This window comes from Spongiibacter pelagi (assembly GCF_014705705.1).
Lineage (GTDB): Bacteria > Pseudomonadota > Gammaproteobacteria > Pseudomonadales > Spongiibacteraceae > Spongiibacter > Spongiibacter pelagi.
In genome coordinates this window covers 346,030-403,700 of record NZ_JACXLD010000003.1, presented here as the reverse complement: position 1 = coordinate 403,700, position 57,671 = coordinate 346,030, and the positions used below count along the sequence as shown (strand labels likewise).

General features: G+C 51.5%; 44 protein-coding genes (2 of these 44 only partly in view). 18 read left to right on the top strand and 26 right to left on the bottom strand.

The genetic code is table 11. From position 1 onward, the window contains the following. The 3 genes from msrP to ilvY all read right to left on the bottom strand — a co-directional run. A protein-coding gene (msrP, locus tag IB286_RS07995; protein WP_190764276.1) for a protein-methionine-sulfoxide reductase catalytic subunit MsrP crosses the window boundary here: on the bottom strand, nt 1-32 show its 5' end (the start). The gene continues 940 nt to the left of window position 1, outside the view; the window shows 32 of its 972 coding nt (coding positions 1-32); the start codon lies at nt 30-32; its stop codon lies beyond the left edge, outside the window. Nucleotides 33-107: 75 nt separating this feature from the next. Next, a complete protein-coding gene (pssA, locus tag IB286_RS07990; RefSeq protein WP_190764274.1) occupies nt 108-941 on the bottom strand; it encodes a CDP-diacylglycerol--serine O-phosphatidyltransferase in 834 nt (277 codons plus the stop codon). Between the two features lie 77 nt (nt 942-1,018). After that, nucleotides 1,019-1,930, bottom strand: coding sequence for an HTH-type transcriptional activator IlvY (ilvY, locus tag IB286_RS07985; RefSeq protein WP_190764272.1), 912 nt, complete (start codon nt 1,928-1,930; stop codon nt 1,019-1,021). Nucleotides 1,931-2,064: 134 nt separating this feature from the next. Between ilvY and ilvC the strand changes: the two genes are divergently transcribed. Together ilvC and IB286_RS07975 are read left to right on the top strand one after the other, a co-directional pair. After that, complete coding sequence (ilvC, locus tag IB286_RS07980) at nt 2,065-3,540, top strand: ketol-acid reductoisomerase (RefSeq protein ID WP_190764270.1); 1,476 nt, start codon at nt 2,065-2,067, stop codon at nt 3,538-3,540. Nucleotides 3,541-3,693: 153 nt separating this feature from the next. Beyond that, the gene (locus IB286_RS07975) at nt 3,694-5,748 is read left to right on the top strand and encodes a TonB-dependent receptor (RefSeq protein ID WP_190764268.1); all 2,055 of its coding nucleotides are present in this window, start codon (nt 3,694-3,696) and stop codon (nt 5,746-5,748) included. A gap of 79 nt (nt 5,749-5,827) precedes the next feature. Here IB286_RS07975 and IB286_RS07970 read toward each other — a convergent pair whose 3' ends face one another. After that, entirely contained in the window at nt 5,828-7,660 is a 1,833-nt protein-coding gene (locus IB286_RS07970) for a methyl-accepting chemotaxis protein (protein ID WP_190764266.1), read from the bottom strand. Between the two features lie 214 nt (nt 7,661-7,874). On the opposite strand from IB286_RS07970, the gene IB286_RS07965 reads away from it, so the two are divergent. Together IB286_RS07965 and IB286_RS07960 are read left to right on the top strand one after the other, a co-directional pair. Beyond that, entirely contained in the window at nt 7,875-9,041 is a 1,167-nt protein-coding gene (locus tag IB286_RS07965) for an NAD(P)/FAD-dependent oxidoreductase (protein ID WP_398284851.1), read from the top strand. A gap of 87 nt (nt 9,042-9,128) precedes the next feature. Beyond that, nucleotides 9,129-10,067 carry an acyltransferase family protein gene (locus IB286_RS07960; RefSeq protein WP_190764262.1) on the top strand — a complete coding sequence of 313 codons (939 nt, stop codon included), beginning with the start codon at nt 9,129-9,131 and terminating at the stop codon, nt 10,065-10,067. Between the two features lie 2 nt (nt 10,068-10,069). Here the strand turns inward: IB286_RS07960 and IB286_RS07955 are convergent, their stop codons facing one another. After that, entirely contained in the window at nt 10,070-11,002 is a 933-nt protein-coding gene (locus IB286_RS07955) for a PaaI family thioesterase (protein ID WP_190764260.1), read from the bottom strand. 159 nt (nt 11,003-11,161) lie between these two features. Here IB286_RS07955 and vapB point away from each other — a divergent pair, with 159 nt between their 5' ends. Together vapB and IB286_RS07945 are read left to right on the top strand one after the other, a co-directional pair. Next, nucleotides 11,162-11,392: a type II toxin-antitoxin system VapB family antitoxin gene (gene vapB, locus IB286_RS07950; protein WP_190764258.1), complete on the top strand. Its 231-nt coding sequence runs from the start codon at nt 11,162-11,164 to the stop codon at nt 11,390-11,392. Further along, nucleotides 11,389-11,808: a type II toxin-antitoxin system VapC family toxin gene (locus IB286_RS07945; protein ID WP_317889727.1), complete on the top strand. Its 420-nt coding sequence runs from the start codon at nt 11,389-11,391 to the stop codon at nt 11,806-11,808. Before vapB ends, IB286_RS07945 begins: the two co-directional genes overlap by 4 nt. A 9-nt stretch (nt 11,809-11,817) precedes the next feature. Here IB286_RS07945 and IB286_RS07940 read toward each other — a convergent pair whose 3' ends face one another. The 7 genes from IB286_RS07940 to galE all read right to left on the bottom strand — a co-directional run bounded on the left by IB286_RS07940 (nt 11,818) and on the right by galE (nt 19,505). Then, on the bottom strand, nt 11,818-12,438 hold the full coding sequence (locus IB286_RS07940; protein WP_317889726.1) for a 3'-5' exonuclease: 621 nt from the start codon (nt 12,436-12,438) through the stop codon (nt 11,818-11,820). 1 nt (nt 12,439) lies between these two features. After that, nucleotides 12,440-14,275: a DUF294 nucleotidyltransferase-like domain-containing protein gene (locus tag IB286_RS07935; RefSeq protein ID WP_190764256.1), complete on the bottom strand. Its 1,836-nt coding sequence runs from the start codon at nt 14,273-14,275 to the stop codon at nt 12,440-12,442. Nucleotides 14,276-14,295: 20 nt separating this feature from the next. Further along, nucleotides 14,296-14,796: a hypothetical protein gene (locus IB286_RS07930; protein WP_190764254.1), complete on the bottom strand. Its 501-nt coding sequence runs from the start codon at nt 14,794-14,796 to the stop codon at nt 14,296-14,298. Nucleotides 14,797-14,926: 130 nt separating this feature from the next. Next, nucleotides 14,927-16,660 carry a sodium:solute symporter family protein gene (locus IB286_RS07925; RefSeq protein ID WP_190764252.1) on the bottom strand — a complete coding sequence of 578 codons (1,734 nt, stop codon included), beginning with the start codon at nt 16,658-16,660 and terminating at the stop codon, nt 14,927-14,929. 10 nt (nt 16,661-16,670) lie between these two features. Beyond that, nucleotides 16,671-16,937, bottom strand: coding sequence for a DUF4212 domain-containing protein (locus IB286_RS07920; RefSeq protein WP_190764250.1), 267 nt, complete (start codon nt 16,935-16,937; stop codon nt 16,671-16,673). A gap of 80 nt (nt 16,938-17,017) precedes the next feature. Further along, the gene (locus IB286_RS07915; RefSeq protein ID WP_223826198.1) at nt 17,018-18,292 is read right to left on the bottom strand and encodes a DcaP family trimeric outer membrane transporter; all 1,275 of its coding nucleotides are present in this window, start codon (nt 18,290-18,292) and stop codon (nt 17,018-17,020) included. Nucleotides 18,293-18,479: 187 nt separating this feature from the next. Further along, nucleotides 18,480-19,505: a UDP-glucose 4-epimerase GalE gene (gene galE / locus IB286_RS07910; RefSeq protein ID WP_223826197.1), complete on the bottom strand. Its 1,026-nt coding sequence runs from the start codon at nt 19,503-19,505 to the stop codon at nt 18,480-18,482. 196 nt (nt 19,506-19,701) lie between these two features. On the opposite strand from galE, the gene acs reads away from it, so the two are divergent. Beyond that, complete coding sequence (acs, locus tag IB286_RS07905) at nt 19,702-21,666, top strand: acetate--CoA ligase (RefSeq protein ID WP_190764248.1); 1,965 nt, start codon at nt 19,702-19,704, stop codon at nt 21,664-21,666. A 176-nt stretch (nt 21,667-21,842) separates the two neighbouring features. Beyond that, nucleotides 21,843-22,493 carry a response regulator gene (locus IB286_RS07900; protein WP_190764246.1) on the top strand — a complete coding sequence of 217 codons (651 nt, stop codon included), beginning with the start codon at nt 21,843-21,845 and terminating at the stop codon, nt 22,491-22,493. 15 nt (nt 22,494-22,508) lie between these two features. Here IB286_RS07900 and IB286_RS07895 read toward each other — a convergent pair whose 3' ends face one another. After that, on the bottom strand, nt 22,509-22,898 hold the full coding sequence (locus IB286_RS07895; protein WP_190764245.1) for a response regulator: 390 nt from the start codon (nt 22,896-22,898) through the stop codon (nt 22,509-22,511). Then, nucleotides 22,870-24,669 carry a sensor histidine kinase gene (locus IB286_RS07890; RefSeq protein ID WP_190764244.1) on the bottom strand — a complete coding sequence of 600 codons (1,800 nt, stop codon included), beginning with the start codon at nt 24,667-24,669 and terminating at the stop codon, nt 22,870-22,872. Before IB286_RS07890 ends, IB286_RS07895 begins: the two co-directional genes overlap by 29 nt. 181 nt (nt 24,670-24,850) lie before the next feature. Between IB286_RS07890 and IB286_RS07885 the strand changes: the two genes are divergently transcribed. The 5 genes from IB286_RS07885 to IB286_RS07865 all read left to right on the top strand — a co-directional run bounded on the left by IB286_RS07885 (nt 24,851) and on the right by IB286_RS07865 (nt 28,430). Next, nucleotides 24,851-25,090: a FeoA family protein gene (locus tag IB286_RS07885; RefSeq protein WP_190764243.1), complete on the top strand. Its 240-nt coding sequence runs from the start codon at nt 24,851-24,853 to the stop codon at nt 25,088-25,090. 2 nt (nt 25,091-25,092) lie between these two features. After that, entirely contained in the window at nt 25,093-26,949 is a 1,857-nt protein-coding gene (feoB, locus tag IB286_RS07880) for a ferrous iron transporter B (protein ID WP_190764242.1), read from the top strand. Nucleotides 26,950-26,966: 17 nt separating this feature from the next. Further along, nucleotides 26,967-27,278, top strand: a complete 312-nt coding sequence (locus tag IB286_RS07875; protein ID WP_190764241.1) for a DUF6587 family protein — start codon at nt 26,967-26,969, stop codon at nt 27,276-27,278. 246 nt (nt 27,279-27,524) lie between these two features. Further along, on the top strand, nt 27,525-28,151 hold the full coding sequence (locus tag IB286_RS07870) for a peroxiredoxin (protein ID WP_190764240.1): 627 nt from the start codon (nt 27,525-27,527) through the stop codon (nt 28,149-28,151). A gap of 69 nt (nt 28,152-28,220) precedes the next feature. Further along, nucleotides 28,221-28,430 carry a DUF2970 domain-containing protein gene (locus IB286_RS07865; protein WP_190764238.1) on the top strand — a complete coding sequence of 70 codons (210 nt, stop codon included), beginning with the start codon at nt 28,221-28,223 and terminating at the stop codon, nt 28,428-28,430. Here the strand turns inward: IB286_RS07865 and IB286_RS07860 are convergent. Next, on the bottom strand, nt 28,390-31,914 hold the full coding sequence (locus IB286_RS07860; protein ID WP_190764236.1) for a PAS-domain containing protein: 3,525 nt from the start codon (nt 31,912-31,914) through the stop codon (nt 28,390-28,392). The two genes, IB286_RS07865 and IB286_RS07860, sit on opposite strands and share 41 nt — an antisense overlap. 187 nt (nt 31,915-32,101) lie before the next feature. Between IB286_RS07860 and rapA the strand changes: the two genes are divergently transcribed. From rapA to IB286_RS07840, 4 genes are all read left to right on the top strand, one after another. Then, nucleotides 32,102-34,981 (top strand): RNA polymerase-associated protein RapA, encoded by a 2,880-nt coding sequence (rapA, locus tag IB286_RS07855; RefSeq protein ID WP_190764233.1) that lies wholly within the window; start codon nt 32,102-32,104, stop codon nt 34,979-34,981. 30 nt (nt 34,982-35,011) lie between these two features. Further along, on the top strand, nt 35,012-35,281 hold the full coding sequence (locus IB286_RS07850; RefSeq protein ID WP_190764232.1) for a hypothetical protein: 270 nt from the start codon (nt 35,012-35,014) through the stop codon (nt 35,279-35,281). Nucleotides 35,282-35,357: 76 nt separating this feature from the next. Further along, on the top strand, nt 35,358-35,963 hold the full coding sequence (locus tag IB286_RS07845; protein WP_190764230.1) for a glutathione peroxidase: 606 nt from the start codon (nt 35,358-35,360) through the stop codon (nt 35,961-35,963). 114 nt (nt 35,964-36,077) lie between these two features. After that, entirely contained in the window at nt 36,078-37,466 is a 1,389-nt protein-coding gene (locus IB286_RS07840) for an alkaline phosphatase (protein WP_190764228.1), read from the top strand. A gap of 122 nt (nt 37,467-37,588) precedes the next feature. On the opposite strand, the gene IB286_RS07835 is transcribed toward IB286_RS07840, so the two are convergent. The 4 genes from IB286_RS07835 to IB286_RS07820 form a co-directional block, all read right to left on the bottom strand. Continuing rightward, nucleotides 37,589-38,371 (bottom strand): enoyl-CoA hydratase/isomerase family protein, encoded by a 783-nt coding sequence (locus IB286_RS07835; protein ID WP_190764226.1) that lies wholly within the window; start codon nt 38,369-38,371, stop codon nt 37,589-37,591. A gap of 64 nt (nt 38,372-38,435) precedes the next feature. Then, nucleotides 38,436-39,608: an acyl-CoA dehydrogenase family protein gene (locus tag IB286_RS07830; RefSeq protein ID WP_190764224.1), complete on the bottom strand. Its 1,173-nt coding sequence runs from the start codon at nt 39,606-39,608 to the stop codon at nt 38,436-38,438. A gap of 184 nt (nt 39,609-39,792) precedes the next feature. Continuing rightward, the gene (locus tag IB286_RS07825) at nt 39,793-41,937 is read right to left on the bottom strand and encodes a 3-hydroxyacyl-CoA dehydrogenase NAD-binding domain-containing protein (RefSeq protein ID WP_190764222.1); all 2,145 of its coding nucleotides are present in this window, start codon (nt 41,935-41,937) and stop codon (nt 39,793-39,795) included. A 54-nt stretch (nt 41,938-41,991) separates the two neighbouring features. Continuing rightward, the gene (locus tag IB286_RS07820; protein WP_190764220.1) at nt 41,992-43,203 is read right to left on the bottom strand and encodes an acetyl-CoA C-acetyltransferase; all 1,212 of its coding nucleotides are present in this window, start codon (nt 43,201-43,203) and stop codon (nt 41,992-41,994) included. A 186-nt stretch (nt 43,204-43,389) separates the two neighbouring features. On the opposite strand from IB286_RS07820, the gene IB286_RS07815 reads away from it, so the two are divergent. Beyond that, nucleotides 43,390-44,403 (top strand): AraC family transcriptional regulator, encoded by a 1,014-nt coding sequence (locus IB286_RS07815; protein ID WP_190764218.1) that lies wholly within the window; start codon nt 43,390-43,392, stop codon nt 44,401-44,403. Nucleotides 44,404-44,456: 53 nt separating this feature from the next. On the opposite strand, the gene roxB (IB286_RS07810) is transcribed toward IB286_RS07815, so the two are convergent. From roxB (IB286_RS07810) to roxC, 7 genes are all read right to left on the bottom strand, one after another. Beyond that, nucleotides 44,457-46,487, bottom strand: a complete 2,031-nt coding sequence (roxB, locus tag IB286_RS07810; protein WP_190764217.1) for a rubber dioxygenase RoxB — start codon at nt 46,485-46,487, stop codon at nt 44,457-44,459. 221 nt (nt 46,488-46,708) lie between these two features. Beyond that, entirely contained in the window at nt 46,709-49,135 is a 2,427-nt protein-coding gene (locus tag IB286_RS07805) for a TonB-dependent receptor (protein WP_190764216.1), read from the bottom strand. Nucleotides 49,136-49,330: 195 nt separating this feature from the next. Then, on the bottom strand, nt 49,331-50,425 hold the full coding sequence (locus IB286_RS07800) for an NAD(P)-dependent alcohol dehydrogenase (protein ID WP_190764215.1): 1,095 nt from the start codon (nt 50,423-50,425) through the stop codon (nt 49,331-49,333). Next, nucleotides 50,425-51,666: a cytochrome P450 gene (locus tag IB286_RS07795; protein ID WP_190764214.1), complete on the bottom strand. Its 1,242-nt coding sequence runs from the start codon at nt 51,664-51,666 to the stop codon at nt 50,425-50,427. The genes IB286_RS07800 and IB286_RS07795 overlap by 1 nt, the downstream gene beginning before the upstream one ends. A gap of 55 nt (nt 51,667-51,721) precedes the next feature. Beyond that, complete coding sequence (locus IB286_RS07790; RefSeq protein ID WP_190764213.1) at nt 51,722-54,148, bottom strand: TonB-dependent receptor; 2,427 nt, start codon at nt 54,146-54,148, stop codon at nt 51,722-51,724. Between the two features lie 118 nt (nt 54,149-54,266). Beyond that, entirely contained in the window at nt 54,267-56,357 is a 2,091-nt protein-coding gene (gene roxB, locus IB286_RS07785) for a rubber dioxygenase RoxB (protein ID WP_190764212.1), read from the bottom strand. 191 nt (nt 56,358-56,548) lie between these two features. Then, a protein-coding gene (roxC, locus tag IB286_RS07780; RefSeq protein WP_190764210.1) for a putative rubber dioxygenase RoxC crosses the window boundary here: on the bottom strand, nt 56,549-57,671 show its final stretch. 1,340 nt of this gene lie beyond the right edge of the window; only the last 1,123 of its 2,463 coding nucleotides appear in the window; its start codon lies beyond the right edge, outside the window — the gene reads right to left on this strand; its stop codon occupies nt 56,549-56,551.

Below are 57,671 nucleotides of genomic sequence, written 5' to 3'. Positions count from 1 at the left end.
GAGGGAATATCTGGCTTTTGGCGAATTAGCATGGGAGCGTCCAGTTAAGTAAGTTATTAAACACATACGTAAGACGCCCCGCTTGCCGATTTGTTACAACACCCGCATTAAAACCGCTTATACATGGCCAAAGCGGGGCCAGACAGAGAGTAGATCAAGGCTGCCGCGAGCAGCACACGAGCCGGATCGAGAGACACCAAGGCAAACACAAGTACAATAGCAATCATCACCACAAAGGGGACACGACCACGAAAATCGACGCCCTTAAAGCTGCTGTAGGGTACGTTTACAATCATTAGGAAACCGATAATCGCCATCAGCACACCGGCAACCACAGAGAGCTCGAAGGGCAGCTCTGCACCGATCAAGCCCTCTTCCGAGCAAACCCAAACCAAGCCAGCCATAACCGCCGCCGCTGACGGACTGGCCAGACCGGTAAAGTAATTTTTGTCTGCGGTATCAATTTGGGTATTAAAGCGCGCCAACCTCAGCGCCGCGCAAGCAACATAAAGAAAGGCAACCATCCAGCCAAACTTGCCCAGTACTGACAAGCCCCACGAGAACACCACCAGCGCCGGCGCCACACCAAAGGACACCATATCGGAAAGGCTGTCGTATTCTGCGCCGAATTTACTTTGCGCATTCATCAAACGCGCAACGCGGCCATCCAGACCATCGAAAATCATCGCCGCAAAAATTGCCATCGCCGCATTTTCATACTGGCCGTTCATTGCCGAAATAATGGCAAAAAAGCCCGCGAATAAGGCCGAAGTGGTAAATAGATTCGGCAATAGAAAAATACCCCGCCGACGCACGGTCTTACCGTTCTCGGAAATTTCTTCTTCGTGATCATCAATCAGCAGCAGGGCTTCATCGAGGGTCACCCGGTTTTTCGCCGAGTTATCTTCGTTTTCCGCATCTACGTTTGGTTTATCACTCATTTATTAAAGGCCATGTCGATGAAAATGGGGTGACCATCATAATAGATGCCCCGGCTATTGTCGCGCCCACGGCGCAATTAAGGCTGCTCGCGGTAGGTGGATTCAGCACAATCCCAAAACGCCTTAACTTGGGGATTACTCATACGCTGCTGCAAGGCCACCAAGCCAATCTCCATGGCTGGCAGGGCCGGCTCAACGGGCACCACTCTTACTCGCTCACGCAAAAACGAGGTCGCCAACACCAACTCCGGCACGATGCCTATACCCAAGCCCAAACCGACGGTGCTAACAATCGCTTCATGACCGGAAACCTGCGCATAAACCCGCGGCTTAAGCTGTTGCTGCTTAAACCACGACTCAACATAACTACGCGCCACCCCACGTTCAGGGAGAATAAAAGGCAAGTCCGCCAACACATCGCGCGTAAGGCTGCCGCCCACCGCCGCAATTTGCTCGCTCACTACACAGGGAATATTGGGCACTAACAAACGCAAGGGAGAACGTGTTAAATCCAAATATTGAAGGCGATTGGAAAGCTGCTTAGGCATGGCAGTAACCGCCACATCTTCACTACCCTCAGCGACCCGCTCTACCGCATCGGCCTGATCCCCGGTATGCAGCTTCAACTCAATGCCCGGATAGCGCTGACGAAAGACTTCCAATATACGATTCAGCACACTATAAGAAGCGGTGACCGAGCAGAATACACTCAACTCGCCCTGTAGAGCTTCGCCCTCACTGTGCAAACGTTGTTGCACCAACTGCCAGTTCAACAGCGCCTGCTCAGCATAGGCCAAAAACTCCTGTCCCGCCGGGGTTAACATCACCCTTCGGTTATCCCGTTCAAACAGTACCGCGCCCAGCTGCTCTTCCAAACGAAGCACGGCTCGACTTACCGCCGAGGCACTGAGATGCACCACCTCACCGGTTTTGCCAAAATGCAGGGTGTTCGCCAAGCTGATAAATATTTCTAAGTCTTTGGTATTCATACGCAGAATTATTGCACTTAACGCAACACAGCGTAACTCATATATCACTTTCCGCAATAACGCAGTCCTGTTAAAGTGCGCGCCATTGTGGGAAAAGCTCCCGCCCGACAAACCCAAATCAATAGGAGTCCGCCATGGGCCAGAACTACTTCAACACCTTGCCACTGCGCCTGCAGTTGGAAGAATTGGCAAAATGCCGCTTTATGGATCGCAGCGAATTCGCTGATGGTTGCGACTACCTGAAAGGCAAGAAAATCGTCATCGTTGGCTGTGGCGCCCAAGGTCTGAACCAAGGTTTGAACCTGCGTGACTCTGGCCTGGACGTTTCCTACGCACTGCGCGCTAGCGCCATTGAAGAGAAACGCCAAAGCTGGAAAAACGCCAGCGAAAACGGCTTCACCGTTGGCACTTACGAAGAACTGATTCCAACCGCCGACGTAGTCATGAACCTGACTCCAGACAAGCAGCACACTCCTGTTGTAACTGCGGTTATGCCACTGATGAAAGAAGGCGCCTGCCTTGATTACGCACACGGCTTCAACCTGGTTGAAGAAGGTATGCAAATCCGTAAAGACATCACTGTAGTGATGATGTGTCCAAAATGCCCCGGCACCGAAGTACGCGAAGAATACAAGCGCGGCTTTGGTGTGCCCACACTGATCGCCGTTCACCGTGAGAACGACCCCAAAGGCGAAGGCATGGCTATTGCCAAGGCACTGGCTTCTGGTACTGGCGGCGACCGCGCCGGCGTTCTGGAATCATCGCCAATTGCCGAAGTTAAATCTGACCTAATGGGCGAGCAGACCATTCTGTGTGGCATGCTGCAAACTGGCGCCATTCTGTGCTTCGACAAAATGGTTGCGGAAGGCATTGAAGCCGGCTACGCCTCTAAGCTGATCCAGTACGGCTGGGAAACAGTAACAGAAGGTCTGAAATACGGCGGCATCACCAATATGATGGATCGCCTGAGCAACCCTGCGAAAATCCGCGCCTTCGATCTGGCGGAAGAGCTGAAAGACATCATGCGTCCACTGTACGAAAAGCATCAGGACGACATCATCAGCGGTCACTTCTCCACCACCATGATGGAAGACTGGGCGAACGACGACAAAAACCTGCTGGGCTGGCGCGCCGCCACCGCGGAAACCGCGTTCGAGAAAACCCCATCTACCGACGCACCCATTGCAGAGCAAGAGTACTATGATCACGGCATCCTGCTGGTTGCCATGGTTAAAGCCGGGGTTGAGCTGGCGTTTGAGTGCATGGTTGCGGCCGGCATGAAACCAGAATCAGCCTACTACGAATCTCTGCACGAAACGCCGCTGATCGCTAACACCATTGCGCGCCGTAAACTGTACGAAATGAACGTAGTTATTTCTGACACCGCTGAATACGGTTGCTACCTGTTCGATCACGCTTGTCGTCCACTGCTGAAAGACTTCATGGCGAAAATGTCGACCGACGTTATCGGCAAAGGTATCAACGTGAAAGACAACGGCGTAGACAATGCTGAGCTGATTGCTGTGAACGCCGCAATCCGCAACCACCCCGTTGAAGTTATTGGCCGCCAACTGCGCAGCTACATGACTGAAATGAAGAAAATCGTTTAAGCCAAAACAACAGGCTTGAATATCAAAGGGCGCTTCGGCGCCCTTTTTTGTGCCCGCGCACGCCCACTGCGACAATATGTCACATCTCATTCTCCGCTCATCCCGCTAAAATTCCCGCCGCACAAATTGCTGAACAGATAATGAGATAACGCCATGAATCGCAACACCCGGCTTATACCCGCCCTCCTGCTTATTTCCACCCCCGCTTTTGCCGACCATGTTGAAGAAGTGACTGTGCAGGGCAGTCGAGAAAAAGTCGTGCTGGATCGCAGCAATCTCACTGTTGCCATGCCCGACACCGCCGAACTGATGCGTCGCATTCCCGGCGGCGGCGTCAACAAAAATGGTGCATTAACCGGCATTCCCCAATATCGCGGCATGTACGGCGGCCGCGTGCACGTCAATGTAGATGGTCTTGCAATCAGCCCCGGCGGCCCAAATTGGATGGACCCACCACTGCATTACGCGCCCACGGCACTACTGGAAAACTTTGTTGTTTTTCGCGGCATCGCACCGGTGTCAGCCGGTCAGGAAACCATTGGCGGCGCAATAGAAGCAGAAACGTGGCACGGCAGCTTTACGGAAAATAGTGATTGGGAAAACCACGGACGCCTCTATACCGGCGCACAAAGTAATGGCAAAGGCTGGGTAAGCGCCATCACCACCGCCGTGGCAAACAATCAGCACAAACTGCATATTGCCGCACTTACCGAATCTGGCGACGACCAAAAATCCGCCGACGCCACCATCACCCCCACCGAGTATCAGCGCCAACGCTACGATTTAGGGTATAGCCTTCAACTTGGCAATCATGTCATCAGCCTGGACGCCACTCGCAACGAAACCAATGACAGCGGCACCCCCGCCCTGCCTATGGACATTCTCTATGTCGATGGCGAAAAACAAAAACTGGCGTGGAGCTATCTAGGCTCGCATTGGCAAATGCAGGCGCAGCTTGCCAACAGTAATATCGAACACGGCATGACCAATTATCATCTGCGCAGTGCCCCTGCCGACATGAGCAGATGGCGCCGCAATGAAACCAGCTCAGACACCCAAAGCGGCAAATTTTCACTAGGCCAAAATCTGGCGGGATTAAGCTGGAAAGCCGGACTGGATGTTCACAACAGCATCCATAATTCCGACATCAGCAACCCCAATAACGCGATGTTTTACTCGGTTAATTTCAATGACATTTCGCGTGATTTAATGGGCGTGTTTGCAGAAACCCAATTCACTCTGCAGGAAGGCATCGAACTTGAACTCGGCCTGCGCGCCACCCAAGTGGAAACCAATGCGGATACCGTAAACACCAGCATGGCGATGATGAATCCGATGGTAGCCACGCTGCGCGACAACTTTAACAATGCCAACCGTAAACAGCGCGACGACCTGTTTGATGCCGTGGCAAAAATCTATACCGCCATCAGCAACGAACTGACCTTTTATACTGGCATTGCCAGAAAAAGCCGCGCACCGGCCTATCAAGAACGCTACTTGTGGATGCCAATGCAATCCACCGCCGGACTGGCCGATGGTAATAACCACGTTGGCACCATCGATCTTCAGCCTGAAGTTTCCCACGAACTGGAAATCGGCTTTGACCTTAACCGCTCCAAGCTGATGATTTCTCCACGCCTGTATTGGAAAAATATCGACAACTACATTCAGGGCGTACCCGAAACCAACCCCGCCATTGTTATGGTCAGCACCAATATGGGCGGCGACCCAACACCGCTGCGCTTTGCCAATACCAGCGCAAAAATCTACGGTGCGGATATGGAAGCCAGCTGGCAATTTCTGCCGCAGTGGACACTGGGCTCCGTTGTCACCATTACCCGTGGTGAGCGTCGCGATATTGACGACAACCTCTACCGCATCACCCCGGACAACCTCACCCTGTCGCTTAAATATCAAGCAGACACTTGGTCGGTCTCACTGATCAATGCCCTGTATCGCAAACAAAACAAAGTGTCAGTTACCAATGAAGAGCAAACCACTGCGGGTTACGGCACCCTCAGCCTGCACAGCAGCTTTACTCTCGCCAAAGACCTCACGCTGGCGGTTGGCGTGAACAACCTGCTCGACAAATCTTATGCCGATCACTTGGCCGGCTATAACCGTGCCGCCAATCCCGATATTGCTATTGGCGAAAGATTGCCCGGCATGGGACGCGATGCCTTTGTTCGCCTGAAATGGGATTGGTAAAAACTATTTTGTAAAAACACTCGTCCAGCAGTACAAAAAAAGGCGCCGATTGGCGCCTTTCTATTAATGAAATTCGAGATCAAGCATAACGCCGCTGAGAAAAATGCGCCGGCGCATATTGCTCCTCTGGCTCCAACTCAAACTGTGCTACCAGATCATTCAGCTCTCGCGCTTGACCGGCCAGCTCTTCCGCCGCACTTGAAGACTCTTCCGAATCGGCGGCTGAACGCTGTACCACCTTATCCATCAACGCCATCGCCTTATTGATTTCATCAATGCCCTTGGCTTGCACTTCGCTGGCGTGATAAATCTCGCCTACCAAGCCATTCACCATTGACGATGAATCAATAATCTCGGCAAAGCGGCTGTTTACCTGACCAGACAATTTGCCACCTACCTCAGCGGATTCTGCACTCTGCGCAATCAATCCCTGAGTTTTATCCGCTGCCGCCTTCGCGCGCAGAGCAAGGTTTCTCACCTCTTCTGCGACCACCGCAAAACTGCGACCCGCCTCCCCCGCTCTCGCCGCTTCAACCGCCGCATTCAACGCCAGCAAATTGGTCTGGAAGGCAATTTCGTTAATATCAGAAATAATATCCTGAGTGTCTTTAGCCGCAGACTTAATCCGCGCCATCGCCTCAAGCATTTGGCTCATGGTCTCGCTGCCGCGTTTAGCCAGATCCTGAGTTTCGCCCGCACGCTCTTTTGCTAAGCGCGTGCTATCCACATTGCGGCGGGTTTCTTCAGAAAGACTTTCCAAGGATCGACCGGTTTCTTCCAAAGACGCCGCCTGATCCGCCGCGCCCATCGCCACCGAATGACTGGTCGAAGCAATCTGACCCGAGGCCAAAGAAACACGGCTAGACGCATCCGCCACCTGACACAGCGAATCGCCCAATTGCTTCACCGCAGAATTCACAAAAGACTGCAACTCCGCAAATTGCCCCTGAAAATCGCCTTCAACACGTTGAGTAAGAATATTGTTCGACATGGCTCGCATCACATTAGACACCGCATTAATCGGCACGGTAACGGCATCTAACATGGCATTGATATTTTCCAGCAAGGCGAGATTATCGCCGCTAAATCCAGTCGTTTTAGCGCGCTCGGCCAATTCACCGCACTGGGCTGACGCAATCAAACGCCCAACTTCCTCAACCGCTTTTTTCTGCTCGGTAATATCGCTGGCGTATTTCACCACCTTCACCACCTTGCCGCTCAGATCGCGAATCGGGGTGTAAGAGGCTTGAATCCAAATTTCGCTGCCGTCTTTGGCAAAGCGCTTAAACTCACCCACACTGGCCTTACCTTCTGAAAGGTTGCGCCAAAAATCTTGATAATCGGCTGACTCGGAATACGCACGGTCGACAAAAATACGGTGATGCTTTCCTACAATCTCCTTTAACTCATAGCCCATCGCCGCAAGGAAATTGGGATTAGCGGTAATAATCTTGCCCGTTACTTCAAATTGAATCACCGCCTGCGAGGCATTAATGCCCTCAATCTGGCCCTGATAATCCATATTGGTTTTTTTCTGGGCGGTAATATCCGAGGCCACTTTGATAATTCGAATAACCTCGCCCGCGTCATTAAAAACCGGGCTATAAGCCGCCTGAATCCAGAACGGTTCACCGCTGGCGGAATAGCGACAAAACTCGCCAGTCTGCGCCTCGCCCGCTCGTAGGGAAGCCCAAAATTGCTGGTATTCACGAGACTTCGCGTACTCTGCATCGACAAACAAACGGTGATGCTGACCAATCAGTTTTGCGGCTGGGTAGCCCGTCACCGAGGCAAAATTATCGTTTACATTGATAATGGTGCCGTCAGTATCAAACTCGATCATCGCCTGAGATTGACTGATAGCGTCAAGCGTCTGTTGAAGCTGTTCAAGGCTCACAGAAGAAGTGCTCATATTTTTTGCCCACTGATTTTTTTGGCTATTGAATGAGCAGATTGCCCAGAGTGAGAAGCGTTTCCAATACGTATTGTCCGAGTGAAGCCCTAGGGTAATACCCTCAGAAGATGCGATAATTGTCGTTTCGAAATCCAAGCAGCTATTTCCTGTGAACCCAAACCTTTACGATGTCATTATTCTTGGCGCTGGCGCCTCCGGCTTGTTTTGCGCCATGACCGCCGCCCAGCGTGGGCAACGCGTATTGGTTTTGGAAAAAGCGAACAAGGTCGGCAAGAAAATTCTGATGTCTGGCGGCGGCCGCTGCAATTTCACCAATCATTTTGTCAGCGCCGAAAACTACATCTCCGACAACCGCCATTTTTGCAAAGCCGCCCTCAAACGCTATAGCCAGTGGGATTTCATCGGCATGGTCGAGCGCTACGCCATCCCTTACGAAGAGCGTAAGCACAGCCAATTGTTTTGCCTCAACTCCGCCAAAGATATTCTCGAAATGTTGCTCAATGAGTGTGAGCAAGCCGGTGTTGAAATTCGCTGCAAAGCTGAAGCCAAACAAGTGCAGGCGATTGACCAACACTCCGCTCGCTACCAGATAAAACTGGTCGATGAAAATGGGGCCGCCACACTGACTTGTCGTTCGCTGGTTGTCGCCACCGGCGGACTTTCCATCCCCACCCTTGGCGGCAGCGATCTCGGCTACCAAATTGCCCGTCAATTTGGCCTTGAAGTCACCCCGCTGCAGGCAGGTTTAGTACCTTTTATGTTTAGCGACAGCGATAAAAAACTGTCGATGAAATCTCTCTGCGAAACCCTTTCCGGTTTGGCGCTCGAAGTTGAAATGCACTGCAACAACACCTATTTCCGGGAAAACCTGCTCTTTACCCATCGCGGCATGAGCGGCCCCGTGGTGCTGCAAATTTCAAATTACTGGCATCCCGGCGATACCGTCTCGATCAATTTACTGCCCGATACCAATGCCGAACAATTGCTACTCACCGCGAAACAACAACAAGGAAAATCACTGTTGCGCACCGTGTTAAGTCAGCACCTTTCTAAAGGCTTGGTAGGCGAACTGCAACAACGCTGGTGGCCGGAGCAAGCGGATACCGCACTCGCGGAATTTAGCGACAAAGCCCTGATCAATATCGCCCAACAATTAAATGACTGGCAAATTAAGCCCTCCAGCACCGAAGGTTATCGCACCGCCGAAGTCACTTTAGGCGGTGTACACACCAAGGCATTAAGCTCAAAAACACTGGAAGTGACCAGCCAACCGGGCCTGTTTTTTATTGGCGAAGTGGTAGACGTTACCGGCTGGCTGGGCGGCTTTAATTTTCAGTGGGCGTGGTCTTCTGGCTACAGCGCTGGGCTAGCGGTTTAAGCAACAATAATTAAAGCCCAATAACAGTTTCTCAAAGCTGTAACACCCCGCGCTTAAACTAGCGATTTTGTCGACCCAACTGACCCCATGAATCGCTCATACTTACTAGATCTTCTTCGCGTCTTCGCCATCGGCCTGGTTTTTGTGGCCCATATTGGCCAATACCTTGGCAGCGATATCGGCGGTTTTTTCGGCATCAAAAATTTTTACTTTGTCAGTCTTGGCGGCGTGGGCGTTACCCTATTCTTAATCCTTTCTGGTTTATTAGCTGGCCTAACAGAGGCCAATCGTAAAACCGCCTACAGCAGCTACTTACTGAAAAAAGTGCTGCGTATTTATCCGCTTTATTGGCTGTCGGTGATTAGCAGCTTTATTTTTTTCATCACCATAAACTCATCGGGAAAATGGTTTCCCTCTGGATTTTCCACCGACCTATTCGGCAGTCTGACCGGTTTTTATTCTTGGCTGGGAATGTGGGGGGGCCCCTACAATCCACCGAGCTGGTTTATCGCACTCATCATGGCGCTGTACGGCCTATTCCCATTAATGGCTTGGGCAATGAAAAAGCAGCCCCACCTCAGCCTGCTAATCCTATTTTTTATTAGTATCGGCAGCCGCTTGTACGTGGGGGAAAATGGCCTAGCCTTTGGCGAAGGTCATTTTTGGGACGGCGTAGTGGAATACGGCTACCGGCAATTTGGTTTTATGCCGGGCCGCCCAACAGATTGGTTTCCGCTGTGTCGCGTATTTGAATTTGGTTTGGGGATTTATCTCGCACTCACCCTGAACAAGAAGGTTTGGTTCGTGCTGCAGCTACCCGGTAAAAAAACTGTCGCCTGGCTCAGCGACTTATCCTTCCCGCTATTCTTAGTGCACTACCCCATGCTATTTTTACTGGAGTGGTTTGAAGGCCTCGGCACCCCGCTGGCGATTTCCGCCTACCTAATCGCCGTAACGGGGCTGGCTTACCCGCTTAGCAAACTAGATGAAAAATTTCCGCGAAAGAAATTATTAGCGAAAAGCTAATTTTATTCCGATTCCTTCACAAGAAACTGCACCCGCGATGTCGCGATGGGCTTGCTCTCATCATCTTGCCAAGCCACAACTGACACATTGATCATGCGGCGTCCCAGATAATTAATGGTGCAGCGCGAGAAGGTTTCTTGGAATCGGCCGGCGCGCAAATAATCCACGCTGATATCAATCACCTTGGGAATACTTTCCATTCCCGTTTTTTGCAACACGGCAACCAATGCCGACAATTCCATAAAACCAGAAATCGCGCCGCCATGCAGCGATGGCAGGGTGAAGTTACCAATATTCGTGCGCTTGGGCGGCAATACAAAACAGCCCTCTTCTGGCAGTGCGCGTATGCCCAAAGTACGCGCATAAGGTACGCGGTTAATCTGTGCATCTATTTCAGAATCACCCAACTCGGCGGGCGCTTCTGGCTGGGTTTGAACCGAATCGCGCAATGACGACAACACACCAGAGTCGAAGGCCTGACGTAAATCTTCAAAGGTTTCAGGAGGCAAATTAAAAAAGGTTCCCGTCGCAAACGCGACCGGCCGCTCCCTATCGCCCTGATGAGCAATGGCCCGAGTAAAAATCACATGCTCGGTATTGCGATACACCTCGGCCTCGGCAATCACATCAATACCGGGCTTGGCAGAGGTCATATAATCAATGCGTAAATCAATGGTCGGCGTCATCGCCAAATGGGTCTGCGCAGAAGCAGCAGAGAAGCCACAACAAGTGTCTAACAAAGCGGTAATCGGCCCACCGTGAATCACCCCGGTTTCAGGATCACCCACAATAATGTCGCTATACGGCATTTTCATACTGGCTTTGCAGCGATCGACATCAATCACTTTTAAGCCAAGCAAAGAGAAGTGAAATTCGGTGTCTTCATCCACCATACACCGAGAAAATTTACTGACTTCGTCTAATTCGACCGACACACCAATATCCTTACTAAAATCAGGCGCTAGTGTACTCGCTCAAAACGGCTAGCGACAATAATGCCTGTAATGCCAAAGAAAAGCCTTATTGACACATAGGTCGGGCATGCTAGCATAGATACATATGCCAAGCATATGCAAACTGAGAGGCAACATGTTATGAGAACGGTATCCATCTTCAAAAACGGCAATAACCGCGCCGTTCGCTTACCCAAAGACATGGATTTTCCAGGCGTGAACGAGCTAGAAATTGTTCAAGAGGGCAACAGTATTATATTGCGCCCAGTACGGCCCGATTGGTCATCATTTGCTGAATGCGACAAAGCGGATTCAGGATTTCTGGAAGAGCGAGAAAACGTAGTCAGTGATGAAGGGCGGTTTAGCCTGTGAGCAAGGCAACCTACATGCTGGACACCTGTATTTGCAGCTTTATTATGCGCGAACATCCTGAGGAGGTATTAAGACGAATGCAGACTCTGGTAGAGAGTCAGCACCGTCTGGTGATTTCTGCGATCACCTATGCTGAAATGAAGTATGGCAGTATCGGCAAAAAAGCCTCACCCAAGCACGCAACATTGGTTGAAGAGTTTGTTAAACGGCTTGATGCGATTCTGGCTTGGGACCGAGACGCGGTCGATGCCGCTACCGAAATTAAGCGCCAACTATCAGAATCTGGAACACCAATCGGCGCGAATGATACAGCTATCGCCGGCCATGCAATTGCAACAAGCTGCATATTGGTTACCAACAATACCCGTGAATTCAGCAGAGTACCCGGCCTTAACTATGAAGATTGGGTGCATTAACAATAAAACTTAAGCAAGCACCTGCTTTTGCGCCAATAACAACTCCGCCGTCGCCAGAGCATCATTAAACGCATTATGAGCAGGATATTCCGGCAAACCATAGCGCTTGCGGCAAGCGCCCAAACGTAAATCCCCCTTCACAATGGGCTGATCTCGACGCTGCATTTTCTGTTTTTCAATTTCCAGCGTATCTATAAACGGTAACAATAACGGCGCGGCATAAAGCTTACGTGAGAGTGTATTCAAAAAGGCCATATCGAGGCCCGCATAATGAAACACCAAGGTGCGCCCAGCTGCCGCCGCCAAAAACAGCGCCATAACGTCTTTTACCGGCAAACCCTGCGACCGTTCACAATCTCGCAGCAAATGAAAACCGGCACTTTCTGAAACGCTTTGATTGCCCAGCACCAGCAAATGCTCGCTGTTTTTCAAAACAATCCGATTTGCATTCACGGCAACCCAGGCCAAACTCACCACTTCGCCCTGCTTGGCATCGAGCGAGTTTGTTTCTATATCCACCACCAGAAATTTATCGAGCTGCGGAGGGCGTTGCCAACAAGCATGTAATTCCGGGCTAACCGCATTGCGATAACGCCAGCGCTGCCAAGCCAGCTTCCACGCCTGCAGCACTCTAAATACCCGAGCGGTAATTTAGGCGCACACTATCTTGCGCTTGGCGGACAATGCCAAAAGCCTGTTTTAAATGTTGCCGCTGCAAGCGACTGAGCGATTCCGGTTTCAGAAAATGATTCGGCGTTTCACCGTCGGCCAATTGCCGAGCCTGCTGCTTTAGGCGAATACTATTTATGAGCGTGTAGGCATCTTCCATATTGCGGCTGTCTGCCAAACTGATCACCCCCATTTTTGCCAAGGCGTGAAGGCGCGCATAGGTGTTCACTTCTGCCAGCCCATTGGCCAAAGCATGTAGGCGCGTCATTTCTACAATCGGCAAAATACCGCGCTTTTTCAAATCGAGCTCGCGACTGTGTTCACCGCCCCGCTCTACCAGTAAGCGGCCAAACAAACCCAGTGGCGGCGTAGAAGACAACACATTCTCAGCCAAAGACGCCAAGAAAATACTGTTCTTTTGGGTTTGACTTAGCATATAGATTTGCAGGTTTTCGCACAGCGAAACCTCACCATAAATAGACCGCAGATCGAAAAAAATACTTACCCGCATTACCGCCGCAGAGCTAGGACTGCGCAGCCACGCATCCACGGTTTTACGCCACTCGCCCAACTCCTTGCGCCACTCAGGTGTACTCGCCATCACCCCACCGGGACAATAAACATAACCGCAGGCATTCAAGCCATCGCAAACCCGCTTCCCAAGTTGCTCAAACCAATGTTTTTGCGACTCATTAAGACCATCTTCAATCAGCAAACCATTATCCTGATCACCACCCAGCAACTGTTCACCACGGGCCTGAGAACCAAAACCCAACCAGCAAAATTTTGCCGGTGCAGGCCCTAATTCCAGTTGTGCCAACTCAATTAATCGCCGCGTTACGGCATCGCTAATCGTGGTAGTGAGCCGCGCAATTTGATGACTTTGCGTATCCGCCGCCACCCATTGCCGAAACATTTCCGGCAGGCGCTGCATCATAGTGGCTAATTGCTCTTCCGAATTGGCGCGCCCTATTCGCTGCACAAAAAACAGGGGATCATCTTCACGCGCCAGCTGAATATCAGAGGTCGTTACCATGCCGCAGGCGCGCCCTTGCTCATCCACCACCGGCAAGTGATGTACGCGTTTGTCCGCCATTATTAAAACGGCATCAAACAAATTCGCTTGCAGAGCAACCGTGCGCGGCTGCTGGGTCATAACCGAAATAATCGTCACTTCCCCATTACGCCCCGCCGCCAAAACCCGAGAGCGCAAATCGCGGTCAGTCACAATTCCCAATAACTGCCCGTCACGCTCAACCAACACACTGGACACGCGTTTTGCGGTCATCAATTCAGCAGTTTCAAAAATCGAGGTTTCAGGCGTAACGGTGAGTGGCGGCGAACTCATAACATCGGCAACCGCTCGGCTGTAATAATCCGCCTGTACTCGATAGCGCGCCGCCCTACGCAATCGCCGTTCCCGGCGGCTGCGAAAATAACGGTCAACATGACGAAAGCGAGCACACAAAGCCGCAAACGCATCTTCAGGTAAGTGATAAATCAGAGAGTCTTCAAAGGCGGTAAAACGAACACCTTGGGTTTCTGGCGGTAGAATAAAGGACTCTCCAGACTCCAAACGCTGGCTAATGCCCTCTTCGCCAAATTGGTCTACCGCGCCGCTGCGTAGAAGAAGTAAACCCTCGCCATCGGCAACCGAAAAACGGTGGCCATGACGGTAATACGCAATTTCAAATTGTTCGGCCAGCTCAAGTAGAGTGACACTATCGAGGCTATCAAAAGGCAGACAGTTGGCGAGAAAATCGCTAATCAGGGCAAGCTCAGGATGGTTTGCTTCCACCTAGTTCTCCCTCGAAATCATTATTTCCGAAAGTCTTCATGGTAGCTGGTTTCATAATCGCGAAACGCCAGCCCAGTCTCTCCAAAATAGCGGCTACCTTCCGCTTCTACAACTAAACGCAATAAAGGATTTTCAGACTCTGGCAACGTGGTGGTAATCACCCAGCTCTGCGCATCGCCTTCTACCTGTTCCATTTCTAGGGGCGGATAATTCGCCTCGGCATTTGGCACCAACGCCAAACTGACTTTAGTAACCGGAAATGCCGACTGCAAATGCAGCCGCAATAAATTTGCTGCTTCAAACTCAGGGGTAATCGTCACATTGAAATTGCCATTTTTCATTGTGCAGCGGCCGCTGCTATAACGGCAATTTGATGCAGCTACTAGCGGATAATCTTGCCCAGCCACGGCCTGTTGGGGCGGTTCAGTTACCGCACGATCCACAGCAAAATAGGCGATCACCGCAAGGATCGGCGCCACAATTAGCGCAATAACAAAATGTTTATTGGTTAGAAAGCTCATACAACTCACAACCTTACTTTTTTATTTTCTTATTACTATCAATTAGCGTCACGAACGAAGTTAGCTTGGCAACCAACGGAACCCATTTTTCAGTACCGCTGGATGCCAAGATAACGAGTGTAGTAGCTAATTAGTGGTCCTGCGCTTCAGCAACACCTGTAGGAACCCGAATATGCTCCACCAGCTCCTTCACATGATCCGGAGTAGCTTTAGTCACCGAAGATACCGCAAAGGCAACCGCAAAGTTCACTACCGCACCCACTGCGCCAAAGGCATTAGGCTCAATCCCTAAGAACCAGTTAGGCTTCATATCGCCGAGGAACGCAGTGCTGGCCACAAACATAATGCCCATATGCTGGAACACATACAGCAGTGTTACCGCAATACCTGCCACCATACCGGCAATCGCGCCTTCTTTATTAATGCGGGTGCTGAAGATACCCATCATCAAGGCGGGGAAGATTGAAGAAGCCGCCAAACCAAAGGCCAGTGCTACTGTTCCCGCCGCAAAATCGGGAGGGTTAAAGCCAAGATACCCCGCCAGCGCAATGGCACCTGCCATTGAAATCCGGCTTGCTCTCAACTCCGCCTTCTCAGAAATATCCGGCATGATCACCCCTTTCAACAGGTCGTGGGAGATCGAAGACGAAATCGCCAACAATAGCCCCGCCGCTGTAGAAAGTGCCGCCGCCAAACCACCGGCTGCTACCAGTGCAATAACCCAGTTAGGCAGCTTGGCAATCTCAGGGTTAGCCAGCACCATAATGTCGCGGTCGATCTTAACCATTTCATTGGTTGCTGCATCAGCGGTGTACTGAATCATGCCGTCGCCGTTTTTGTCTTCAAACTCCAGCAGGCCAGTATTTTCCCAGTTTTTAAACCACTGCGGACGCTCTTCATACACCAAGTTTTGCTCTGCATTTGGCGGAGAAATGGTGTTGTGAATATTCAAACGCGCCATTGCCGCAACCGCAGGAGCCGTGGTGTAAAGAATCGCAATAAACACCAGCGCCCAACCGGCAGAAGTCCGCGCATCTTTTACCTTGGGTACAGTAAAGAAACGGATAATGACGTGGGGCAGACCCGCAGTACCAATCATCAGCGAGAGTGTGTACACAAACATATTCAAGGTACTGCCGCGAACATTATTGGTGTAATCACTAAAGCCCAGCTCGGTAATAACCTGGTCAAGACGGTCGAGCAGGAATACATCGGTGCCGCTAATAGTTGCGCCTAATCCCAATTGTGGAATTGGCATACCGGTTAGATGCAGCGAGATAAAAATAGCCGGCACGGTATACGCCAGAATCAGCACACAGTATTGCGCGATCTGGGTATAGGTAATGCCCTTCATGCCGCCGACAACGGCGTAAACAAAAACAATCGCCATACCCACCAGCAGGCCAACTTCATAGCTCACTTGCAGGAAACGCGAGAAGGCAACGCCAACCCCTTTCATTTGCCCGATAACATAGGTTACCGAAATAATGATCAAACACACGACCGCGACAATCCGCGCAGTGCGAGAGTAGAAACGATCACCAATAAACTCGGGCACGGTGAACTTGCCGTACTTACGCAAATAAGGCGCAAGGAACATAGCAAGCAGTACAAAGCCACCAGTCCAGCCCATTAGGAACACCGAGCCGCCGTAACCCATATAGGCGATCAAACCCGCCATAGAGATAAACGAGGCCGCACTCATCCAGTCCGCTGCCGTTGCCATACCATTAGCAACAGGGTGAACACCGCCACCAGCTACGTAGAAATCTTTTGTTGAACCGGCGCGACTCCAAATGGCAATACCGATATACACGGCGAAGGTAAACCCCACCACCAAGTACGTTAAAGTTTGTAGATCCATGGCTCTTACCTCACTCGTCATCTACGCCGTATTTACGATCTAGGTCGCCCATTTTTTTCGCATAAACAAAAATGAGAACCACGAAAACGTAAATAGAACCTTGCTGTGCAAACCAGAAACCCAGCTTGTAACCACCAATGCGAATGGTGTTGAGCGCGTCGACAAACAACACACCGCAACCATACGACACCACAAACCAGATCACCGACAGCACAACCATCAGCCTGAGGTTTTCACGCCAGTAAGAATCGGCGTGTTCCTTACTTTGAAATGCCATTGTTATTCTCCTAATTTTACAGTGAGGCAGGATCAGCATGCGCTTAATCCCACCCGACAGCTATTGGACTTTAGTCTTCCTCAAAAATCGTATTTGACACTGAATTGAACGCGATCCATATCACCGCTGTCCTCACCATTCGCACCCTGGCCCTCAATGGTTTTTTCCGCGAAAATATATTCCGCACCCAAGGTCAGCTTAGCCGTTGGTGAATACAGCAGGTTGGTATGAATACTGTTGTAAGACTCAGGGGTAGAACCGCCCTGAACACTTTGTGGGTTATCGGCACTGGTGGCGGAATACACAAAGCTGCTGCGCAGTTTGTCTGACCAGAAGTGACGATAGGCAATGAAACCACCCACGGCATCAATCAACTCAATGTCGCCATTGGCCTCAATCACACCATCGCGATAGGTTTGCAAACCCATATAACGCCCCAAGGTGCCGGCGTTTAACTGGAACTTGATGTCGTCTTTACCCAACATCCACTTACCAGAGAAACTCACCCCGTAAGCCATGGTACTGTCATCGCCAGTAAACGTGGTACTCGCTTCTTTATAAGCAATCTCACGGCCAACTGCCGCCACGCTATAGGCAAGATCACCGGCTTTACCATCATAACGCAGCACCACATCCGGCATCGAATTATTATCATAAGCACTGCCGCCTACAGCAGCACCGCCACTTAATAAACCTGAAGAAGGGTTTTCCAAGGCAAACATCACTGCGCCATTGCCCACGCCCTGAGTCCAGCGAATCTGTGCTTGGCGCTCAAAAATAGTGCCCACCGGGCCAACAAAATCCAATGTTTCTGGCAGGCTGGCTACATTGAAAAAGGTCGTCCAAGATTGGCCGGCCAACAAAGAACTGTTTTTATCGTATTGCCACTTCACAAACGCATGACGAACACGGGAAACCGACGAATTACTAATACGCTCATCGCCAATCTGGTTTACCCCAAAATCCATTTCAATATGGGAAGAAATCTCACCGGCGTCAGTCTGAGTTTTGGTTTTAAACCAAAGTCGGGAATGCTTGGCTTGCATATCCAAATGGGTATCGCCAGAGCTACCGCCCACAGGAATGGTAGAAGCCACTAAAAAGTCATCGCCAACCGTAGCCGTAGCGCGCTCACCACTGCTGTATGAACTGTAAATCGCATCCAGCTTGATATAGCCGCCAAAGCTATATTCAGTGCTGCTTTTGCTCGCCTCTTTCTCAGCCAGTTGCGCCTCTAAACGCGCCACCCGCTCTTCCAAAGACTCAGCCTGCGCCACCGTCGGCAAGGCAGCGGCTACCGCCAACGGCAGCAATGCATATCGGAATCCCTTTAGCGTTATGTTTTTATTCGCCATGATGAAAACTCCCCGTTATGGTTATTTCAGATTTAGGAGTTTTAGTTATAGGCGCTTAAATGGAGGGGAGACATTAGCCTTTGGTCTAGGAGTAGACTAAGGTCTTAATGCTTGTCGCGTTCGCTGATTTTTTTAAATTTGAGCGATCAGAAGCAATAAAGAAAACGTTACATCACCAATTGTAGCTTTAATAGCCTTGTGGATTTTGCGATTGCCAACGCCAGGTATCGGCCATCATTTCGGTAACCGATCGCGTGGCTTCCCAGCCCAGTTTATTTTTGGCTTTGTCGGCATTAGCCCAAAACTCGGGCAAATCCCCTTCCCTTCTGCCCACAATTTCATAGGCTACTTTTTTATCTGTGGCCTGCTCAAAAGCAGACACCATTTCCAGCACGGAGAGTGGATTACCGGTGCCGAGATTGATCGCATCAAAGCCTTTTTCAATATGATTTAGGGCTGCCAAATGTCCTTCTGCCAGATCCATCACGTGGAGGTAGTCACGACGACAGGTGCCATCTAGGGTTGCGTAATCGCCCCCGAAGATTGAAAGTTTTTCACGGCGACCAATGGCCACTTGGGAAATATAAGGCATGAGGTTATTGGGAATTCCGCTGGGGTCTTCTCCGATATCACCACTTGGGTGGGCACCTACAGGATTAAAGTAGCGCAGCGCACAGATCGACCATTCTGGGTCGCTTTCTGCTAGGTCTTGCAGAATGGTTTCGACCATTGCCTTGGAGGTGCCGTAGGGGTTGGTGGTGCAACCTTGACCATATTCTTCTAAATACGGCACTGGCGCTTCTTCGCCGTAGATAGTAGCGGAGGAGCTAAATACGAATTTTTTAACTTGGTGTTTGCCCATGCACGCCAGTAATTTGAGCGTGCCCGCTACATTGTTTTCGTAATATTCGAGGGGCTTTTGTTTGCTCTCGCCCACCGCCTTCAAGCCGGCAAAGTGGATAACACTTTCAATATCAAATTGCTGGAAAACGCTTTCCAAATCTTCTGTACTGGTAACGTCGCCTTGTACAAAGGCTGCTGATTTACCGGTAATTTTTGCAACCCGAGCGAGGGATTCTGAGGAGCTGTTGGCAAGATTATCTAAAACAACAACGTCAATGCCTTTTTCCAACAACACCAGCACGCAATGCGAGCCAATGTAGCCCGCTCCGCCTGTTACCAATACCGCCACAATACCCCTCGCTAAATCCATTTTTGGCAAAGCGATAGTATGGCGTAATTAGTCTGAATTTTTTACTGGAATCTACAGGAAATAACTTAAGCGGGACATTGCGGTGCCAAAAATCGACATTTTTTTGGCGCTTTGGCTATACCAAGGTCTAATGGCCAATTTTTGCCCAATAAACGACACTGAATAAAAATAGAAAACACCAAGAGAGGGAATCACCATGGCGCAGAATGTGTACCAGGTAAAAGACAATATCGCTGCTGAAGCTCACATCAAACCCGCTGATTACTCAGCGATGTATCAGGAGTCGGTTAATAACCCCGACGCCTTTTGGAGCAAGATGGCAGAACGCATTGATTGGGTGAAAAAGCCCAGCCAAATTAGTGACTGCAATTTCAGCAAAGACAATCTCAAGATCAGCTGGTATGCCGATGGCGAGTTAAATGCCAGTGTGAACTGTTTGGATCGCCACTTGGAAAGTCAGGGCGATCAAACGGCGTTGCTTTGGGAACCCGATGCGGAAAATGGCGAAGGCCGCCGCTACACGTATCGCCAACTTCATGCTCAAGTTTGTAAGTTAGCCAATGGCCTGAAAGAGCTTGGGGTTAAGAAAGGCGATGTAGTTACCCTTTATATGCCCATGGTGCCTGAAGCGACGATTACCATGCTGGCCTGTGCCCGTATTGGTGCGATTCACTCCGTGGTGTTTGCCGGCTTCTCTCCTGAAGCATTGGCGGGCCGCATTGAAGATGGCCAATCCCGTATCGTAGTTACCGCCGATGAAGGTTATCGCGGTGGTAAAACCGTCGCGCTGAAAGCCAATGTTGATGAAGCCATTCAGCACTGCCACACCCAGAATGTCGATTCTGTTTTGGTATTGCGTCATACCGGCGCAGAAGTAACGTGGCGCAGCAACCGCGATGTGGATTACGCGAGTTTGGTTGAGAAGCAGTCCAGCGATTGCGCGCCGGAAGTGATGAACGCTGAAGATCCTCTATTCATCCTTTATACCTCTGGCTCCACTGGCAAACCCAAAGGCGTGGTGCATACCACCGGCGGTTATTTGGTGTATACCTCGCTGTGTCATCATACTGTTTTCGATTACAAACCCGGTGAAACTTACTGGTGTATGGCGGATATCGGTTGGATTACCGGCCACAGTTTTGCGGTTTACGGCCCGCTGGCCAATGGCGCGACCTGTGTGATGTATGAAGGTATTCCTAACTATCCCGATTGTGGTCGCCTCGGCCGTATTATCGACAAATATCAGATCAATATTCTGTATACCGCGCCAACCGTTATCCGCTCGTTGATGGCAAAGACCGAGGAAGCGACGTCAACCAGCAGCCGCAGTTCATTGCGCCTGCTCGGCACCGCCGGCGAGCCAATCAACCCAGAAGCGTGGAATTGGTTTTACGACATTTACGGAGAAGGTCGCTGCCCGATTATGGATACTTGGTGGCAAACCGAAACCGGCGGCATGATGCTCACCCCGATGCCCGGTGTAACACCATTGAAGCCCGGCTCGGCCACTCAGCCTTTCTTTGGTATTCAGCCTGCGCTGGTAAGTAATGAGGGTCAGGAGCTGAGCGGCGCAACTGATGGCAATTTGGTTATTAAAGCGAGTTGGCCAGCTCAGATGCGCACCATTCACGGCGACCATCAGCGTTTTATCGACACCTATTTCTCCACCTTTGAAGGTTGCTATTTCAGCAGCGATGGCGCTCGTCGCGATGAAGACGGCGACTACTGGATTACCGGCCGCGTAGATGACGTACTGAATGTGTCTGGCCACCGCATGGGTACCGCCGAGCTGGAAAGCGCGCTGGTTGCACACCCGCTGGTGGCCGAAGCGGCCGTGGTTGGCTTCCCTCACGAGATTAAAGGCGAAGGTATTTATATTTATGTGAGCCTGATTCAAGGACATGAAGGCACCGACACCCTGCATATGGAGCTTCGCAATTGGCTGCGCAAAGAAATTGGCCCAATTGCCTCGCCCGATGTGATTCAGTGGACCGAAGACCTGCCCAAAACCCGGTCCGGCAAAATCATGCGTCGGATTCTGCGTAAAATCGCGGCCAATGATTACGACAATCTTGGTGATATTTCGACCTTGGCCGACCCCAGCGTGGTGGCGCGCTTGATTGAAACTCACCGCCAGTTGGTGGCTTCTAACGTAGCGTAATTAGCTACGTTGCCCCTGCTCTCTCCTGGGCCCTAGGCAGCACACCCCTCGATTCCTATGGGCTTATTGCCCCGCGTATTGCGCGGGGCTTTTTTTTAACCTGACTTAATACTCGCGCTTGAATTCAGTAAACTGTCTGCGGAATATACAAGATAAAAATAACGGAAGGCTAAACGGTGACAAGCACTCGTTTTATTATCGCTGACGACCACCCCCTATTTCGCTCCGCTCTTCGCGGCGCACTGAGTCAGGCATTTCCCCAAGCGGAAATTCAGGAGGTCGGCGATGTTCAAAATCTGTTTGAATGTATTGAGCAACAGGCCGATATCGATCTGTTACTGCTCGATTTACATATGCCGGGCGCTCAGGGCTTTAGCGCACTGATCCACCTGCAATCACAGCATCCGGAAATTCCGGTGATGGTGGTGTCTGCCTCGGAAACACCCGAGGTGATGTGCCGGGCGATTGACTACGGCGCCAGCGGATTTTTGCCAAAAAGCAGTTCGCCCGAGCAAATTGAGCAGGCCATTCAACAGGTTCTTAAGGGCGAACGCTGGCTTCCGGAAAATGTGCCCTATCGGCCAGCAAAACAAGAACAGGAAAAAGATATTGCCGCCGTGGTTGCCAGCCTGACGCCGCAACAATTTCGGGTAGCGAGTTATTTGATTCAGGGCTTGCTGAATAAGCAAATTGCTTGGGAATTGAGTGTGACCGAGGCGACCATTAAGGCGCATATCACCGAAATTTTTCGCAAGTTGGGGGTGCATTCCCGCACGCAGGCGGTGCTGTTATTAAGTCAGTTGGACGTCACGCCACCCACGCCTTAAATAAAAAAGCCGCCTTTAGGCCAGTAGATAAGATTCCACTTGTTTTACAGATTGCTCGTCTAGCGGTTTGATTATCAAACCGCTCACAAGTGGATTGGCTTGCGCCCGCTCATGATCCTCGGGATTCAGGGAGGTCGTTAGAATCACGATCTTCGCTTGGTCTTTGCACAGCTCGGTAGACGCCGCCACCGCATCCAAAAACTCCCAGCCATTGAGCAAAGGCATATTGATATCGAGCAGGATAAGGTCTGGGCAGCTTGTGTGCTGAGACAGGTAATCTATGGCTTCTTTGCCATCGTAGACTTCTTGGATATTCAAATTGAGGTTGAGCGACTCCAATACCATGCGATGCAGGAAACACGTCGCCAGATCATCTTCAATCATCAAAATCGTTTTGCTGCTCATCTCGCAAATCCGTCAATGTAAAAATGAAACAGGAGCCACCCTGCTCATTTGAGTCTATCCAAATTTGCCCACTGTGCAACTCAACAATTTTCTTTACTTGCGCCAAGCCAATGCCCGTGCCCGGATATTTTTCCCGGGAGTGCAAACGCTTAAAGACGCCGAATACTTTTTCCCGGCAATCCTCGGGAATACCAATACCGTTATCGCATACTGAAAATTTGTAGTGCCCGTCTTTTGTTTCCGATGTGATGTCAATTTTCGGGCTGACGTCCGGATCGGTAAACTTAATCGCATTGGAAATTAAATTCTGAAACATCAGACGTAGATCTTTCTCGACACCCCAAAGCGTAGGCAACTCACCAACCGTGAGCGTGACGTGGCGACGCGTAAAAGTATCTGCCATGTCTTGCTGAACCGCGCGAAGACTGTCGTTGAGATCAATTAGCTCGATATTTTTCTTGTGCCCAATGCGACCGTAATCGAGCAGGCCTTTCACCTGTGACTGCATACGAACGCTGGACTGATCCACAAAGTCCATCATCTGCCGACCTTTGGCATCAAGCTGTTCGCCATATTCCCGCTTCAAAATAACGATAAAACTGCGAATGGTCTGCAACGGTTCTTGCAAGTCGTGAGAGGTAATATAGGTGAATTGCTCCAGCTCACGGTTTTTCGACTCAAGCTGGTTTACGGCTTTTTCAAGATCTTCGCTGCGCCGTATATAGGAGCGCGCCATGCGTTTGCCAAAGGAAACACTGTTCTTATTCGCCCGACTCATCACCAAGAAAATGGTCAGCAGCAAAATATCAATGACAATACCACCGACCAAAATCAGCTCGGGTTGATTATTACTGGTGGCATTGTAAAACGCCGGCGTAGACTGGATTTCAATGGTCCACAAGCGGCCATAAATCCACTTTTCGTAGGTATTGGAAAAGATTTTCGCATCGGCTGAACGCGGGTGTTGTCGCACTTCATCGTAGAGCACTTCAGCGCCATCTTTTAGGCGGATTTCAACTTGCCTACGCGCTTTTTCCAGCGTGCCCTGCATCAATTTATCTACCACAAAGGGCGCGTAAACCAAGCCTCTGAAGTGGCCGTCTTCAGGATCATAAAAAGGCACATAGAATAAAAAGCCGGGCATGTTCTCGGCATCTTGAACCAGTACGATTGGCCCAGTAATTTGCGCCTGACGAGAATCCCGTGCTTTTATCGCCGCTTCCAAGCGGTTTTTTTCGTAAGCGACATCCAAACCCACCGCCGCCGCATTATCCCCCACCGGAATGATATAGCTGATGGGCAGTAGTAAATCATGGGCGTGCTGGTGATGAATCCCGTAGTCCGGCCGGCTTTGGCGTTGCCAATCGAGATATGCCGCCAGCTTTTCTCTCTGTACGGCATGGATCACACCAATACCATTAATGCCCTTATATTTTTCTTCCAGATTGAGCGCCTCGGCAAAGGCCTGCCACTCCGGGAAGTCAATATCGCCACCATTGGCGCGAATCAATGCAGCGCCAGACCACAAGGCGTCTTCATACTTTTGCAAACGCTCAACGATCAAATCCACAACATGGTCGCTTTCGCGGCTGAAGCGAATTTCAGTTTTTTCAGATAATTGATTTTTGGAGTACTGCCAGATGCCAACCGTGAGAAACAGCGAAAGAACCAGCACCAGCCAGTGAACAAAATGCATTCTGCCCGCGCGCTCTAGTTTTTCCTGGCTGCTAAGCAAATCCTGCGTGCTGTATGTCGAGGGCGAGTTTTTCATGAGAAACCGGCGCTGTGATTGGCGGGCCTGCGCGAGTGAATTTCTTAGCTGAATTTCTTAGCCAAAGTTTAGCGGTATTTATAGCACAGGAAACTAAAGCAATGATTTAGGTAGTTACCGTAGAGATCACTCTGCAAATTTTATACAATGAGAACCATTTTTATTTGTAGATGCAATTTCAATGACATTAGCAGATCTCCAGAAAGGCCAGTGGACCCAAGTTTTGAACGTAACCGACGCCTACGAGCAAGACCCCATTGCTCACCGCTTACGTGAACTGGGCTTTGTTGCCGGAGAGTCTGTTTCGGTGATCGCCAAAGGTATTCTTGGCGGCAATCCACTGGTAGTGAAGATTGGCGATACCCGTTTTGCACTGCGTAAAAAAGAAGCGCAGCGCGTACTGGTTGAGCAGGTGAAATAATAATGGATATGGCAAGTCACGCGGCCACGCTGAATATCGCGCTGGTCGGCAACCCCAATTGCGGCAAAACTGCCCTCTTTAATCAACTTACCGGCAGCCACCAAAAAGTGGCCAACTACGCCGGCGTTACCGTTGAGCGCAAAGAAGGCCTGTGCCAAACCCCCAATGGCAGCAAGCTGCGCATTGTCGATTTACCCGGCGCCTATAGCTTAGATGCGGTCAGCCCCGATGAAAAAGTAACCCGCGATGTGCTGCGCGGTTGCTATCCCGGTGAGCGCGAACCCGATGTGATGGTATGCGTGGTTGATGCCACCAATCTTCGCCTGCACCTGCGTTTTGTGCTGGAGCTGATGACACTAAATCGGCCAATGATTATCGCTTTGAACATGATGGACAACGCCCAAAAACAGGGGTTGGACATTAATGTGGCAGAGCTTGAGCGCCAACTTGGTGTGCCGGTGGTCGAAACCGTGGCCATTAAACGCCAAGGCACCGATGTGCTCTTGAATGCGCTACAAACCAGTCAGTGGATTACCCCAGAGGTCGCCCCAATTAGCCTTGATGAGCGCCATCAACGCGTGCGTGAATTGCTGGGCACGGTGTTGCGTCGGCAACCTGAAAAGCAGCGTCTCGACGAGCAACTCGATGCGGTTTTATTACACCCCTTCATCGGTTTAGTGGTGCTGGCAACCATTTTGTTTTTCATGTTTCAGGCGGTTTTTGCCTGGGCCGCACCATTAATGGATGGCATAGTCGGCGGCGTGGAAACACTGGGCGCACTGGTCACTGCGCCGTTTCCTGAAGACAGTGCGATACACAGCCTGCTTAGCGATGGTATTTTCGCGGGGCTGGGTAATGTGCTGGTTTTCTTACCGCAGATTCTGATTCTGTTCTTATTTATTTTGGTGTTAGAAGAATCCGGCTACCTGCCTCGCGCCGCGTATCTTCTCGACCGTTTAATGTTTAGCGCCGGACTCACTGGCCGTGCATTTATTCCGTTGCTGTCCAGTTTTGCCTGTGCCATTCCCGGCATTATGGCTACCCGCAGCATCCAAGATCCACGGGATCGACTAACCACAATTTTGGTCGCTCCACTCATGACCTGTTCGGCACGACTGCCGGTGTATACCCTGTTAATCGCCGCGTTTATTCCCAAGCAAACCGTGGCCGGACTGTTTAACTTGCAGGGCTTGGTGCTGTTTAGCCTGTATTTCTTCGGTATCGCCAGCGCTCTGATTGTGGCCTATATCATGAAGTTTATGCGCCGTGATAAAAGCGAACATGCGCTGTTATTGGAGCTACCCGCCTACCGAATGCCGAATATCCGCGATCTGATTTTTGGCCTCACCGAACGCGGCAAAATCTTCTTAAAGCGGGTCGGCGGCATTATCTTTGCCCTTACCGTTATTCTCTGGGTACTGAGTAGCTTCCCCAGCCCGCCAGCGGATTTTACCGGTAGCGCTATCGACTACAGCTTGGCGGGGCGCATTGGTCATTTCCTCGCCATTATTTTTGCACCGCTTGGCTTCAACTGGCAGATTTGTATTGCGCTGGTCCCCGGCATGGCCGCCCGCGAAGTTGCAGTTTCGGCGCTGGGTACGGTGTATGCCATGTCCGGCAGTGAAGACGCCGTAGCAGAACAACTCGGACAACTGATTTCTCAACAGTGGTCTTTGCCAACAGCCTTGTCACTGCTGACTTGGTTTGTATTTGCGCCGCAGTGCATCTCTACCCTTGCGGTGATTAAGCGCGAAACCAACTCTTGGAAAACTATGACCTTTGCGGCGGGCTACCTGTTTGCACTAGCGTATTTCGCCTCGATGGGTGTTTATCAGCTCAGTCTTTATCTCATTAGCTGAGTGAATGGGAGCCTAGTGTGGAAACCCTTGTTCTGAGTGGTCTTATCGGCTGGAGTGTTTGGGTCACCCTGAAACACTTTAGTCCGAAGCTGGTTCAACGCGGCTTGTATACGCTCGGCTCTCACTGGGCGAAAGCACACTCTCCCCTACTGCAAAAACTGGGACAGCGCTTAATCAGTTTTGCTCAGGCCCAAGCCGCCGGCGGCCATTGCGGTTCGACCGGCGAAAGCTGCAATAGCTGTCAGGCCTGCGAGCCTCAGCTCACTAGCCCTCAACACGCCAAGACTCAAGCCAGCCCAACACAAGAAGAACCCCTCCACTGGCGCTAAGTGGATAAGGCGCATTTCACGCCAGATATGTCATAAATCACTGCCAATTCTGACAAGTCAAAAATTAGCCTTCGCCACGCCCAAGCGCCTCAAATTCAAAAATTATTTTTAACTCATTGTTTTTAAAACAATTTATTTATCAATCGCTTTTCAAATAAATTGGCACACGCCCTGCAATAAGCCCTACGCATGGTTAGCAAACCAATGCATTACTTAAAAACATTGGGAACCAACGAGGATTGCACTATGAGCTTAAGACTTGGCGACACCGCGCCAAATTTTCAAATTGCTACCACCACTGGCGACATTGATTTTCACGAATGGGCTGGCGATTCATGGGTATTTTTCTTTAGCCACCCCGCCGACTTTACCCCGGTCTGCACCACTGAAATGGGCCGCACCGCTCAACTGGCAGATCAATTTGAAGCCCGCAATGTGAAACCTCTCGGACTTTCAACCGACTCGGTAGAAGAACATCTACAGTGGATTGAAGACGTGAACGCCACTCAGAACACGACGCTGAAATTCCCCATCGTGGCGGACAAAGATTTCAAAATTGCCGAGCTGTACGAAATGATTCACCCCGGCGAAAGCGAAACTGCCGCCGTGCGCTCGGTCTTCATCATCGACCCCAAAAAGAAAATCCGCCTGACCATGACTTACCCCATGAGTGTCGGCCGTAATTTCACTGAGATTCTACGGGTAATCGATTCAATGCAACTGAGCGACGAAAAGCGCATTGCCACCCCAGCTGACTGGGTTCCCGGCAACCGCGTGATCATTCCGCCCAGCATCAAAAACGAAGAAGCCAAGGACCTGTTCCCCCAAGGTTGGGAAGAGCTGCGCCCTTACCTGAGACTGACTGAAGTCTGAGTAAAATTACCCCCTAGGTCTACCTGCCTCCTGCGGGAGGCAGTTTTTTAATATGAAGGGATCAGAACAATGAGCGACACCAACAACAATACGCCACAACGCACACCGCTACAGGTCTTTGGCAATATCGCCGCCGTGGCGTTTGCCGTGCGCACCGACAAGAAAAGCGGCAATGATTTTCGCGAAGGTAGCTTCAAGCAATTCGTTTTCGGCTCACTCGTTTTCACCGCCGTATTTATTACGGCTGTGGTTTCGGTGGTGAAGCTGGTATTGCCATAATATTGCGCATGACCGCCCGCAACACGGCAGGTTTCACCGGCTTGCTCAAAAAGCGATAGCCGGCGTTGACCACTCTCTGACGCATATCGTCGCTATTATCCGCACTGATCACCACCGCCTGCAAAGGCTGCCCCCAGTGATAGCTTAGCGCTTGAAGAACATCCAAGCCGGTTTCACCCGCATCGAGGTGGTAGTCTGCCAATACAATGTCTGGCGGTGATTCCAGTGTCCATTGCGCTAGCGCCTCACGCAGTGAGGCCGCCACATGCACAGTGCAATTCCACTGACTCAACAGCGATTGCATTCCCGCCCGAATCGCTGGCTCGTTATCAATACAAAGTACCCGCAAGCCTGCTAGATCAGATTGCAGTGAATCTTGTAAAACTGGCCGTGTGGTCACGGCCACCGAAGCCACTACCGGTAAGGTGACAGAAAATACCGTGCCTTTGCCGGGTGTGGAACGAAGCTGAAGATTTAAGCCCAGCAAACGGCTGATGCGCTGCACAATGGAAAGTCCCAAGCCCAAACCGGCTTCGCCACCACGACGCGGGCCATCGCTGGCGCGTTCAAATTCTTCGAAAATACGCTCCTGATCCTGCTCGGCAATGCCTGCACCGGTATCCCAAATCTCAAGTCGAACACCACCCGCAACCCGGCGACAGCCCAGTAATACGCCACCCTTTTGGGTATATCGAAGCGCATTTCCTACTAAATTTTGAATGACCCGCCGCAGCAGATTTTTGTCGGTATGCACCCACAGCGAACAAGGTGCCATGCGCCAAGAAAGACCAGAACGCTCTGCCACTACGGCAAACTCACGCCCCAACGGCACCAATAATTCCTGTAGCGGAAATGCTTCTGCGTTAACTTGCATGCGGCCGGAATCCAGCCGAGCAATTTCCCGCAGCGAGGTGATTAAGTCCTCGGCCCCAGCCAGCGCCTCATCAATATGTTTTACATCCGTATTTAAGGGAAGTTGCTCAACCTTGCTGGCCAGCGAGGCAGTAAACAGTCGCGCCGCATTAATAGGTTGCAAAAGATCGTGACTGGCCGATGCCAGAAAGCGGTTCTTACTGGCGTAAACCGTATTGAGTTCACGTTCAATCCGCGCCCGCGCCTGATTTTCATGCGCCAATGAGCGGTTGGCTTCTTCAAGCTCTGAGGTGCGCTCCACGACCCGCGTTTCCAACTGATCTCGCGCCTGCTCTAACTCACCAAACAAGCGGCGATATTCACTGATATCGGTATAGGTCGTGACATAACCGCCACTCTCAATGGGAATACCGCAAATTTCGATAACCCGATCATTCGGCAGCCGCCGCTCAAGACGATAAGGCTGCCCGTTACGCAGCAAAGTCAGGCGGCGCTGTACCGCGCCATCGACATCACCCTGCGCACCTTGCAGATATCCGCGCTCGGCATTGTATTGATAGACCCGCGAAATAGGACAACCAACGTAAAGCAAACGCTCAGGAAAATTAAACAACTCAACATAACGCTGATTCCACGCCACCAGATTGAGGTTGGCATCAACCACGCTAATGCCTTGGGGAATCGTTTCCAAGGTGACTTGCAATAAATCCTGACCAAATTGAATTTGCCGTGAGGAATTACCAATCAGCTCAACAAAATCATCTAATTTAAGTGGCTTGCGGTGTTGGAGTAATTCCAAGGTGCGGTGAGCGGACACGGCCCCCACAATCGACGACAAGGCCTCTTCTGTTTCCTTTAATACAAAACGCGGCACCCGGTCTTTATCCAAAAGACGATGCCCTAGGCGTTTTTCAAATTCACGCCACATACTTTGGTAGCGTTCATGACCCAACATCGGCACCAGAATTTGCTGTAACTGCCAGGATTCAACGGGGCTTTGTTCAAGCTCTAGCTCTCGGCGTGCCGGCAGGCGATGGATATCGGTAAAGACCCGCGCTTGCCGTAAATCCAGGGCGGTAAAGCGGCGCCCCCGAGAGAGAAAAATCATCAAGCCGGTATTAACTAACAAACTCCAGAACACGCCGTGGGTCAGGCTGCTTTCAAAAGACAAACCGAATAAATGTTCAGGACGCAAAAACGCATTGCCGAATAGACCCTCGGCCACCAAGGGGTGCGATTGGCCCAACATTGCGGGCACCAACAAGCAGAAAAACCAGATTACTCCGCCGCCGGCAATCCCCGCCACTACGCCAACAAAATGAGCACGCGGCCAATACAAGGCCGCCAAAATAGCGGGTAATAATTGCGCCGCCGCCGCAAACGACAATAAACCCAAGGAAGCCAAACCACCGCCGCCACTCAGCTGCTGTTCCAACAGCCATGCCGCTAGCAGAATGGCCGCGATAGCAATCCGCCGCACCTTCTGCAGCCAGCGCACATTCACCACATAGCTTTTTTGCAGCGCTTGGCGAATCGGCACAATCCATTCGTTGCAGACCATAATGGACAGAGTGACGCAGGCGACAATCACCATGCCGGTTGCCGCCGACAACCCACCCAGCAGCGCAATCACCGCCAAGGTTTCATTACCAAGTTCAATGGGAATCGACACCACAAACATATCCGCCGCACTGCGCTCAAAGCCCATTAGGCTTTGTCCGAGTACCGCAATTGGCGCAATCATCATTGAAAACAGCAGCAAATAAAGCGGGAATAACCAAGAGGCGGTACGCATATCCCGACGACTGTGATGCTCCACCACCATCACGTGAAACTGCCGGGGCAGACACACAATCGCCGCCATGGCCAGCAGAGTTTGGGTGATAAAGCCGCCCATTTCAGGGGTTCGATCAAAATTCCCCAACACAATTTGGGTGTCTGACGCGGGACCAAAACCTTTGAATAACATGAATAGCGAGAACAAACCCACCACCAAAAAGGCGCAGAGTTTCACTAGCGATTCCACCGCAATGGCGGTCATTAAACCTCGGTGGCGATGACGGCGATCCACCACTCGGGTACCAAAAGCCACGGTAAACAACACCAGTAGCAAGGCAGTGATAAAGCTGGTTTCGCCGGCAGAATCAGTCAGGCTGGTTTGCGGTTGCCATAGTTTTTCAATGGTTATCCAGCCCTTGGTCACCGCTTTTAGCTGTAAGGCGATATACGGCAAGCTGCCCACCACCGCCACCAGCGTGACCAGTGCCGCCAGCATTTGGTTTTTACCGAAGCGCGCGCCGAGAAAGTCGGCAATAGAGGTCACCCGGTTGCGCGAACAGACCACCGATAAACGCCGCAAAAAACCGCGACCAAACAGAAACAATAAAATTGGCCCGATATAAATAGGCAGAAATGACCAGCCGCTGGTCACGGCTTGCCCCACCGCGCCGAAGAAGGTCCACGAGGTGCAATACACCGCCAGCGACAGGCTGTAGATCAGGCTTTGAATCAGGCGATTTGAAGAAACGTGGCGATCTGACCACCAAGCGATAACAAACAACACGCCAATGTAAACAAAGGCCAGTAGCATTACCCACTGATTTGCCACCATAGGCGAATTCCTTGAGTGTTTTTATGTAACCGGAAGTCTAAACCGATGGGCAGCGCAGTGCATCCGACCAAAGTCGAGCAAAGTAAAAAAGATCAAAAAAGCTGCCAAAATCCGGGGTTTCGTTGAGCGCCAATGACGCGTAAGATGCCGCCCGAACGACTCCGCCGCAACGAACTTACAGCACAGCATGTCAGAAATTTTTATACCCGGCCAACGCTGGATTAGCAATGCCGAACCCGACCTGGGTTTGGGGATTATTCTGGAAGCGGAGAACCGCCGCGTTTTGATCGCCTTTCCGGCATCAGAGGAAGAGCGCACCTACGCCGCCGCCTCTGCACCACTAAGCCGGGTACAGTATCAGGCGGGAGACGCTATCCGTATTGCTGACCATCCACCGCTGACAGTTATTGAAGCCATCGAACAGCAAGGCTGCTTTATCTATCTGGCCGAAGATGAGCACGGCAATCGCCAGCCGGTGCCAGAGCAAGTGCTTAGCGCTCATATCAGCCTCAGTTCCGCCAAAGATAAATTGCTGGCTGGGCAAGTAGAGCACCAGCGTCGTTATCAATTGCGCATTGCCACCCTTGAGCAAAGCCAACGCCATGCCGCGGCAGGCAGCCACGGCGTTATGGGCCCTCGCGTACAACTGCTACCCCACCAATTTTATATTGCCAAACAAGCGGCTCAGCACGAGCAAGTTCGCTTGTTGTTAGCCGATGAAGTTGGCTTGGGCAAAACCATTGAAGCCGGTTTGATTGTGCATCAGCGCGTGCTGCAAGATCGGGCCAAGCGCATTCTGATTCTGGTACCAGAAACACTGGTGAATCAATGGCTGGTTGAAATGCTGCGCCGTTTTAATTTGCAATTCAGTATTTTTGATGAAGAGCGCTGCGGTGAAATTGACGGCTATCGCGATGAAGCCGACAGCCTGTTTTACGATGAGGAAGAAGAAAAGCTTAAAGAGCGTAACCCCTTCGAGGAAGCGCAGCTTATTCTTGCCTCAATGGATTGGCTCAGTGGCCACCCGCGCCGCGCAGAACAACTCTGCCAAACCCAATGGGATATGTTGGTGGTGGATGAAGCCCACAATCTACACTGGCAAGCCGACGGTAGCAGCGATGCCGGTTATCAATTATTAGAACAGCTTTGCAACGTTGTGCCGTCTGTACTGATGCTAACCGCCACCCCCGAAAATGCCGGTATTGAAGGCCATTTCGCGAGGCTCCGCCTGCTCGACCCGCAGCGCTATCCCAGCCTTGAGGCGTTCCAAAAAGAGCAGGCGGGTTACGCTGAACTTTCGCAATTAATTGACCGCCTGCAAACTCAGCCCGAGGACGTCATCGCCTCAAGTGCAGACATGGCGCAATTGAAAGCCTTGTTAGATGCCGCCAGCTTGGCGCAATTTGCCGACAATCCCGCTCACCATGCGCCGCAGCTTATCGACGCCCTGCTTGACCGCTTTGGCACCGGCCGCAGCCTATTCCGCAATACCCGCGCTTCGATTGGCGGCTTCCCTGCCCGTAAATTAAATCCACATCCGCTGCCCTTACCAACCGGCTATGGAGAGGGTTCGCTAGAAGAACAACTGTATCCCGAGCGCGCACAAACACCAGATTGGGTGAATGACGACCCGCGCATTAACTGGCTGGAAAAATTCCTGCTCAGCAACATCGACAGCAAAGTCTTACTGATCTGCGGCAACGCCGATATTGCGCGAGACATTGAACTATTTTTGCGCCTGCGTCGTGGTATTGCCAGCAGCGTATTTTACGAGGACATGAGCCTGCTGGAGCGGGATCGTGCGGCGGCGTATTTTGCCGACCCTGAGGAAGGCGCTCAACTTCTGGTTTGCTCAGAAATTGGCAGCGAAGGCCGTAATTTCCAGTTTGCCGAACATTTGGTGCTATTTGATCTGCCCCTCAATCCCGATTTACTGGAACAGCGCATTGGCCGACTCGACCGCATCGGTCGCCGGGGTGAAGTGCAGATTCATACGCCCTACTTCGAACAGTCAGCCCAAGAAAGTCTGCTGGCGTGGTACCGCGATGCGCTCAAAATCTTTAGCGAGCCATGCACTATTGGCAGCGCCATTATGGCGCAATACAAAACCATTCTTTGCGACGCGCTAACGCAACAGCGCCCGCAGGAACTCTCCGGCTTGATTGCCGAGGCCAGCAAAACGGCAGAATCACTGCGCGAACAACTCAGCGCCGGACGCAATCGCCTATTGGAACTCAATTCCTGCCGCCGCCCGCAAGCCGATCATCTACTCAGCCAATTACAGCAAGATGAGCGACCTGAACAACTCCGAGAATATCTAGAATTACTGTGCGATCAGTTCGGTGTCGATATTGAAGAACACAGCGAAAATGCGATCATTTTACGTCCCGGCGAACAAATGCTGACCGAGGCCTTCCCCCATCTTCCCGAAGAGGGTATGACCGGCACCTTCGATCGCGAACGCGCGCTCAGCCGTGAAGACATGCACTTTCTAACGTGGGAGCACCCACTGGTACACGACTCCATCGCCATGATTCACAGCGGTGATTTTGGTGCAGCGGCGGTTTCTACACTGCCCGTCAAAGGCCTCCCTGCTGGCACTCTACTACTGGAAGCCTATTACAGCCCCACCGTGCAAGCGCCGGTAGAAATGCAATTACAGCGCTTTTTAGCCGGCACCAGCCAACGCTTTTTGATCGACAAAAAAGCCAAGGATTTAAGCGCTGCAGTTAGCCATGACCGCCTCAACCAACTCTGCCAGAATGTGAAACGCAAACTCGTTCCCGCCCTGATGCGCCAAGTTCGCGAGGAGCTCGGCAGCATGGTGCAGCAATTGGATGGACTGGTTGAAATCAAACTCGGTGAATGGCGCAAGCAGGCAGGCGAAGCGTTTATGGCGCAGCGCAATAGTGAACGCCTACGCCTAGTTTCACTGGCTGAACGCAACCCGGATATTGGACAGGCGGAATTGGCCGCGTTTGATCAAGCCAGCCAAAAAGGCCAGCAAGCACTGGAACAGATGCAACTAAATTTATATGGTTTACGCTTGGCGATTGTCAGCCAGTAAACGCATAACGATTACGCCCGGAGAAAAACCATGCTGCTGTTTTCCATTAACGCGGTATCTAAAACCGACCAAGGCGAATTCAAAGCCGGGGAAGAAGTGCCGTTTATCGTCTACATCGACTTCGCCGATATGTTCGGCGCTGAATACCTCGCCAAACTCTATGTCATGCGCGAAGGCTTTACCGACGTTAACATCATCAAGCGCCGCAAAATCGCCATTGATAAAGCGCTGAGCCAAGACCCTCAAGTAAAACAAGCGCTGGAGAAAGGTTACTGCCTGCAAGCGTTTAGCGCGCACTGAGAGCCATTCCAATCTCTTGATCTAGCCAGCGATACTTAGCGTACAATCAGGAATACCTCCCGTGTGAGATAAACCCATGATGATGTCTATAATTCGCCACCTTCACAAAACAGCATTAGCTGCATTAATACTCCTTGTCAGCGCCCACTTACCCGCTTTTGCCGCTACAGGAGCCGCAGCTGAGTCCAGCGAGTGGCAATGTCCAGAAAGCCTTCAACAAACGCTACCGACGCTTGAAGCAGGTAAGCTGCAACTATGTGATACGGTGAAATCCGCCAAAGCGGTGATGATTGTAAATACCGCCAGCATGTGTGGTTTTACCCCGCAATTTGAAGGACTGGAAGCGCTTTACCAAGAATACAAGGATCAGGGGCTGCTTATTCTCGGCGTGCCCACCGGCGATTTTAACGACCAAGAATATGAAGACAGCGCCAAAACCGCCAAGGTGTGTCATGCCAATTACGGGGTGACCTTTCCGGTTTTCCGCAAGGGCTGTATTCGCTGTGACGACCCTCAGCCATTACTGGCTTTAGGACAAGAAGCCAGTGATACCCGCGCCAAATGGAATTTTTATAAATTCCTGCTCAACACCAAAACCGGTGAGGCTGAAGCGTTTAGCTCCATGACCAAGCCCGAATCTAAGAAGATCAAAAAGGCCATCGAGAAAATACTGGCTCAGTAGCTTTTTTACTACTAATGGCACAATAAGGCGCTACAAATAGTGCTACGGGTGGCAGTCATTGCGCTGTCACCCTAGACTGATACTCTAGTGTCGCAAATATAAAAGAGATCAGTCATGCCCCCAATCTTTCCTTTAAAACGCCTAGCGTCGGCCGCTGCTATTACCCTGCTTTGCGGCTGCTCGGCATTTCAAACAAGCACCCCAGAAACCGGCAAGGCCAAAAACGTTATTTTGTTTATTGGCGATGGCATGGGTATCTCAACGGTTACCGCGATGCGCATTTACGCCGGTCAGCAAGCGGGCGGCAGCGGCGAGGAATATGTACTGCCCTTTGAAACGTTCGATCACGTTGCACTAGTCAAAACCTACAATACCAACCAGCAGGTGCCCGACTCTGCCGGCACCGCATCCGCCATGCACACCGGCCATAAAACCCGCGCCGGCGTATTAGGCATTGGCCCGGAAGCTCGCCGCCAAAACTGCGCCGAAGCGCAGCAATATCCACTGGCAACCTTGGGCGAGCAAGCCAAGAACCGTGGTTTATCCGTTGGCATTGTCTCCACCGCAAGACTAACCCACGCCACCCCTGGTGCCGTTTACGCCCACACACTCGAGCGGGATTGGGAAAACGACCAAGCCATGCCTGAACTCGCTCATCAACAAGGCTGCGTGGACATTGCCAAGCAATTACTGAGCTTCCCCTTTGATCTCGCCCTTGGCGGCGGCTTAGCGAATTTTTTGCCCACGAGTGAAGGCGGCAAACGCGGCGATAACAATATTGTTACCGAGTGGCAGCAACGTACACAAGGCAGCTTTGCCAAAACCGCTGCGCAAATGTATTCCGCACCGACCAACGCACCGCTGCTCGGCTTGTTTTCGCCCAGCCATATGAGCTATATGCTGGACAAAACAGCCGAGAGCACAGAGCCAACGCTGGCGGAAATGACCACGGAATCGATCCGCCGCTTGGCATCGAAAAATAAAGGCTATTACTTGATGGTTGAGTCTGGCCGTATCGACCACGGCCACCACGCCGGCCAAGCCGGTTATGCCCTCACTGAAGGCGCCGCCTTTGCCGATGCCATACAAGCCGCCATGGACGTAACTAATCCTGAAGAAACCCTAATTCTGGTTACCGCTGATCACAGCCATGTACTGACCATGGCCGGCTACCCTACTCGCGGCAATCCCATTTTGGGTTTAGTGGTAAGCAATGACAGCCACGGAGAAACCGAAAACCATCCGGCGCTCGCCGGTGATGGCGTGGCCTATACCACCCTCGGTTATCAGAATGGCCCCGGCGCGGTTAGCGGTAAACGCCCCACGCCGGACACGGGAGAAAAAGCCTTACAACAGTCATTGATTCCTGCTGGGTCAGAAACCCATGCCGGTGAGGATGTGGCCTTGTATGCCCACGGCCCCGGCGCGGAGCGTGTTAAAGGCGTGATGGAGCAGAACAGAATTTATGATGTTATTAGCCGGGCGCTTGGCTTGAAAGAGTAGCACTGGAAAGAGTAACTCTAGAAAGAGTAACCGCGGAATAAAAAAAACGGCACGCCCCATGAAGGATGTGCCGTCTAAAAGATAGCGCTTGAGTCGTACTGAAACTTACTTGTCTTTAAAGCTTACTTACCTTTAAAGACAGGCGCGCGTTTCTGCATAAATGCAGCAACCGCTTCTTGCGAGTCTTCAGTCGCCAGACAAATGTTCTGCGCCTTGGCTTCCGCCGCAACAGTTTCAACATAGCTCAACGAACCCGCCTGACGCAGCAGAGTTTTGGCTTCACGCAGTGCAATTGGCGCACGCTGAGCCAGCTCTTGTGCCCATTTAGTTGCGGTTTCCAGAACCTGATCTGCCGGTACAATCTTGTTGGCGATGCCCGCTTCGGCACAGTCGTGTGCGCTCAGCTTGCCGCCTTCGGCAATCAGTTGGTAGCTGCGCTGGTAACCCAGTTGCTTCAGCAACAACCAGCTCGCGCCGCCATCAGGAACCAGACCCACATTGCTGAACGCCATCAGCATGTACGCGGTATCCGCCATCACCATCAGGTCACAGTTCATTGCAAACGCCGCACCGATACCGGCCATAACGCCGGGAACGGCTGCAATCACTGGCTTGTTCAGCTCAGCAATTTTTTGCAGCGCAGGGAGGTATTCCTCCATGATTTGCTCTTCAACGGTAGCGCGAGGACCCAAGCCTTCAGTCAGATCCGCACCGGAGCTGAATACTGGGCTGGTAGAACCCAATACCACCACACGAGCGTCGTCATCTTTCTCGGCCAGGCTCAAAACTTCTACCAGCTCTGCGCGCATTTCCAAATTAAAAGAATTCAGAGACTTGGGACGATTCAACAGAATTTGAATCACCTGACCCTGCTTTTCGAATACAAGATGTTTGTAATCAGACATAAGAATTTCCTGCATAAATACAGGGGTCAGTTAATCGACCCCTGATAAAACCACTGCTCGGCGATTAGTTACGATCGATGTAAGGTACAAATTTTTCAGAGAAAATATCGCGACCTACGATCAGCTTCATCACTTCTGAAGTACCCGCAAAAATACGGGTGATACGCGCATCGGTGTACATGCGAGAGATGGGGTACTCGTCCATGTAACCGGCACCGCCGTGCAGCTGAACGCCTTCGTCAACCATGCGACACAGCACTTCTGAGGTAAACAGTTTCGCTTTGGCCGCGTCTTCTGCCGTCAGCTTGCCGATATTGAACGCAGCAACACAAGCGTCAACGTGGGCTTGGGCAACGTCGATTTCAGTGCGCAGCTCAGCCAGTTTGAACTGAGTGTTTTGCATGAAAGACAGTGGCTTGCCGAAAACTTTACGCTCCATCACGAATTCGCGAGTCACTTCAAACGCTTTCTGTGCGCCAGAGATAAAACCACAGGCACCGATCAGACGCTCTTCCGCCAGACCTTGCATCAGGTAGATGAAGCCTTTAGTTGGATCGCCCAGTACGTTGGCTTTTGGCACTTTCACATCGTTGAAGAACATTTCAGCGGTGTCTTGCGCCTTCATGCCCATTTTCTTCAGATTACGGCCACGCTCGAAACCTTCCATGCCGCGCTCAACCAGGAACAGGCCCATCGCGTGTGGGTTGTTTTCTGGATCAGTTTTAGCCGCAACAACCACTAGGTCAGCGTTGATACCGTTACTGATGTAGGTTTTAGAACCGTTCAGCAACCAGTAGTCGCCCATGTCTTTCGCGGTAGACTTCATACCGGCCAAGTCAGAACCCGCATCAGGCTCAGTCATGGCAACAGCCAGAATGCACTCACCAGTTACACACTTAGGCAGGAAGCGGTCTTTCTGCTCTTCGTTACCAAAGCGAGTCAGGTAAGGGCCAACCAGACGGCTGTGCAAAGTGTTAGTCCAGTCGCCAGCGTAAACGTTGGCAGTTTCTTCAATGATGATTTGCTCAAAGCGGAAGTCTTCATCGCCCATACCGCCGTACTTCTCTTCTGGCCATACCATCAGGAAGCCTTGCTCACCGGCTTTGGTGTAGATCTCGCGATCCACAATGCCCTGCTCGCGCCAGCGCTCTACATTCGGCGCAACTTCTTTGTCCAGGAATTTGCGGTAAGCATCCCGGAACATGATTTGGTCTTCAGTAAAATTACGTGGAAGCATGTTAATAAAATCCTGTCAGTGAAACTTTGTTTTAAAAATAATGTTTTTTAAGAAACCTGATTTATGTAGCGAGCGCTGCAAGATTGGCTACTGCCGGAGCACAGGACGCGGAATTTACACGTAGTAAATGAGCATTCCGAGCACCGCCAGCAGTCAAGATTGCGAGCGCAGCAATAAATCATGCTTACATGAACAGCTCACCCTTCTCGGCTTTATCTGCCAGCACTTGAGGTACCGCAAAACGCTCGCCGTACTTCTCTGCCAGCTCAGCCAGACGGTTAGCAAACGCTTTAACGCCGTAGCTGTTGATGTACTGGAGTACACCGCCAGTGTGAGGTGGGAAACCAATGCCCATGATGGAACCAATGTTGGCGTCAGCCACGGTGTTCATTACACCTTCTTCGTAGCAGCGCAGGCTTTCTACGATCTGACGGAACAACAGGCGGTCTTTCACGTCTTGCACTGGCAGGCTTACGTCTTTGTTGTAGAACCAGTTGTAGATTTCTGGCCAGAGGGTTTTCTCGCCACCTTGTGGGTAGTCGTAGTAACCGCCACCATGGAAGCGACCTGCACGATCGTTGTCCATCATTTTCTTGGCCAGACGGTAACCGGCGTTGTCTTTGGCAAACTCATGGCCCAGACGCTTGTCCAGTTCCATATTGGTTTCGTTGGCTTTAACGGTTAGCTGTTGGCTAACTTCGTCTTGCACCGCCAGAGGACCTACAGGCATACCTACGGCTTTACCCAGGTTCTCGATAACAACTGGATCAACGCCTTCTTCAATCAGCAGAGCGCCTTCATCTATGTAGGTAGCGAAAACGCGTGAAGTAAAGAAGCCGCGTGAGTCGTTAACCACGATTGGGGTTTTGCGAATTTGCTGTGAGTAATCAAAGGCGCGTGCCAGAGTCTCATCGGACGTTTTCTCACCCACGATGATCTCAACCAGTGGCATTTTGTCGACTGGAGAGAAGAAGTGAATACCGATGAAGTTTTCAGGCTTGATTGATGGCTCGGCCAGCAGAGTAATTGGCAGCGTAGAAGTGTTTGAACCCCACACGCCGTTCTCAGCCAGTTTAGGCTCCAGCTCTTTAGTGATGTTGTGTTTCAGATCAACGTTTTCGAATACCGCTTCGATGATCAGGTCACAGCCTTGCAGTGCATCCGCGTCTGCGGTTGCAGTGATCAGGCTCAGTACGCCAGCCGCTTTATCGGCATCCATACGGCCTTTTTCAACGCGCTTGTTCAGCAGGTTTTCGGTGTAGGCTTTACCTTTGTCAGCTGCTTCTTGGCTGATGTCTTTCAGTACCACTTCGATACCGGCCATTGCAGAAACGTAAGCAATACCTTGGCCCATCATGCCGGCACCCAGTACACCTACTTTCTTAACTTTGGATTTCTCGATGCCTTTTGGACGGCTGCCGCCACCGTTGACCTGATTCATTTGCAGGAAGAAGGTCATCAGGTTTTTCGCGGTTGGCTCAGTCAGCAGGCTAACAAAAGCACGGGTTTCCATGATTTGCGCAGTGTCGAAATCCACACGCAGTGCAGAGCTAACTACGTCCAGAATTTTAACGGCCGCAGGAATCAGACCACGGGTTTTCTGGAACAACATTGGGCTAGCGCCCTGAATCATCTGAGAGATGTTTGGGCGAGTGATGTTGCCACCGGGGATTTTGTAGCCTTTCACATCCCAAGGGTTGCACGCTTCAGGATTGGCCTTAATCCACGCCTTGGCTTTGGCAATCATGTCGTCAGCGTCGGTCGCCAACTCTTCGACCAGGTTGTTTTGCAGCGCTTTCTGCGCGTTAAAACGTGTGCCTTCCAACAGCGGCATAATGGCGCGTTCTGCACCCAGCTTGTTTACCAAACGCACAACACCGCCGCCACCAGGCAGCAAACCCAGGCTAACTTCTGGCAGACCAACCTGAACGGCTTTGCTGTCCAGCGCTACGCGGTGGTGACAAGCCAAACAGATTTCATAACCGCCACCCAGTGCCGCGCCGTTAATGGCGGCAACAACAGGCTTGCCCAGTTTTTCAAGACGACGCAGCTGGCCTTTGATTACCAGGTTCATGTCGTACATGTTTTTCACATCGTCGCCGGGCTGAATAGTCAGCATGCTCTTGATGTCGCCACCGGCAAAGAAAGTCCCTTTGGCAGAAGTCAGCACCACACCGGCAACGCTGTCTTTCTCGGCTTCCAGACGATCAACTGTCTCGCCCATCAGCTTTACGTACTCTTCGTTCATCGCGTTAACCGGACCGCTCATGTCCATGGTTACCGTGACGATATTGTCGGCATCTTTTTCGTAGTTAAATGTTCCAGTCATTGGATTACCTATTCATCAAATTTAGTGGACGGGAGTAAGGGGAAATAAATCGCCTTACACGCGCTCAATAATGGTTGCGATACCCATGCCGCCACCCACACACAGGGTAACCAGGCCGGTTTTCAGATCGCGACGCTCCAGTTCATCCAGCACGGTACCAATCAGCATGCCGCCGGTTGCGCCCAGTGGGTGACCCATGGCGATTGCGCCACCGTTCACATTGATTTTTTCCCAAGGGAATTGAGTGTCTTTCTGGAAGCGCAGAGCAACAGAAGCAAACGCTTCGTTGATTTCTACCAGATCGATATCGTCGATAGTCATGCCCGCTTTTTGCAGTGCTTTAAACGTCGCTGGGCCGGGGCCAGTCAGCATGATGGTAGATTCGGTGCTGGTTACCGCCGTGGCAACAATGCGCGCACGTGGTTTCAGACCAATTTTCTCACCCGCCGCTTTGCTACCGATCAGTACAGCAGAGGCACCGTCTACAACACCGGAAGAGTTGCCCGCGTGGTGAACGTGCTCGATTTTAGAAACCTGTGGGTACTTGCTGATAGCAACATCGTCAAAACCCAGGCTGCCGTGCATTTGGAAAGATGGCTTCAGCGCAGACAGTGACTCAACAGTCGTGCCGGGCTTGATGAAGTCGTCTTTTGCCAGAATGGTGAAACCATTCAGGTCTTTTACTGGCAATACAGACTTGTCGAAGAAGCCCGCTTCACGAGCCGCCGCAGCGCGCTCTTGTGAACGCACAGCAAATTCGTCCAGCTGAGTACGGCTGAAACCTTCAATCGCCGCGATCAGGTCAGCACTTACGCCCTGAGGAATAAAGCCAGTATCGAATGCGGTTTGTGGATCTTCACCCCAAGCACCACCGTTGCTGCCCATAGGCACGCGAGACATGCTCTCAACACCACCGGAAACAACTAGCTCTTCCCAGCCAGAAGCAATTTTCATGGCGCCGAGGTTTACCGCTTCCAGACCAGAGGCGCAGAAACGATCCAACTGAAACGCAGGAACAGACTCGTCCCAGCCCGCTTTGGCCAGTGCTGTCTTTGGCATACAGCCGCCCTGCTCGCCAACTGGCATAACACAACCCATTACTACATCGTCAACCAGAGAGGTGTCGAGGCTGTGGCGGTCGCGCAGACCGTTCAGCAGACCAGCCAACAGATCGATTGGCTTAACTTCACTCAGGGCGCCGGCGCCCATCTTTCCCCGAGAGCGGGGGGTACGCACTGCATCATAGATATAGGCGGTATTGCTCATAGCATCTTCCTATTTGGTGTGGACAGAAAAAAAGTGATGCTAAGACTGAGCCTTTAGAGCGCAAGGAACAATGATACTCAATGACATCTGATAGACATTTAATTACAATTCACAGGGAGAAATTCATTGCACAAATAGTAATCAATTCGTCATTAAACCCACTTATTCTTACAAATTGACCAAACTATGAGCATTCCTTCTAACCGAAGTATCTCGATCTGCTTTGTTAAGGCCTTAATCGCCAAATCGAATTTGAGCGAAAGCGCCAAACAGTCACTATTACTAGAGGCAAACATCAATCCAGCGTCGTTAGAAACCGAGAGAACGCGAGTTTCACCAGCGCAATTTGCCCAACTTTACGAATTAATTTGTCTCAAAACCTTGGATTTTTCACTGGGTTATTACCAGCGCCCGGTGACCAAAGGCGTTACCGAGACGATGGCGCGCTACTGCCGCGAAGCTGACAATCTGCTACAAGCCGTTGAGCGCAATGTGGAATTTTACAATCTGTTTGAGACCGGCTTTCGGCTGAGCTTTCAATTGCGTGATCGCTACGCCTTTTATCGCATGGAGCCCACCGAAGAAAATGCCGAACTCGACACCTGGCTTTATGAACACCACCTTATGGTCAGCCACCGAATTTTCTGTTGGCTTACCGGCACCCCTTTCCCGCTGCTGCGGGTGAATTTAGGTTACGCGCCTCCCGCTCACCGAGAGGAATATCACTACCTATTCCACTGCGAATACCGCTTTGAGCAATCGCACCATGAAATGATTTTTGATCGCCAGTATTTGAATTTGCCCTTGGTGAGAGGCCCCGCCGAACTGGAAGATTACCTGCGGCGAATGCCTTATGAGTTTTTGAAGGTGCCGGAGCAGGAAAGCAGTTACACCACTCAGATTCGAAAATACCTGAAGCGGGCACTACCGGCACTGCCCAGTTACGATCAGATCGCCAACTCACTGGGGCTAACACCGCAAACCCTGCGCCGCCGTTTGGCACTGGAAGGCTGTGATTACCGACAATTGAAGAGTGAGTTTTTACGAGAGACGGCAATTTCCATGCTTAATGATGCCCATGCCGACATCACCAGCATTTCTTACCAACTAGGTTTTTCTGAACCGAGTGCGTTTATCCGCTCATTTAAAAGCTGGACGGGAACAACCCCCCACGCTTATCGGCAATCGGTATTGCAGTAAGGTTTTCATTAGTCCCGTTGCAATACCGATCCCGCACTTAAACACCAAACAGATTACAGCGTTTTCAGGTATTCAATAATCGCGCGACGCTCGGTGTCGGTCAGCACCGCCGTAAAGTCGTGACCCTGATTGCCCTGACTATAAAGGTGGGTATTAAACACCTTCCGATTTTCGATAGTCTGGTTGTCCATATTCAGCGCCGTAGGACGCGGCAGGTTCCAGGTAATACCAATCAGCTTGTAGAACTCACCCAGTAATAATTGCAGTGTTGAAGGCTGCTCTTCATTCATTGGGTCGCAATCTTGGTACGCCTGTGTGCCGGTATCGCCACAAGCCAATTCTTCGTATTTCCAGCCAAGTTTGCTCTGGTCATAAGCGCGGGCAAAACTGGTATCAAAACCCATCACCACCAAGCCTTCCTGATCGGGCCGCGCCGGCGTAGACACCCGCTTCCAAATATTCGGACGCTCACTGGAAGGGTCGAGCACACCCCAGATATTGGGCACCGAACCATTATGGAAATACGGCGCCGACGCCCAGGTTCCCCACAGTGGCGGCGCTAATAAAATTGGAGTGTTATCTTCGGTTTCACCGTAGTTACCGTGACCACACCACAGGAAGTGCTGGGCATCTGTCGCGGCCGGGAAACTGCCATCGGGATTACGCAAGCTCTGCATCGCCTCAGCATAAACCGGATCGGTACGCACCACTTCCATCGGCAAAGTGTAGGCGGCAATACCGGCTAATTCCGGTGTATCAAGATAGTTGGGATCATTGGTATAACGTGGCGAATAAGCACCGTGGCAGCTAGCACAGGAGCCATTGCCTTTCTCCGGGCGCGGCGCAGGGTTATCTAAACCCGCCGCCCACAGATCTTTTGCGTGGAATAAAACCGCGCCCGCCTCAGCGAGCTGGGTATTAATTTGACCGGGATATTTTGGCGGCTCTTGAGTTTCTGCCCATACTTCAAACGGCCCGGAATGTTCGTCATTCCACGCCAAGGCTTCGGCATCATTACCACTCAAGCTGGCCGCCAAATCGTAATAGGCCGCCAAATCAATACGCGAGGCATCGGTGGGCAAAATGGCACCGTGGAACTTCTGGGTGCGATAGGCCAAATTCCACCACGGCGGGCTTTTGATATTGCCGATCGCCGAACTCAGCAGAATTTTATCGTTGAGCAATAGTTCAGGATCACCACCGCTAAACAACACAAACGCCAACTGGAAAAAGTCGATGGCACCGGTGCCCCGGTTCTCCGAAATGGTAATGGCCGAGATCGGGTTTACCGTACCACCGCCTTCCTGGGTTTGGTTGAGGTCGAAACCGGAAACCGTGAAATCACCAATACTGCCAGCACCACCGAGAATTGGCCCCAGCCCCGGCGCATCAATTTGGCCACCGTGACAGGTAATACACACCTTGGTGCCTATTTCGCCGGTCCACGTTCCATCGGGTTCTCTGATTTGGGTGTAAAACAAGGGCAACTGCCCAGAGCCGCCATTGCTAGTATTGGGATCTTCACCGGGCAGCGGATAGGGATTGCGCCACGGCGTTTCCGGGGAGCCGTGACGCTGCGCCACCAGCTCGTCAAAATTATCGGGGCGTTCTTCCAAGCCCCAGACTTGCCACATATTGTTGTAGTCTTCCGCAGCAACGCCACTGGGCACCTCTTGCCCGCCCGCGAAGGAAATCGGCGAACCGACTTCACCATTCCCATAAGCAACAAACTCACCCAGCTCGGCTTGTTCACGCAGCTCGCCGCAGGTAGTTGGGTGTGAAACAGCAATATCGCAACTGCGCCAATAGGCGTTAAAGCCTACCGCCTTACCTTCGTTTACACCGGGCACAACAAGTGTGCGCGGGTCGCGCGGCAGCACCGCATTGTCTGCCTTGCCTTTACAAAAATTTGACCACGTACTGCCGCCACGCTGTTCTGCCAAAAGCGGAAAGCCGCTGGTATTTTGCGGTTCAGTTCCTGTGTTAGTTAAAGGCGTAGAAGTTGAACTTTTGCCGCCGCAAGCAGTGAGAAATAGCGAGAAAGCCGCCGCTGTAATCACAGCAGAGGAAGACAGGCGAGACATGCTAGAACTCCCAAGTTATTTTAATCAGAGGGATTTTTAATCAGGCTTTAGTATGCGGTTTGTCGCAATCACCCTCTAGCACTCAGGCGCCACGATTTGTGTTTTTACGCCGCCTGACTTTTTACACATAAAATAAGTGGCAAGAAAATCAGGCATAAAAAAGCCCGGTCTCCTCGCGGAGAACCGGGCAAATAGTCTTTAGGACTATAGGTAAATCGAGCTTAGAAGTTTCCGCGCAGAGTCACACCATAGGTGCGTGGCGCTGAAACGTAAGCGTTGTGGTCGTAGTCGTTACCCACGTTTTGCAGTGGCGAGTTGAAATGCTGAGTGACATAACGCTCGTCAGTACAGTTCTGGCACCACAGGTTTAGCGACATGCCCAGAGATTCGTGCATCACACCCATGGTGAAGGCCAGCTCGGTGATTGCATCGCGCATTTCATTGTTCGCCGGGTTAGTGAACTGCTCCCCGGAGTAGTAGGCAGCAATACGGCCGCGCAGGGTCAGCTCGCTGGTCAGCGGCTGATCCAGAGTCAGAGACAGGTTACCCACCAATTCTGGTGCTTGCGCAAAGCGACGACCAGACAGTGAAGCAGGAGTACCCAACGCTTCGGCAGTTAGCTTTTCAGACTCACCAAAATTAGCTTCTGGCAAATAGGTTACATCCATACCCAAAGTCAGCGAGTTAGTCAGCACAAACTGGTTTTCCATTTCCAGACCGTAAACAGTGGCTTCTGGAGAGTTCAGAATACTGAAAGCCAGACCGTCGAAGTTAGCCACTTGCAGGTCTTCCAGTTCATTGTAGAACGCGGCGAAGTTGCTACGCGCACGACCTTCAAAGTACTCGGTTTTCAGACCCAGCTCATAACCGGTGATGAATTCTGAATCGTAGTTAGGATCGTTTGGCGTACAGTCACCATTCACGGCACAGGTTGCTTCATCGGGGTTATCACCCACGCTACCTGCCGCTTGGTTATCCAAGTTCACACCACCAGACTTGTAACCCAGGCTGTAAGAAAGGTAGGCCATAGTGTCATCGTTGAACTGGTAACGCAGTGCGAACTGACCGCTAACCGCAGAGTCATCGTAGTCGTTATCGTACTCAGGGCCCGGCTGGGCACCGAGCAGACGGAATGGATCAACCGGGTTGGCAGTGAAGAAGCGACGCTTCATTGCACCGGTTTTTTCGTCTTTAGAGTAACGAATACCTGCGGTGGCACTCCAGGTATCAGTGAAGTCGAAATTCCAGTGCATAAAAGCTGCGTAAGAGCGACCCGTACCCGACATATTAATGTCTGACACCAGACCTTCCTGCGCCAATGGAATCGCGCCGACCGGCACGCCCAAGCCAGAGAACACACCGACCAGATCACCCACCAACAGGCTTGCAGGAACCGGCAAACCTTGAGCCGCTAGCGCATAAGCCAGCAAGTATTCAGTGGCCTGATTACCCCATACCAGTTGGTGGTCAGCGTTGATTTTTTCATCGGCGAAGTAGATACCCATTACGTAATCAGCGTATTGGAAGGGGCCGAAATCAGTGAAGTCACCAGACAGGGTGAATTCCTGAGAGAACACTTCGGTTTCCAGTGATTCGTTAATGCCGAGGATATTGGCACCAGAGAAGTCAGCATCCATACCGTACTGCTCAATGCTCCACTCGCGGTAAGAGGTGACCGAGGTGACCGCCATGCCGTTGTCCAGCGCCCAATCGACATTGAACTGAATACCCTGATCGCTCACACTTTGGTCAGTGTCATTGCTCAGCGCTTGCTCGTAGTCATCAAAGTTTTTAGAGGGCACATTGTGACCTGCCGCAACGGTCAGATCATCAATATAACTCTGCATGGGGCCATCTACATCATCCACCTGACCGTAACAGCAGTTGGCATCTTCCGATGACCAATCAATAATCATACGCAGAGTCAGATTGTCGGTCGCATCGGTCAAAAACTGGAATTTAGCGGCGCGAGGATGGCTGTCGTTAAAGTCACCGCCGTCAGAGTTTTTGATAAAGCCTTCTTTATTGCCATACAGACCGGCAACACGGATAGCGCTGCTTTCACCAACGGGCTGGTTGTAAGCCGCACGAATCATTTCCTTGCCGTAGTTACCCACAGTGACTTCGTAGCTGCCTTCAACCGCTTCTGGGGTTGGCGCTTTACTATTGATAATCAAAGCACCCGCAGAGGTGTTTTTACCAAACAGCGTACCCTGTGGACCGCGCAGTACCTGCAGGCTTTCGATATCCAACCAGTTCTGCATCGCCTGACCGGCGCGAGTACGGTAAACACCGTCAAAGAAAACCCCTACCGCACCTTCAAAGCTGCGGTTATTACCCACGGTACCGATACCGCGGATAAAGATGTTCGCACTGTTTGCCGCACTGTTAGTGACGTCAAATTTAATACTGGGTGAAATCGCCTGAATATTGCCTACGCTGTCTACCTGCGCAAAGGCCATATCTTCTTCAGTTGCCGCCGTTACCGCTACAGGAACTTCCTGCATGCTTTCGGCACGACGCGTTGCGGTAACCACGACTTCTTCCAGCATACGGGCACCAGAATCCTGTGCCATAACCGGTGTCGCCGCCAGTGAGGATAGAACGGCAGCAATGCCGATCACGAGGGGGTTGCGGGCTTGCTTCATTATCTTGGGCTCCCTTTGTCTGCAAGCAGGGTCGGTTTGATTTCCAAACCACGGGTAATACTAGCCGAGAATAATGACGACAAAGGGAAATAGATAATAGGCAATGGATGCCAGACTTGGTTCCTTAGCACACAGAAAAGTGCGCCCGGTGAAGACGCATTTCTCAGCTCAGTTTAGGTGGGAAATTGGCTGCACTCAGGCCATTTTCAATACCGCTTTCACCGCTTTACCCGAGTGCATATCCGCCACCGCCTGATTGATAGCGGTAAAGGGATAGCTAGTAACAAGCTTCTCCAGTGGCAACTGGCCGTTGCGGTAATACTCGATCATTTGCGGTACAAACTCGGCCGGCACCGCATTGCCCTCGATAACCCCTTCGAGTTTCTTGCCGGTCATCATGAACATATTCATATCAAAGTTCAGTTTGGTTTCCGGTTTGCCCACCCCAACCAGCACCATATGGCCCTGTTTTTTCATGCCATCAATAGCCGAGGAGATAACTTGAGGCACGCCAGTGGTATCCAGCACATAATTGGCGCCGCCCAAGGCCAGCAATTGCTCAGTAAGATTCCCCTCAGCACCATTAATGATATGCGTTGCGCCCAGCTCGCTGGCCAGTTCCAAACGGGATTCCATCAAATCCACAGCGATAATTGGATCACAGCCGGCAATTTTGCCCGCAATGATCGCGGCTAAGCCAACCGTGCCACAGCCAATCACTACCAGACTTTTATTAGCCTGCGCTTTCATCGCCAGCAGCACCGCGCCCATACCGGTTTGCACACCACAGGCCAACGGCGCCATCAGTTCGGCAGGCAGGGAATCATCCAGCTTGACCAAATTCACGGTAGACGCCACGCAGTAATTGGCAAAAGAAGATTGCGCAAAGAAATGCCCAGTCATGGGTTTGCCATTCTGGGAAACCGGCGAGCTGCCATCCAGACGCATACCCACAAAATAGGCCAAGCCATTGTCACAGTAACCCGGCGCACCGGTATTGCAGTTACCGCACTGACCGCAGGAGCCAAAGCTCATCAACACCCGGTCGCCAACTTGATAATCACTGACACCCTCACCCAATTTCTCGATACAGCCTACGCCTTCATGCCCTAACACCGCAGGCAATGGCACCGGCATATCTTGGTTACGCGCGGCAATATCAGTGTGGCAAATACCACAGGACTCGACTTTAACCAGCACTTCACCGGGGCCGGGCTCACCCAGCTCGCATGCTTCAATGGAGAAGTCCTGACCCGGTTCGCGGGCAATAGCGGCAGTAATTTTCATCATTAGTCTTTGAACTTAAAAGTAATCGGTAGTGAGCTTAAACCACTGACAAAGTGGCTGGGGATATAGCTCGGCTCACCATTTAAAGACAAGCTCTCCAACTGAGGCAATAACAGGCGCAGGAAAGTTTCCACTTCCATACGCGCAAGGTGCATACCCAGACAATTGTGGCGGCCATAACCAAAGGCCATATGTTTGGTGCTCTTGCGCGTGATATCAAATTCACCGGCGCGTTCAATGGCAGTTTCATCGCGATTGGCCGACTCGAAGAACATGGCCACAGTATCGCCTTTCTTCAATGGCACACCGCCCAGCTCGGTATCTTCCAACACAGTGCGAGCAAAATGTTTCACCGGGGAAACCCAGCGAATAATTTCATCTGCGGCTTGGGGATACAGCTCCGGATTGGCCAGCAGGAGCTCCATTTGCTTGGGGTTTTGAATCAGCGCCTGAATACCACCGGCCAAACTTGCGCTCGTAGTATCGTGCCCTGCGGTAGACAGCAACACAAAGTAAGACGTCAACGTAAAGTGATCGATCAACTCGCCATCTAAAGTCGCATTGGACAACAGACTGGCAATATCATCTTTTGGATTGGCTCGGCGATCTTCAATCAGCAGGGTGAAATATTCGCCCATTGCGGTAATGGTTTCGAAAAACACCGCCATCACGTCTTTTTCTTCGGTCGCGAAAGCATCGGGCGCGAACAGCGCTTGGGTGAGGCCAAGGATTTTCGCTTCGTCTTCTTCCGGAATACCGATCAATTGCAGCACGACCCGCAGCGGATACCAAAAAGCGATATCGGTGGCGAAATCACACTTGCCGTCCATGCCTTTCATACGCTCAATAAAACCGGCGGCCAGTTCTTCAACATGACCGCGCAGCTTGCTGATATTGGCGGGCATAAACCAATCGCGGGTGATTTTACGCAGCTCCATATGGCGCGGGCCATCCATATGCACCAGCGTTTTCACGCCCATGATTTCGCCGAAACGCTCTTGGTTTTCTTTTTCTAGCGCTTCTAAAATCAAAATGGCGCGAGGCTCGGCTGAGAACAACTGAGGGTTGGATTCGATATAGCGAATGTCTTCCAAACGGGTTACCGCCCAGTAGGGGCGAATCCCTTCTGGCTCGACCAGACTTACTGGCGCGGTTTCGCGCAGCTCGGCCAATTTACCTTTGATATCTACAGGATTGGCGTAAGCCAGTGCTTCGCTGAGGATAGCTGAACTCAGGTTGCTCATTGGAATTCCTTGTGGGGATCGGCGGGCCGTGACCGGCCCGCGTTTATTAATGGGATTACATTGTCGCCTTGATGCTGATACCCAACTGGCGGGGCTCATTGATATAGGCGTTATAGGAGCCTTTCTGCACTGGTGCCGCGAAGTAGATAGTGCGGTAGGTCACGTCAGTACAGTTTTTACAGAACAGGCTCACGTCAATTTCACGCTCGCCGAAATAGCGGAACCCCATGCCCACATCCCACAAGGTATAAGGACCTTGGGTAGGCTCATCTGGGGTGTCTGGGCTGGCCCAATGCTCACCGCTATACGACGCTGAAATACGACCGTAACCGCCAATATATTGGGTAATTGGACGCTCGTAAGTTGCCACGGCTACCGCAGATAAATCTGGCGCACGTGGAGTTTGACGACCATCCAAGTGACGAACCGCATCAGGCGCATCGCCCAAGTCAGCAAACTCGGCGCGCATATAAGTGATGTTCAGCTCGGTACGCAGCGCGTCAGTCACTTGTACGGTGTTTTCAATTTCAATACCGCGAGACGTTGCTTCACCGGTGTTCTGGGTAAAGAAGTTAAACCCGTTAAAGAAGTTGATTTGCAGGTTTTCGTAAAGGGTATCGAACACCGCGATATTGGTTTGCGCACGACCTTCCCAGTAACGGGTTTTCAAACCCAGCTCCCAGCTAGTGGCGTATTCAGGATCGTAGGTGGTGTTTTGCAGGTTAGCCGCTTCTTGAAACAAGTTAACCGCACCCGCTTTATAGCCTTTGGAGAACGTCAGATAACCCATTACGTCTTCCGCAAATTCGTACTGACCGGAAACGGTACTGGTAACAACACTGCTGGAATACTCGTCATAAAAACTGGGCGAGTTATAGATGGTGTTCAAGTCCAGTGCGTTACGCGGCGTGGTTATGTCGCCACTTGGCGCCGTGCCAATCAAACCCGTAGATACAATCAACTGCGCCAGCTCTGAGTTATACCAGTAGACTTGGTCGTAACCGCCATCTTTGCGGTCTTCGCTGTAACGCGCACCGGCCACCAAGGTAAAACCATTATCAAAAGAGGTTTGGGTGTGAATAAACACCGCCGCTGAACTGGCGTCTTGGTAGTAACCATCTTCCAGAATGCGTTGGTTCGCTGTTGCGGGGAAGAGGTCAAAAGACTGAATACCCAGCGGTGCACCAATCATGCTAAGCAATGCGGTACAACCTAAAGTTTGTCCGGGTGGGCGACAAATTGGCGCGGTATTCACATCCAAGCCCAGCATTTCAGTCAGCGCCTTGGTGGTCAGGAAGCTGGCGTAATTATTGGAGTCGGTATCCGATTCAAAAATACGGGTGCTCTCGTAGGTTTCTTCCGAGTAGTAAACACCGGCAACAATGTCGACAATGCCGATCGAGGTGCTGAAGTTCAACTCCTGTGACCAGAAATCAATTTTGCTCGGCTCGCTCAGGGTCAGAATATGGGCTGGACCAAAGTCCGCGTCGCCTTTTACTTGCTCGTCTTTAAACTGACGCACACCGGTAACCGATTTAATATCGACATTCTCCAGCGACCACTGAACATTCCACGCCAGCCCCATGTCTTCGCGCAATTCTTGTGAGCGGGCATTGTTATTGGTCAGGCGTTGGTCTTCCGCGTAATCAGCGGTGTAGAAATCCAGACCGCGTAGATTGGCATAGTATTTCAGATCTTCGGTCAGCGGGCCGCTCACTACCTGCACACTACCCCAGCAACAGCCGGCATCGGATTTGGAGTAATCCAGTGTCAGCCAAGATTCCAGATTATCAGTTACATCCCACAACCACTGAAACTTGGCACTGATGCGGTCAGTTTGATTATAGGTGCGATCGTTCTGCTGACGGCTGCGCAGGAAACCGTCTTGACGGTTGCTCACCACCGACATGCGCACGGCGTTGCGATCGCCCAGCGGCAGGTTTACCGCCGAGGCCAAATATTGCTTATTGTAGTTACCCATCAGCAATTCGATGCTGCTGCTGTAATCTTCAATACTGGGCTTCATGCTATTCAAAGACAGCGCACCGGCAACGGTGTTTTTACCGAACAGCGTCCCCTGTGGGCCGCGCAATAATTCAAGGCCGCCGATATCGTTCATATCTTGAAGGGCCATACCGGAGCGCGAGCGGTAAACACCGTCGATAAACACCCCGACCGCACCTTCAAAAGTACGGCCGTTACCCACGGTACCAATACCGCGAATTTTCAAACTTGAGTTCTGTGAGCTTTGTCCGGTATCAAAACTGATGCTGGGGTTTACGTCGGTTAAGTCGGCAACATCAAACACGCCCGCTTCACGCATGGCTTCCGATGACATTGCAGTGATGGCGATAGGAACGTCCTGCGCACTCTGGGTCCGCTTTTGCGCGGTCACCACCACTTCTTCAAGCGCGGCGGCAGAGACCAAGCCCGCTTGAGCCATCAATACCACTCCCAGTACCTTTCGGATTCCTTTGGTCATGCCAATTCCTCAAGTTTCATTATTTAATTGTTATCAGAAAGCATAAACAGCGTGGCCTATTAGCGATTGGAAATTCACGCCATAGGAACGCTGTTTGTGCCGGCAATTATCAAACTGTTTACAGTGTTTTTAAGTACTCGATAATGGCCCGGCGCTCAGCGGCGGTCAGTACCGCCGTAAACTCATGGCCACTATTACCTTGGCTGTAATAATTAGTGTTATATATTTTGCGCTCTTCGATTTGTGCATCGGTCATAATCGGCACATTGAGCAGGTTCCAAGCCAGACCACCATTACCCCACAACAGAGCAAGCCCGTCTTGTAATGTTGCGCCATCATCCATGACAGGATTGCAATCCACCAAGGGAATCGTGACGCCAATCAGTGGAATCGGCAATGAGGTGCCCGCCTCACAGGCCAACTCCTCATAGCGCCAACCAATCGTCTGTTCATCAAAACCGGTATCCAGACTGTAATCGAAGCCCATCACCACTTGCCCTTCCAAACCGGCAGGGGCCGCAACGGAATTGCGCCGCCAAATTTCTGGGCGCTGACTTGGATCAAGCACCGCTTCCAAATTCGGTACCGCACCGTTGTGGAAGTATGGCGCGGTAGCCCAAACACCGTAGAGCGGCGGCGCTAAATAACCCAGCTCAACCTCTTGCCGAAGCGAGGGATCAGCCCAGTTACCGCACAGCGATACGCCATCGTCGTTATAAGGGCCGTCTGAATAGGCAAACCAGTTTTCTTTTGAATACTCTTGTACTCGTTCTGAGTTACCGTTCAAGCGTGCGCGGTCAGTATTAATAATGTCGATGGGCGTAATGTAGGACGCCACACCTTCCAGCAAAGGCGAGTCGAGGTAGGCCGAGTCATTCGCATATTTAGGTGAATACGCACCGTGACAACTCGCGCAGGAACCGTTACCACCCTCGGGGCGTGGACTGGGGTTATTCAAACCGGCCGCCCACAAATCTTTGGCGTGGAATAATACTGCGCCCGCCTCTGCAAGCTGGGTATCAATCTCACCCAATTTTCCTTCCGGCCACTCAGGCGATTTCAAACCACTGATCCAGGCATCGCCATCTTGTTGATTGGCCAATACCCATGCCTTGGCACCCTCGAGATCGTTGAAAAAATCAGGAAAGTGGAAGGACAGTTCAATGCGCTTGGCATCCACTTTTTGTGCGCCGTCATAAAACTTGGCCGTACGGCTACCCACGTTCCACCACACTGGTGGATCTTCGGTACCGGTTGATGGCTCGGCCTGAACCGAGAGATAACCGGGCAGCGTTTGGAAATCAGCCAGCGTTAAGGTGCCGAACAATTGGAAGTTGGTGATATTGCCGGTGCCGCGCACCTTATTCTGAGCAATGATCGCCAAGGCCGCTTGCTGGGGCGCAAGGCGCGCCAAATCGGTAAACATCACCGTAATATCAGACAGGGAATTAGTGCCGTACATTGGCCCCAAGCCTTCACCATCTTGCGCGGTACCTACCCCGCCACCATGACAAATACTACAGGTCACATTGAGCTGGCCGGTCCATGTGCCATCGGCCTCCCGCAGTTGAGTTACCCCCATCGGCAATTGGCCAGAACCCCCATTGCTGGTATTGGGATCTTCGCCGGGCAGTGGGTAGGGGTTTTTGACGGCTGAAAGCGGCATACCCCAGCGCTGGGCAACCAGCTCATCAAACTGCGCGGGACGCTCGTCCAGATTCCAGATCGAGTCCCACATTTCGGCGTAATCTGCCGCAGCAAAACTGAACATAGAGGTACTGTAATCACCGGCAAACATACTGGCCGCACCAGGCCGACCTTCTGCGGCGACCAAGGCTAAACCTTCCGCATCGCGGCGGCGCAGCTCGCCACAGGTGCCGGGATGATTATCCTGCTGACAGGTCTGCCACCAAGCATTCATTAACACTGCTTTACCCGCATTAACACCGGGCACCACCATTTCACGAGGATCAGCAGGGACAACGGTAGAGTCGGGTTTGCCGGCACAGAAGTCGTGCCAGTAATGACCACCACGACGACTGGCGAGCAATTCAAATTCTTGAGTAGAACCGGGCTCATTGCCGGTATTGTTGCCGCCGGGATTATTGCCTCCCGTATTAGACGCGGGGACACCACCGGAGGAACCACCACCGCAGGCGGTGAGTAGCGCAATGGAGGAAAACACTAAAGCAGGAAATAGACGGCGCATTTTATCGACCCGTTTTTATTGTTGCGGCAGCGAGCTGCCCTATTCAACTCTATTAATGTACACATGTACAATCCCGCATTTGTACACGTGTACATTTTCAAAGTCAATCGCCTTGACAGCCACTGCCTCTGCCAAGGCGGTCAATTACTCGCCGCTACTCTCCTTTTAAAGGAATCTCCTACAGGCCCCCTTTACAGGGTTTTCAGATATTCAATAATCGCCTTTCTTTCCTGCTCGGTGAGTACGTCGGTAAAGGTATGGCCACTATTACTATTGCCCAAAACACGGGTGTCATAGATCAAGCGCTTGTTAATGGTTTCAGGACTGGGATCGTCGATGGACAATACCGCCAGCCAGTTCACATTGCTTTTGGCAATGTTTTCCACCAGCTGAAACATACTGGGGCCATTTTCCTCAATCGGATTACAGTTATTAAAACTTTGACCCGGCAAGTCTTCACAGCTCAGGCCAATGGATTTCCAACCCAAGGCTTGTTGGTCGTAGGCCGTTTCCCAACGCTGATCAAAACCGGTTACCACACCTTCGGTCCGCAATTGACGCTGCCAAATAGGAGAGCGCTTGCTGGAATCCAACACCGCCTCGATGGTTGGCACCGAACCATTGTGGAAATAAGGCGCGGTTGCCCAAGTACCGTAAAGTGGCGGCGCCAGATAGCCAATCACGCCCTGCTCCCAACCACAGGCCCCTTCAGGACGCATATCCGCCGTAAACATATCGTCTAAGGCTTCGGTGATGGGATCTTTATCTTCCGGTGCCACATAGCGGTCTGATCCTTCCGGCGCGCCCCAGAAACTGGAGCCAAAGATTTCACGCAAGTACGGCGACAGATTATCCGCCCGCGCCGAGTCAGTACCGATGACCGCCAAGGGTGAAATATGCGCGGCAATCCCTTCCAGCGAAGGATCTTCCAGATAATTCGGATCGTTTACATAACGGGGTGAATAAGCGCCGTGGCAGCTTGCGCAACTACCATTACCACCATCCGGCTTGGGTGCATCCGCATTTCCGCCTTCCGCCCAAAGGTCTTTGGTGTGAAACAGAATCGCACCCTGCTTGGCGAGGTTCTCATCAATCTCACCGGGATATTCCGGCGATACAGTGGACAAAATATAGGCCGAGGCATCTTGGTCGTATTCTTCAACCACATGGCGATAGGTCACATTGTCAGAGAACGTTGCCATACCTAGCGGACCGGCCGCCATCACAATACGCGTCGCATCTACCGACTGCCCGGCATCAAAGAATTTGCGCGAGCGATGGCTGTAATTCCACCAAGCGGGCGTATCTTGCGCC

Excerpts from the sequence above, each read along its gene's own strand:
- IB286_RS07845 (WP_190764230.1), top strand. The coding sequence starts at position 35,358 with ATGATGATGTCTATAATTCGCCACCTTCACAAAACAGCATTAGCTGCA.
- IB286_RS07885 (WP_190764243.1), top strand. The coding sequence starts at position 24,851 with ATGACATTAGCAGATCTCCAGAAAGGCCAGTGGACCCAAGTTTTGAAC.
- IB286_RS07920 (WP_190764250.1), bottom strand. The coding sequence starts at position 16,937 with ATGGCATTTCAAAGTAAGGAACACGCCGATTCTTACTGGCGTGAAAAC.
- pssA (WP_190764274.1), bottom strand. The coding sequence starts at position 941 with ATGAGTGATAAACCAAACGTAGATGCGGAAAACGAAGATAACTCGGCG.
- IB286_RS07890 (WP_190764244.1), bottom strand. The coding sequence starts at position 24,669 with ATGAAAAACTCGCCCTCGACATACAGCACGCAGGATTTGCTTAGCAGC.
- IB286_RS07820 (WP_190764220.1), bottom strand. The coding sequence starts at position 43,203 with ATGAGCAATACCGCCTATATCTATGATGCAGTGCGTACCCCCCGCTCT.
- IB286_RS07825 (WP_190764222.1), bottom strand. The coding sequence starts at position 41,937 with ATGACTGGAACATTTAACTACGAAAAAGATGCCGACAATATCGTCACG.
- IB286_RS07805 (WP_190764216.1), bottom strand. The coding sequence starts at position 49,135 with ATGAAGCAAGCCCGCAACCCCCTCGTGATCGGCATTGCTGCCGTTCTA.
- IB286_RS07790 (WP_190764213.1), bottom strand. The coding sequence starts at position 54,148 with ATGACCAAAGGAATCCGAAAGGTACTGGGAGTGGTATTGATGGCTCAA.
- IB286_RS07860 (WP_190764236.1), bottom strand. The coding sequence starts at position 31,914 with ATGGTGGCAAATCAGTGGGTAATGCTACTGGCCTTTGTTTACATTGGC.
- IB286_RS07840 (WP_190764228.1), top strand. The coding sequence starts at position 36,078 with ATGCCCCCAATCTTTCCTTTAAAACGCCTAGCGTCGGCCGCTGCTATT.
- IB286_RS07795 (WP_190764214.1), bottom strand. The coding sequence starts at position 51,666 with ATGAGCAACCTGAGTTCAGCTATCCTCAGCGAAGCACTGGCTTACGCC.
- roxB (WP_190764217.1), bottom strand. The coding sequence starts at position 46,487 with ATGTCTCGCCTGTCTTCCTCTGCTGTGATTACAGCGGCGGCTTTCTCG.
- ilvC (WP_190764270.1), top strand. The coding sequence starts at position 2,065 with ATGGGCCAGAACTACTTCAACACCTTGCCACTGCGCCTGCAGTTGGAA.
- IB286_RS07800 (WP_190764215.1), bottom strand. The coding sequence starts at position 50,425 with ATGATGAAAATTACTGCCGCTATTGCCCGCGAACCGGGTCAGGACTTC.
- IB286_RS07930 (WP_190764254.1), bottom strand. The coding sequence starts at position 14,796 with ATGAGCTTTCTAACCAATAAACATTTTGTTATTGCGCTAATTGTGGCG.
- IB286_RS07925 (WP_190764252.1), bottom strand. The coding sequence starts at position 16,660 with ATGGATCTACAAACTTTAACGTACTTGGTGGTGGGGTTTACCTTCGCC.
- galE (WP_223826197.1), bottom strand. The coding sequence starts at position 19,505 with ATGGATTTAGCGAGGGGTATTGTGGCGGTATTGGTAACAGGCGGAGCG.
- vapB (WP_190764258.1), top strand. The coding sequence starts at position 11,162 with ATGAGAACGGTATCCATCTTCAAAAACGGCAATAACCGCGCCGTTCGC.
- acs (WP_190764248.1), top strand. The coding sequence starts at position 19,702 with ATGGCGCAGAATGTGTACCAGGTAAAAGACAATATCGCTGCTGAAGCT.
- IB286_RS07865 (WP_190764238.1), top strand. The coding sequence starts at position 28,221 with ATGAGCGACACCAACAACAATACGCCACAACGCACACCGCTACAGGTC.
- IB286_RS07850 (WP_190764232.1), top strand. The coding sequence starts at position 35,012 with ATGCTGCTGTTTTCCATTAACGCGGTATCTAAAACCGACCAAGGCGAA.
- IB286_RS07870 (WP_190764240.1), top strand. The coding sequence starts at position 27,525 with ATGAGCTTAAGACTTGGCGACACCGCGCCAAATTTTCAAATTGCTACC.
- IB286_RS07915 (WP_223826198.1), bottom strand. The coding sequence starts at position 18,292 with ATGGCGAATAAAAACATAACGCTAAAGGGATTCCGATATGCATTGCTG.
- IB286_RS07895 (WP_190764245.1), bottom strand. The coding sequence starts at position 22,898 with ATGAGCAGCAAAACGATTTTGATGATTGAAGATGATCTGGCGACGTGT.
- IB286_RS07815 (WP_190764218.1), top strand. The coding sequence starts at position 43,390 with ATGAGCATTCCTTCTAACCGAAGTATCTCGATCTGCTTTGTTAAGGCC.
- IB286_RS07965 (WP_398284851.1), top strand. The coding sequence starts at position 7,875 with ATGACCGCCGCCCAGCGTGGGCAACGCGTATTGGTTTTGGAAAAAGCG.
- roxB (WP_190764212.1), bottom strand. The coding sequence starts at position 56,357 with ATGCGCCGTCTATTTCCTGCTTTAGTGTTTTCCTCCATTGCGCTACTC.
- rapA (WP_190764233.1), top strand. The coding sequence starts at position 32,102 with ATGTCAGAAATTTTTATACCCGGCCAACGCTGGATTAGCAATGCCGAA.
- IB286_RS07960 (WP_190764262.1), top strand. The coding sequence starts at position 9,129 with ATGAATCGCTCATACTTACTAGATCTTCTTCGCGTCTTCGCCATCGGC.
- IB286_RS07975 (WP_190764268.1), top strand. The coding sequence starts at position 3,694 with ATGAATCGCAACACCCGGCTTATACCCGCCCTCCTGCTTATTTCCACC.
- IB286_RS07835 (WP_190764226.1), bottom strand. The coding sequence starts at position 38,371 with ATGTCTGATTACAAACATCTTGTATTCGAAAAGCAGGGTCAGGTGATT.
- feoB (WP_190764242.1), top strand. The coding sequence starts at position 25,093 with ATGGATATGGCAAGTCACGCGGCCACGCTGAATATCGCGCTGGTCGGC.
- ilvY (WP_190764272.1), bottom strand. The coding sequence starts at position 1,930 with ATGAATACCAAAGACTTAGAAATATTTATCAGCTTGGCGAACACCCTG.
- IB286_RS07970 (WP_190764266.1), bottom strand. The coding sequence starts at position 7,660 with ATGAGCACTTCTTCTGTGAGCCTTGAACAGCTTCAACAGACGCTTGAC.
- IB286_RS07830 (WP_190764224.1), bottom strand. The coding sequence starts at position 39,608 with ATGCTTCCACGTAATTTTACTGAAGACCAAATCATGTTCCGGGATGCT.